Here is a 57,671-nt window from a genome sequence, read left to right on the forward strand (position 1 = left end):
CAAGAGGACTCGCTACCATAATCGAGCCTATGATCGACAAAATGGATCCTGTTATGGCCGGTAAAGCTAAATATGTAATGCCTATTGCCAAGCAAAACCTTAAAAATGCCATTAAAGCAAACGTCAAAATTGCCTTTGGTACAGATACGCCTATCATCCCTCATGGAAAAAATGCTATTGAATTTGCGGCATTAATGGAATGTGGCATGAATTCTATGGAAGCTATACAAACAGCTACCACCAATAGTGCAGAAATGTTGGGGCTTACGGATCGTGGTGAGCTAAAACAAGGGTTACTAGCAGATATTATTGCCGTAGATGCAAATCCTATTAAAGATATATCCACTTTAGAGAATGTAAAATTTGTTATGAAAGACGGAGTCATTTATAAGAATGAAAAGTAAATAACCTCGGGGCAAGCCCGCGATACATTGTATTGAAAAATAATTAATATTTCGACCCAATCGTCGCGGCATTTGAATCTCGATTATCGAGTAGAAGCCACTTGTTGGTACTATAGTCAATCAATTAAAAAACGAACATCATGAAATCATCGCATCACATTTTAATCAGAACACTTCTTTTAGGCTTTTCCGTAATATTATTTTCAGGTACTGTAGCATACGGCCAAACGAAAGCCGAACAGATAGATGAACTTTTAAAAGAATATCTAGCCTATTCTAAATTTAATGGTTCTGCTCTAGTTGCCAAAGATGGAAAGGTCATTTTCAAAAAGGGATATGGCATGGCGAATATGGAATGGGATATTCCAAACAACCCCAACACCAAACATCGCCTAGGCTCTGTGAGCAAGCAATTTACTGCCATGCTTATTCTACAATTGGTAGCCGAAGGTAAACTAGATCTGCAGGCACCTATTACTAACTACTTGCCAGAGTATCCAAAAGAAAACGGAGACAAAATTACCACCCATTATTTATTAACCCATACTTCTGGTATACCGAACTACACGTCATTTCCCGATTTTTTCAAAGACGTAAGTAGAGACCCGTACACCCCAGAAGAGTTTACTACAAAGTTTCAAGATATGGAACTAGAGTTTACTCCCGGCGAAAAGTTCAATTACAGTAATTCCGGTTATTTTTTATTGGGAGTGCTTATTGAAAAACTATCCGGTAACACGTATGAAGAAATGCTAGACGAGAAGATATTTTTTCCATTAGGTATGAAGGAATCCGGATTCGATCATCATTCCGACATCCTAAAAAATAGAGCAACAGGTTATGAAAATAATGGAAACGGATTTATCAATTCCCCTTTCCTAGATATGTCTATTCCGTATGCTGCAGGATCGTTATACGCTACCGTAGAAGATTTATACCTGTGGGACCAAGCATTGTATACCAACAAATTGTTATCCCAAAAACATATGGATATGTATTTTAAACCACACACACCCGCTTTCGGTAGTTTTCATTATGCCTACGGATGGATGGTTGGTAATGAAGCCTTAGGTAACACAACCGATAGTATAGCAGTAATTACCCATGCTGGTGGTATTAACGGATTCAATACACAAATTTCAAGACAGCTTTCAGACAAGTCATTGATTGTGCTTTTAAACAATACAGGTGGTGCCCCATTAGGTAAAATCACGCAATCTATACTTGGTATCATAAACGATAAAAGTTACGACCTCCCTAAAACTCCTTTAGCATCTAAACTTTTAGAGGTCATAGCATCAAAAGGTATTGATGCAGGGGTTGCATATTTTAATAAAAATAAAGACAACAAAGATTTTGATGTCAATGAAAATGAAATGAACCAAACGGGATATCAACTATTGAGATCGGACAAAACCAAAGAAGCTATTCAAGTTTTTAAACTGAACGTAGACGCGTATCCAAAATCTGCCAATGTATATGATAGTTATGCCGAAGCATTAATGAAATCTGGCGATAACAAAGGTGCTATTGAGAACTATACAAAAGCGGTAGAAATGAATCCTGGTAATGAAAATGCCATAGATATGCTTACAAAATTAGGTGTCGATACCAGTAACTTAACAAAAGTGTTCGAAGTACCAGAGCCACTATTAGAAAGCTACATAGGTGTCTATGAATTAATGCCCACTTTTAAAATTACCATAACCAAAGAAGGCAAGCAATTAAAAGCACAAGCAACAGGGCAGCCGATGTTGGATATTCTCGCCAAATCGAACGATACTTTTTACTTAAAAGAAGTTGCTGCTCAAATTCAGTTTATTAAAGATGAAAACGGAGCAATTGAAAGTTTAACTCTATTTCAAAACGGGCAAGAAATGAATGGTAAGAAGGTGGAATAGTGTGAGATTATTTAGTCTTATCACCCATCCCTAGCCCCTCCCAAGAGGGGAACAACTAGCGTCTTTAATTAAAATATAATCTAAGAATAATTTTATGAAAACAGAAGTTTCAACTAACTCTAATTTCGCAATCAATAATGTACTTCTCCCCTCTTGGGAGGGGATTAAGGGGTGGGTCTTACGATGAGAAAGATTATTCCATACAACCTAAATTTAGTTGAACTCGCTAGAATACTAAGAAACAACATGACTCTTGGTGAAATTGCGCTATGGAGAGAGATTAAAGGTAAAAAGCTAGGTCAAAAATTTAATAGACAAATTCCTATCGATCAATATATAGTTGATTTTTATTGCAAAGATCTTCAACTCGCAATAGAAGTAGATGGTAGTATTCACTTTAAAGAAGGACACGAGGAAAAAGATAAGAAAAGGCAAGCACGCTTAGAATCTCTAGGAGTACATATGCTCAGGTTTTCAGATACTGATGTGAAGAATAATTTAGATTTTGTTTTAGAAGAGATTAAAGTAATAATTGAGAAATTAGAACAAACAAGAACCCACCCCTAGCCCCTCCCAAGAGGGGAACAGCTAGTGACTTTAAATAATTTTTTTAGATAAAACAGACGAAATAGTTCTTTTAAAAACGCAATTCCCCAACAACCAAAAACTCGCAACCAAAAACGAAAACCTCCCCTCTTGGGAGGGGATTAAGGGGTGGGTGCTGCGATGATGAAGATTTCATTGAACATACTAACTCAAAAGAACCCACCCCTAGCCCCTCCCAAGAGGGGAACAGATAGTAACTAAAATTGAATAATTGCAGACCTATACCCTTTACCTCACCCAACACTGGTATCTTGCATGTATAAACTACCCTTATGAAAATCAATTTACTGACTTGTGATGCTCAAAGACCAGATAGAAGAGCGATAGCGAAATGCATTACAGAATTATCATCTAATGTTAGCGATTCGCTTGCCAATGAACTTACAGATATTCTTTTAGAAGGTGATGCAGTAGCTATTGAAGTAAGCGATAAGAATTCTGGTTCAGCTTTAAGGGCTTTGCGAAAGCTGAGTATAGATTATGAGATTATAGAATAAGGCGTTCTACATTCAGCTCTTGTTAGCTTGTTCGTTATAAGTACTCTTGTCACTTCGGGTGAACTACGAGGTACGAAGAGTTTGTATCGAGAAACATTCGTGTACCAAAGGGTTCTCGATACAATTTTAAGTTCCCATTGCATTACAACTTAAAACCACTCGAACAGACGATGCATATTCAATTCAATAAATGTTAGCCCTTTCGTTCTAAGTAACATTGTCACTTCGAGTGAATTTTCGAAGATTGTTAAAATTTGTATCGAGAACTCGTTTGTCACCATCTCCCAACTTGCCAAAACCCAAAATACCCACCCCTAGCCCCTCCCAAGAGGGGAACAGACCGTGACTGTGATTAAGCTTATTAGATTAAGACCACACAACAGCACCAAACTGCGCAATGGCACCTTTAGGGTTGGGTGAGCGGGGCATTGCAAAAACGCAACTCCCCATCCACCAAAAAACCCACAACCAAAAACGCAATTCTCCCCTCTTGGGAGGAGATTAAGGGGTGGGTGCTACGATACTGAAGATTTCATTAAACTCCCTAACCAATTTCTTCTCAAGATTATTCCACTAAAAGCTTAGCAGAAATTAATAGTATCTATCCCTAAACAGTACCTTCTCAGCATAACTTCTTGAGTTTAAGATAGTATTGGTAAAGTTCAAGTATTAAAGCTGTATACTATGAATGAACAATTAAAACAATAGATATGGGAATGATTAAGGATAGAAAGAAATTCAATAGAACAAAAGAGCAAACCAATCCAACGAATCCGACCGGTAATACCAATCAGCTGAACAAAGAATACAACATTGATAAGCCGACCATAAAAAAACAACAAAAAGATAAATGATAATGGCTATAAAAAAGTGCTATAACAATCCCTTTTAAAAAATATAATAAGATTAAAATCAGAAGAAATGGAATCACAAAATGATCTTAATACTAATATTCGATTAACAACCATAAAAATACAGGAGGAACATCCAGAACTGGTTAAATACATAAATGAAATACCACGAATCTTTTTTAAAGATGAAGAAGAAGTAAATAACAAAGCGCTAAAAGGATATTTAGATTCCCTAAATATGATACTAGAAACCTATTCAGAAAAACACTAAAAAACTATACATATGACAATCCAGATAAATACAGACAAAACCATTAATGGAGAAAAAAGAAATGCCGATTTTTTTTCTTCTCAGATTAAAGAGGCATTACAAAGGTTTGAGTCTCACATTACCAGAGTAGAGGTTCATTTAAAAGATGAGAATGGAAGAAAAGACGGATTCAATGATATCTCGTGTCTGCTAGAAGCAAGAATAGAGGGCAGAAATCCCATTGCGGTTTCTAATCAAGCAGATACTATGGATCAAGCCGTAAAAGGTGCTATCGATAAAATTAAAACTGCTATAGAAAGTATTCTTGGTAAAATTCAAAAACAAAATCATTAGATATGAAAGCAAAAAGTAATTTAGGTATTTGGATGGATCACTCCATCGCTAATTTAATTGATATCGATGCAAGAAAAGAATGTGGATCTATTGCATCTAGTTTTACATCAGATACAAAGGAAGATGCATTGAACAGGAGCGAAAACCTTATGCATAATAAAAGACAGCAAATGAATGAAAAATTCTATGACACAATTGGAGCTCAAATTTTAAAATATAACCATGTGCTGCTATTTGGACCAACAAACGCAAAAGTAGAATTGCACAATTATTTGAATAAAGATTCACATTTTAAGAATATTAAGATTGATGTAGCATCATCAGACAACATTACAGATAATGAACAAGTAGCTTTTGTAAAAAATCATTTTGCTAAAGTTTAGAATTCTGATAGAGCAATAGTAGTTGTACAAACGGAAGCGCCCAGCAACCAAAACCCACAAACAAAAACGCAACTCTCCCCTCTTGGGAGGGGCTAGGGGTGGGTGCTGCGGTGCACTAATTTCAACTGCAAACGCAGCTCATTATATTCTCTTTACCCCCCTCTAATTTTTCTGACAGTTTTACGGAAACCCGTAAGAAGTTATGCAAAGTACTTTATAACTTGTGATATCGAGTAAAGTATAATTTGAAATAAACATTTTACTGAAAGAATTAAACAATTATTAAATCTAAAAACAGACAATTATGGCTAAATCTAGCGGAATGAAAAATGCACCAAGTACAACTGGAAATAAATCTGGAGGTGGAAGAAGTAACGCACCAAGTAAATCTAGTGGAAGTTCTAATGGTTCTTCTTCTACATCGAAAGGCAGCTCAAAAGGAAAATAATTAAATATGCACGATAAGTTTTACTTATCGTGCATTTAAATAACAACCAAAAACGCACATCTCCCCTCTTGGGAGGGGATTAAGGGGTGGGTGCTTCTGTGCACTAACTTCAATTGCAAACGCAGCTCGTTATATTCTCTTTACACCCCCTTTATTTTTCTGACAGTTTTACGGAAACCCGTAAGAAAATATACCGTAAACTTCTTTATATTGCAGTACCAAGCTAAGTATACCCCCCTACCACTTTAACGGAAATTATATTAATAATTATTACATATATACCTCAATATTGAGGAGTATGCGTAATTGTACATATACCGATACGTTGCCACCAATTTGAAAAATGAACTGGAAAAAATACGAAAAGGAAATATTTGAAATTTTCAGAAATGAATATCCAGATGCCGAAATAACTCTCGATGCGAAAATTGTTGGCAGATATTCCAAAAGAAGCAGACAAATTGATATTCTAATTGAACAATATGTTGCAGGAAATAGATTGAGAATTGCAATAGATGCAAAGTTTTTTAATAAAAAAATAGATGTAAAGACCGTTGAAAACTACATCTCTATGTTAAATGACATAGAAGCACATAAAGGACTTTTGATTACGAATGTTGGATATTCACAGACTGCTTTAAATCGAGCTTATTATGACCCGACTGACATAGAACTTGACATTTTGAATTTTGCCCAGTTAAAGGAATTTCAAACAGAATATGCTCTGCCCTTTGCCGGAAATAATGCTGTTGACCTATTCGCACCATTCGGTTGGATTATAGATGCTAGAAGTTGTCCCAATTGGTTAGCTACGCTTTATCAAAGAGGTGCTGAGTTTGATGTTGAAATGGACGAATGGATGTATGTAAACTTTTGGAACAGAAAAGAAAATGATGACACCGTTGATGACTTATTAAAAATTCAAAAAGACGAATTTGAACAAGGTAATTATGAGGTTGAAATCGAGTATTTAAATACAATAAAAAGAAAAGACTCTAAAGTTGTTTTAAGAAAGGTCAAATACAAGAAACATCCAATTCCTGAATATACTGGATTTGTGGAATTTGAGGATTTCATATTTTTTATTGTTATGTTTTCACCTGTCGAACTATCTAACAAAAATATAAGGAAAATGGAAAATATTTTGACCACTATAACACCTAGGAGAATTGAAATAAAAACTGGTGGCAACAATGTATAACCGCAATTACGGCGGATTCGACTACGTCCGAATCCACTCGGAATTGCTAACGTCTGTGCTAAACCGAAAATTAACGCATATAAACCCGTAACTGACGGTTATACGAGACCGTTGGCAGTAATAGGTAAATAAAAACTATGAAAAAGATAATATTGACTATTCAAGAGAACTGGAAAGACCCAGTTTGGAGTAAAGTAATTGCATTTGTTATTATTACAATAATAACTTTCTTCGTCTCATCATTAATAGCACTTTTTAAAGCTGTTTTCGATAAAGTTCCATTCTTAAAAACACTTGAAAATATATGGGAATTTTTAAACAAGTCAATTTCGTTAAGTTTATTATTTTTTATTATTCTTCTGTTAACATATTTGATTCTAGTTTTAAAACCTTTTTTAAAATTCATAAAACAAATAATTTTTAAAATTAAGAATCCAAAATCCAAAGTTGATAAAACTGAAATAGCTGAACTTCCGAATGCTTTTGACCATTCCACTACTTTTTTTTCTTACAGAATGTCATCAGCATTTCCAGGAACTAGGGATATAACTTGGTTTAACAATCCTACAAAAGCAGTTGAGCGATTAGAATTATTACTTAAAGAACCTTTACGATTCAAAGGTTCAGCTGAATTTGAATCTGACCCTGTTTGGTGGTGGCGAGGTGGAAGTGCGATGTACATTGATAAATTCAGAAAGATTGGAAGAAAAAGAGTATTGATGGATATTAAACAACTAAAAATTAAACGAATTGCTGCTTATCACGGAGAGTCATATTATAAAGATTTTGTTTATGTAGAAGTTGAAGGAGAAAAATCAACTGGACTTTATAATTACACAAAAGAAGATATTGACAGACATATTAAAAATATTGGATATAGCTGGGAGGAGTATGGAGTGATAAAAAATTGGTTAGGATGGAGTATTCCTATTAGACGAGAAGAATATGATGATGGTGCAACTGTAATCAGAGGAAAAGTACGGAATGCTATGAAAGCTAAATTAAGAGGACGATATTTATCTGATTATAATTTTATTATTGCTGCCAAAGGCTCTCCATATAACTCTAGAAAATTTTCAAGAGAATCAAAACCTTATTTTGATGGAATCTTAAAAAAAGAAATTGAACCAAATGAATTTTTCGAGTTTTTAAAAGGATTTGCAAAAAATGAAAGATAAACTACTGCCAACAACTGGTATATTTTATTGTTTGGTTCTAGCCTACTTACGAAAATCCTCACGGATTTTATAGGTCAGTAATTATTTACTAAATTTAATGCTTAAACACTCAACAAAACATACCAAAAACCGTTATGTAATTTTAAAAAAGAACATAACAACAAAACCTAAACCTCACCGCAAAACCTGTTCACCGAAACAGACCCACTCAACATTTTCATCCCATTTTCTAGCAATATGATAGCAATTATCACTATTTTCAAAAGTATCTTATTGAAAATAGTCATTTCTATGCATTAACAGCATCTTTAGCATACGCTATAAACATCAAGTTTAAATGAAAATGTAATTAGATTGTTGACCTCAATTTTCAGTTCAAACTTGCCATAAAAAATTACATCATGAATACTCTGCAAAAGCAACTGTTGCATTATCTTTCTTTTTCATTGGTATGCATTCTATGTACAACATTCACTTTCGCCCAAGACATTGAAACTAATACCACACCAGCCTTGTTACTTGGTCAAGGCGATCAACTCCCTCGAATAAAAAGAGAGCTTGCAGCGGGTAATACTGATTTGGTTGCTGCTTTAAAAAAAATCGTTGCAGAAGCAGATGCTGCACTTGAGCAACCCATTGTCAACGTAGTAGCAGAAGGTGCTTTGCCACCGAGTGGCGACGCCCACGATTACTTTAGCTATAGTCCTTATTGGTGGCCAGATGCTGAAAATCCTGATGGACCATACATTTGGCGTGACGGGGTTACAAACCCTGATCGCCGCACTTCTGATGTCTCTAGGCTAGAGGCAATGAACAAGGCGGTAACATCTCTTGTTCCTGCTTGGTATTTCACCGGCGAAGAAAAGTATGCCGAACGTGCCGTAGAACAAATTCGTGCTTGGTATCTGGATCCTGAAACTAAGATGAACCCTAATTTCCGCTATGGTCAAAAGCGTCGTGGCCACGACTATAACAGTAGTGGTGGTATTTTAGAATCTAATCGTATGGATTGGGTTGTGGATTGTGCTATTCTGCTAGAGGACTTTTCTGGCTGGACAGCTAAAGACAAAACCGACCTACGTAACTGGTTTGGTGAATTAGCTACTTGGATGGTGGAAAGTCCGGAAGGTATTGAAGAAGCTATGCAACCCAACAACCATGGCGCTTGGTATAATCAGCATCTCATTCTCTTTTCGCTCTATGGTGAAAAACCCGAGATTGCACGCGCCTATCTTGAGCTCATGCCCGCACGTATTTTTGGTCAGGTCTTTATAGATGGTCGCCAACCGCAGGAACTTATTCGTACAAATGCATTAAGCTATAGTATTTACGGTGCACGTGCGCTAGTAGGTGTTGCCCGGCTTGGTCGTCATCTTGATGTTGACCTATTTGCCTATCGCAGCACCGAAGGCAGAAGTATACGGCTTGCTATAGATTACATTACGCCCTTTATTCTCGGTGAAGAAGAATGGCCTGGCAGTCAAATTCGACCAATCCGTACCGGAAGAGCCAACGAGTTATATTGGAATGCAGCCCTCGGATTTCAGGAACGTGAATTTGCCACTATTCTACAAAAGCTTCCGGGAGATCCATTGCCATCGCCTATTGTGCAGTTACTAGATCCATTGCCTGAAGGTTGGTAAACTTTCCTCTGGTGGAAAACAAAGTGGAATCCATTTTCTGGTAAACTCAGGTTATAAAAGTATATGACAACGAAAATTTGGGCTTATTATGATTAAATTTAATTGCTAATCACCTCATCATCAATCATCATGAAAAAAACAATCACACTTATCACCTTCCTCTTATTTACAACAACTTGTCTTTTCGCCCAACAAGACAAATTCATTGACGACTCCATAGAGCGATTAGAAAACTCCCGCAAATACTTGTTACTGGTAGCCGATATGATGCCCGAAGAAAAGTATGGGTTTAAGGCAACAGATGAGTCCTTGAGTTTTTCAGAGAACTTAATGCATATTGGTTATGCGCTAGATTGGCACAGCCAGTCGCTCATTGGCGACAGAGAAGCACGCGTGTACCAAACGGACACCATTTTTAAACCTGCGAACAAAACCAAGGCTGAAATGATGGCACGTATAGACCAAACGTTTACCGAAGCCATTGCGCTTTTACAAGATGTTGAACCCGCACAATTAGATATTGAACTAGACTATTTTGGATCTACCAGAAGTAAGCGCCAAATTTATATGCTATTGGCTGACCATATTACGCACCACAGAGCACAAATGCTGGTATCTATGCGATTAAACGGGTTGGTGCCACCAAGGTATGTGTTGTATCAATAAGAAACTTACTCCTGCTTTTTCTTATCGTTCTTCATTAAATTTAGAACAACTAGTACAAGCCCTAAACATACTACTCCAAAACTGGCAATAAGAATTACGCCATAGCTCCAATTAACAAGGGGTATCATCTGTGAAATCATAGGTCGGTTATTTTAGAGCAACAAAAATATAATGAAGTTGCAAGGCATCATATGACAATTGTCAGTAAATCAAAATACTAGCACATTAATACATTTTCATTTCATAAGAGTGCGATCAAATATTGTAGGCTTGGTAAGGGTTCTGTATTTTTATAGTTGAATTTGGTATGTTATAAATGATGGTAGATAAAATTAAGTGTCCCAATTGCGCACATGAGTTTGATGTTGAAGAGGCATTATCCGGTAAAATGCAAGCACATTTTAAGGCAGAGTACGAGCGTAAAGTAGCAGAACAGGCAGAAATCTTTAATAAGGAGCGTAATAAATTGGCGCTAGAAGTTGAGGAATTCGAAAAGAAAAAAGAGAAAGAAAACGAGCTTTTTAAAGAAAAACTAGCACAACGTCTTGCCAAAGAATCTGAAAAAATACAACAGCAGACCAACGAATCTTTTGAGCAAAAGTTAAAAGCGCTACAAGAAGAGAACGAGAAAAAGAAAGAGGAAAACAGGGCATTACGTTCGCAAGAAATAGATTTACTAAAAAGGGAGAACGAGCTTAAAGAAAAAGCGGAGGACCTAAAGCTGAACGTGCAAAAAGAATTGCTGGAAAAGCAGACCGAAATTGAAGAGAAAGCCAAGGCCAAAGAACGCGAATCTATGGCGCTTAAGGAAAAGGAATACCAAAAGCAACTAGACGACCAAAAGAAGCTTATTGATGAAATGAAGCGCAAGGCAGAGCAAGGTTCTATGCAAATGCAGGGCGAGGTGCAAGAACTGGCTTTAGAGGAGCTGTTACGTGCCACCTACCCTTTTGATGATATAGATGAGGTAGGTAAAGGTATACGTGGTGCAGATTGCGTGCAAACGGTTATCAACTCATTACAGCAGACCTGTGGTTCTATAGTTTATGAGAGTAAGCGTACCAAGAATTTTAGTAACGACTGGATCAATAAGTTAAAGCAGGATCAAATTAACTGTAAGGCAGATATTGCAGTGATCGTCACGGAAACTTTTCCGCCAGATATGGATCGCTTTGGAGAGAAAAATGGTGTGTGGATCTGCGGATTCAACGAGGTAAAAAGTGTATCGCTGGTATTACGTGAGTTGCTGCTTAAAACCCAATCTATTAAATCTTCGGATGAGAATAAAGGTGATAAGATGGAGCTGCTATATTCTTACCTTACCAGTAACGAGTTTGTACAGAACATTAATAGAATTATAGAGAACTACGATTCTATGATCAAGCAACTGAATTACGAGAAGAAAGCGGCATTCAAAAATTTTGCGGTTCGTGAGAAACAAATTTGGGGCGTTCAAGAAAATATCAACGTACTATTCGGTTCTATTAAAGGGATTGCGGGTAATGCGTTATCTACAAGTACCATATTAGAATTACCGGATGCGGAGATAGATGATTAGTGTTTAGTTGTTGGAAATTAGAATTTCCATGTACGCAAGCAAATTTCAGCTGGAAATCATTTATAACACTCCTGAAGACCTATATTAGCACATTACACAATTACGACTCAAGTTCACGAAAGCATAGCACATGGATATTTTAGATTGGATACAAGATTGGTTTAAGGAGAATTGTGATGGCGATTGGGAACATGGAGAAGTTATACAAATAACCACCATTGATAATCCTGGATGGGAAGTTGAAATTGACATTTCCAATACTTCTATTGCCACTATGGAGCTAGATTGGATCCTTAATGAAACCAGTAAACAAGATTGGTATGGGGTTAAAATAGCGGATCAAAAATTTACTGCAGCAGGTGATATTGGCAAACTGAAATTTTTGCTAGGTCTATTTAAAGAGATGATCGATAAAATTGAAAATCAGTAGTGAGAATTTCTTTTCTAGTAACGGTTGATTAAGAGCCTACCCAACTTTTAAAGTCCGATGCTTTTGCCTTGCTTACCACAATACGCTCACTACATACTGGATGTACATCAACCAACAATTTACTATTAAAATGGAATTTTATGGCAGTAATGGCTTCGCGCCTAACAATAAACTGCCTGTTTGCCCTGTAAAAAACTGAAGGATCTAGAGCTTCTTCTACATCTTCTAATTTTATATCCAACACATACGACCGATCTTGTACCGTTACGGCTTTTACAACACCCGTATCTATAAAGAAATAGGCAATATCTGCTGTTTTAACGGGTAATAAATGGTCACCGACACCTACCAAGAACGTTTGCTTAAAATTAGCCGGTTTGGTCTGTATTAGATGCAGCAGACTTTGTATTTGCACCTCATCTATTCCCTTTTGTTGATTTAGGGCATTAAACCGATCTAGCGCATCAGACAATTCTTCTTTATCTATTGGCTTCAATAAATAATCGATGCTATTTACCTTAAACGCTTTTAACGCATATTGATCATAAGCGGTGGTGAATATGATCGGAATATTAATATTTACTTGATCAAAAATCTCAAAGGAGATTCCGTCAGCCAAATGAATATCCATAAATACCAAAACCCCATCATGCGGCTTGGAAAAAAAATCAACGGTAGCTTTTACCGTATCTAGAATTTGAATTACCTCTATGTCTGGGTCTATTTTAGTCAATAGATACGACAGGTTATCACTGGCGGCAAGTTCATCTTCTACAATAATTACTTTCATGCCGGTTGGTTTAAAGGGAGTTCTACTTTAAAGGTTTCATTATCGTTGGTTACAATTACTTCATTTTTCAACAAAAGCGAATACCGCTTTTTTAGATTATAGAGTCCGGTTCCCATGCCTTCTGCCAATGTGCTACGGCTACGAATTGGGTTTTCTACAAATAACGATTCTCCGTTAGAATATACTTTTACCGTTAACGGGTTGGTAGAGGAAATCTCATTATGCTTCACCGAATTTTCTACCAGTGATTGCAATGCCAACGGTGGCACCATACGATCCAAGAAATCATCTGCCACATCCACTTCTATTTGTATGCGGTCCCTATAACGGGTTTCCATTAAAAAAATATAGCTACGTAAAAATTTTAATTCGTCTTTTACCGTCACCAAATTAGTTTCCCCACTCTGTAAAATATAACGATACATGTACGAGAGTTTATTTACGAACTGGGTCGCCTTTTCATTCTCCCGAATTAACGATGACAACGAATTTAATGAATTGAATAAAAAGTGTGGATCTACCTGATTTTTAAGTGCAGCAAGCTCATTCTCCAAGTTCTGCTGCTTTAACTGCTCGTTCTCTATTCTACTCTCTTGCTTATCTGTACTTACCCGCAACAATCGCGCGATAAAAAACAAAACGATCGATAGATTGATAAATGTAAAATTGACCCAGCCTTCTTCATGAGAATCTAATACCCGACCATTTATTAGTGGATAGAACAGCTTAATCACTTTTACTACTGCCAATAGTAGTATAATATTAATGATCAATATGAGAATCCACTTTACAAAAGGCGGCCATTTAAGACCATCATAATCTATGTTGGCATTTAACTGAATAACGGACCACGAGAAACAAAAAAAGAACAGGTAACGGTACAGAAAATCTGCCACCCAAGACATGGAGAAATCTAAGTTCCCCTCCATGATACCATTATACAAATAGATGGTTTTAGGTAGTGAAACTAGAATACCAATTAATAGTGCCGTTTTTACAACCTCGCCCTGTTTTACTTTCATTATTGCCATGTAAATCCTTTTCTAACGGTACGCTATAAATGTACCTAATAAACCTATTAAATCCGTAACCACAAAAAGCTGATCTTCACAAAAGCGAAGACCAACCTTAATCTAAACTACACTAACTTCTTAAAGCGCATAGGCATTAAACTCAGATGGTAAATATGCTGTAGTATCAAAACCTAGGTCTACTATTTCTTCGTTTTCAAAAATATCAAAGTCTTGTTCGGTTAAATCTGTACCTGCATAGGCATTAAATCCTATTGGTAAATATTCAAAAGCATCAAAACCTAAATTTACTTCCTCGTTGATTTCTACCAATTTAATATCATCAACTTTTAAATCGTCCATTTTTAGCGATGCTTCCAGTTGCGCATTAAGGTCAATTATACAATCATCGAAAATTGCAGTGATTTCTGCCTTTTCGGCTGCTTTATGTTTTTGAACTCCTTTAAAGGAAATAAAGGTGACGGCCAATATAACTACTGCAGATAAAATTTTAATGTTTTTCATTATGTATGTTTTTAAATTTTAGAATTGTTTTTCTATACCCCAAAGATATTGAGGATTACCGCTGCCCGATAGGATAAGTAACCCAACCGTCTATATTGCCATCTAAAACAGCTTTAGACTATTATGAAATTTTAATAGATTGAAAATGAAGTGTATGTAGTTGTAAAATTGTTTAATTTTAATAGTAACAGTTGCAACTTTAAATCAATAGTATCATGTGGAAAAAAGCAGGAATCGCCATCGTTATTATTCTAATTGTCATTCAATTTATACGACCGGATAAAAATATTTCTGGTGATAATACATTTGCTATAGAAACCAAATACAGCATACCTAATGATGTAGAGAACATTTTGCAAGTTTCTTGTTATGACTGCCATAGCAATACCACTACATACCCTTGGTATTCAAACCTGCAGCCTATAGCGTGGTTTTTAGATGAGCATGTAACTGACGGCAAGAAACATTTGAACTTTTCTGATTTTACCAATAAGCCCTTATTTGTACAAAACCATAAGTTAGAGGAAACTATAGAAATGGTGGAAGAAAAGGAAATGCCATTGGCTTCATATACCTATTTTGGACTTCACCAAGAGGCGGACCTCACCGATGCGCAACGCCAGAAAATTATAGATTGGGCAAACTCGCAAATGAGCTACTTAAAAGAAACGTACCCAGCAGATAGTTTAGCGTTCCCAAAAAGAAAATAATAGCGCTTACTTCGTAAACCAATCTCGTACGGTTTCTTCTGCCAGTTTATTGTTGGGTGTAAAGGCATTGTTATCCTCGCCACGATATTCAATATAACTGGGGAATTTCCACCATAGAATGCCTTGACACCAAGGCTCATTTTCTATGCCCTTAAAAATAATCTCATACCCTCTTTGCTGTGCCTCTTCATTTATGGTATCATCTGCCTCTGCATGCGGATTCTTCCACGGAGTATCTACACTTCTAAATCCGATTTCGGTAAACACAATAGGTTTTTTAAAACGGTCGTAGACTTTTCTAATTTTCGTCTTAACAGTATCAAACTGTAAACTCATTTCCTCATCTGTAGGATTGTCCTTTTTACTCAGCGGATAGTAAGAATTAAGACCTATAAAATCTAAATCGTCCCAAAATTCGATCTTTTCAAATTCTTCACCCCAATTGGCAGCATACGTTAATTGCCCAGAATATAGCGCTCTGGTTTTCTTGATCATTGCACGCCAAGCATCGGGCTGCGATAAGGTTGCTTTGGTAAACTCTACACCAAGGCACAATGCATCCATATCATGTATTTCCGCTAAGAACGCGTAATGGCGAATCCACCGGTAATAGTAATCATGGAATTTGTCCCACTGCTCATCGGTTGGCATATTTATACCTCCCGGCCAGCTACCACCCACATATATTTGAGGCTTTAGCAAAGTATACATTCCCATGTTGCTTGCCATGGTCACCGCATGTACCACGGCATCATCATTTTCACTACCTGCATTATCACTAAAATGAAGCGGTGTAGGTGTATTTATATCATTAATGCCCGTATACGGCACAATTGCCATGGCATTACTACCCATATTCTTTTGTTTCAATAAAGATTCCGTAGCCTTTTTAGAACCGTAGCCATTGTAAATACTGTAGCCTTCGTGGGCAAAATTGAACCCTTTTAGATAGGGTATTTTTTTAGATTCTTTCTTTTCCTTGGGATGTGCCTTTGGTAAATTTGCCAAATATCTTTGCCATTTGGTTTCTAATTTCGCCACTTCACTGCTTGAAAGCGAAACATTTTTATAGTGCTTTAAATACCTTTCCTTGCCCCAAGTGCTAATTAGAAAATCTGTAAACGCACCCGCCATGCAATCTCTAATAAGGGAAGATTCCATCTCCAGAAAAGAATTATTTAAAAGCTCCGCTACCGTATACGTATTCTCAGATTCTGCCAATCTTGCAGACCAATATTTATACCCTTTCATTTGCCAGGTATCTGTAAAATAAATAGGCAGCCCTAGCGTAAAAATTGTTTTATTACTTTCTCCTATCAGGATGTGAAGCAACAAGGCATTATCTCTACCTATATGATTATTGGCATAAATTTCATTGACAATCGTGTGAACGGAATTGGTAATTGTGTCAAAAGTAGAATGATCAGTATTGCCCGTCATTAAACCTTTCTCTTCTGTACAGGTATAAAAATTATAGGTGATTTTAGGCACATCTTTACCATTTACAAAAGCAACGATCTTTGCTTTTGATGCTTTTACTTCTGCCTCTTTTTCTGCTACAGCCGAAGGTTTAATTGCTTTCTGATGGTCTATAAATTGAAACTCATCTGTATCTAACAATACTTTGGTACCTGTTGCAAAATTGAAAAATGTTGACCCTTCTATACCCCAATTTGCATTGAAGTCGCCCATAACCAAGCGTTCTTTATTTACATACACCTCATATTCTAAATTCTGACGGTAAAACGACTGCCCCATCTCCGATACTTTTTCGGCAAATAAATCATAGACTTCAGTAGCACTGGTACCCGTTAAAAAACTGAAAGGAACTTTTTGATCTGCAGGACTCGGGTAAAAACATACCCCAAGAATAGCGTTATTATTTGGCACCTGTTTGGCGCCTATTTGTATTTCTGAACTTGAGATTTGAAAAGGCGTGCCAACCAAGTATTTTTTTATAAGCGGATTTTCATCTACCGCGCCTACTAAATACACAATAGATGAACTCAACGATTCTTCAGTAACCTCATTTACATTGGCAAAACTTACCTTGGCACTTCGCCATGATTTTGTAACTTCTTTTAAAGAAAGCTCTTCTAAAATGTTTTTATACTGTTGCTGTAATGCCGAATTTTTGGCACCGTAGACCACTAAAATTTCTCGTTTATCAAAAAAGCTTCTGCGTAAATCTCTACGGGTAGCAACGGAATCTAACGCCTCTGGAACAATCTCATTTTCGGTCTCTGGAAAATATTCCGAACCGGCAAAACCAACAATCCCAACAATAACAAATAAGGCAACTAAGAGATATTTCTTCTTCATATATTCAACAATAGGCAAACACTTGTATAAGATAACAAAACTGCAAACCTTAATTACAACTACACCATTATTTAACTTTTTAAAAGGAGTTTTAAGTGCGCATGTTCCAACTCTGTTTTAGAGACATTTTTGTGAATCCGTTTCTCCACCCCCAAAATCACTTGAACTGGCAATGTATTGCTCATGAACTTTAGTTAGATAATAGTATTGCAGCCACCCCTTTTAAAAGCAACCACTACCCTTTTGTGGTATTCCCCGTTTTGTACCTTAACTTTGTTGTATTAAACAGCCAACGTTTCATGAAATCATTTCTACTTTTTACTCTTATCATCTGTGCTAGCCTAACGAGTATTGCACAAAACAATGTAACCATACCATTAGAAGAATTCACCGAATTACGGGTGTACGACAGAATAAGTGTTACACTAGTAAAAGGCGAAGAGAACAAAATTGAAATAGCCGCGGAGAATAAAAAAGACATCAGCATTACCGAAAATGATGGTCGGCTACGTTTAAAAATGTGCTCAGGAGAGTCCTTACTTAACAGTATTCTAAATATTAAGCTCCATTATACAGAAGCCCTAGCCGTTATTGATGCCAATAAAAATTCTAGAATTATCTCAACAGGACTAGTAATTGGTACCGAACTAGCCATTGATGCGCAAGATGCCAGTACCATAACCTTAAACATTGCATATAATGACATTATAGCTAAGAGTACTAGTGGTAGTGAGATAAAACTTTCAGGAACAAGCGGAAGCCAATATGTGACTATAAATACAGGTGGCAAACTTCTAAACAAAGGTTTAAAGACAAAAAGCAGTACCGTAATTGTACTATCTGGTGGAAATGCGGAAGTATATGCCAGTGAAGCCGTTATTGCAAAAGTGAAAGCGGGAGGTTCTATTACTGTTTACGGTAACCCAAAATCAGTTGATAAAGATGATACTTTTGGAGGCAAAATCGCCATACCAGAATAATTACTGCTCTATACTCTGAACATTAAAACCTATAAGTTCATTATCTTGAAACTGAGGAGTAACTTCTATAGGGTTACAGCATACCTCGCAATCTTCTACATATGTTTGTTGTGACACAGAGGGGTCTAGAAGCATTGAAACTTCTTCCCAGCAATACGGACATTGAAAATAATGTTCGAACATCGCTATTTATGTTTTCAATGCTTTTGCCAACTCTTGCAACGTAAGGGTTTGGATTACATTTCCTGCATTGGAGGTAAATATAGTATCATGCCCCAATTTTAAAGAAAGAACTTCTTCGCCTTGGTCTAAATGAATATCTGCTGCATTGATTTTTATTTCTTCTAACTTTACATCGAAACGTTTTTTAAGCGTAATCAATCCGCTGTGCTTACTTAATTCGAATCCGGAGAAATCAAACAATCTTTTTAATCCGCTGAAAAAGCTAAACCCAATAAATACCAAAGCTGCCATTGCAAATTTATAAGCTAAAGTAAATACGTCTAACTCATCACCATTTAAAAAAGTGAGTACCAGATTTACGCAACCATAAACACCTAACAAGAATACAAATAGACCTACAACTACCGCAAGTATATCTGTCAACATTGCTTTTTTGGTTCTTGTAACGGTTAAACCATCTACACTTTTGTTAGCCTGAAAACCAAAATCCTTTAAGTACTCTAAATTATGTATCTGTTCAAGTTTATTGGCAATGGTAGATTCTAAACCGCTTAGGTCTACAACAACAGCACGTTCCTCTAGCTCATCTCGCAAACTTAATTGCGCTTCAAAAGTGAGTAATGAATGTTGATCCAAAATCTCTATGAGCTCGCTATTTGTTTTATCGCTATACATGTTCTTACCTAATTTGTTTACTCGATAACCGAGATTAAATGCTACAAGACTTATCTTAAAGTTACTATACTACCTACAGTTCTATATTTAATAACTGACCCGTAAGTTGCAGTAATTGAAGCTCTGCCAATTTTGCATCGTACTTTGCCAAATTCTTATTGGTCTGGGCATTCAATAAATTTATCTGTGCCTGTCTAAACTCAATAGATGTTATACTTCCCAATTGAAACTGCTCGCGAGAACGTTCAAAATTGTTTTGGTTTGTAAATACATTCTGTTCTTGAATTTGATATATTTTTAAAAGATTTTCATACAATGCCATCGCATTCTGCATATCTCTATTAACTTCTAATTCTACCTGCTTGCGCAATAACTCTTGATTGGCATAGGTGATTTTTGCATTTTTTACACTTACCGTTGTACTACCACCATCAAAAAGATTCCAAGTAAGACTTGCGCCTAAAGAGATACTATTGGCAATTGAATTGGTACCTGGGAATACAGCCCCTGTTAAGAAAGCCGATGGTGCATTTTGGTTTCTGTTCCAACCATAAGAACCCGTTAAGTCTAATGTTGGTAGATACCCAGACTTGCTAACCTTAATATCATAATCATTAATGCTCAAATTAGATTCCGTTTGAAGCATGGCAACGTTATTCGTCATTGCCTGATCCATGAATTCTACTATCTGAAATTTAGGTAAGAAAACAATGGTGGTATCTACCTGATACTGCGTATTTAAATCTTGGTTCAATACCACATTTAAATCGCGTTTAGCATTCGCCAGTTGTTGTTCCGTATTTAATAAATTGATGCTGTCATTGGTTTGATCAACCTGAGCATTCAATATATCTAACTTAGTGTTCTGCCCATACTCAAAAGAATACTCTGATCTCTTAATTCTATCCGTTGAAATTTCCAATGCCTGCTTTTGTACATTTCTATTCTCGGTTAAACGAGCAATTTCAAAATACACACTGAACATTTGGATCATGGTATTTTCAATAGTCTCACGAGCTTGTAACGTACTTAATTGATACTGCTCTTTTAATCTCTTGTAATTATAAAATCTTCCAAGACCATCAAATAAAGTATAATTAAGATTTAAAGCTGCGTTATACCTTTGGCTTTCCGCATCATTTACTTCAATATTACCCCTATCGCTACCATCTTCATTAAATTGACCCGGAAACTCAGTAGTAGTATCATTAGTATTGTACGTTGCACCAGCAGTACCTGTCAACGTAGGCAAATATCCAGAGTTTAAAAGGCTTGCATTATTATCCGCAATGTCCACCTGGTTTTTGGCAATTTCAATACCGTAATTATTCTCCAAAGCCTTAATAACGGCTTCTTCTTTAGACAGGGTTTTCTCTTGTGCAAAAACTACACAAACAGGGAGAAATACTAATAATATGATGAATTTAAATCTACTCATTACAACTTATCTATATTCTTATGTGATTGTGAACCTTCTATTTGGTCTTGATGACTACCGCCTTCAATTGCATGTTGCGAATGACCTTCTAAATGGGCGGCTTCTTTTCTTTCTTTAATTGCTCTTTCCACTTCTTCTTTCGTAATCTTATGACCAGAAGCAAATGATCTATTCTGTGCTTTTAGATTATTACTGAAAGACAAAAACAATGGTAACATTAATAATGTAAGTACCGTTGCAATACCAATACCGTAGGCTATAGAAATTGCCATTGGTTTTAAGAATTGTGCTTGTCTACTTGTTTCTAACATTAGTGGCGCCAAACCTGCAATAGTTGTAACAGATGTAAGGAAAATTGCCCTGAACCTAGACTTACCAGCTTCAAAAATGGCATTATCAAATGTCATACCCTCACGTAAGTTTGAATTAAACTTACCAATGAGCACCAGACCATCATTCACCATAATACCTATTAAAGCAATGATACCCAATATAGAAAGTACGTTTATTGGGAAGTCATGGATCCAATGTCCCCAAGCTACTGCTGTAAAACTAAATGGCACTAAAAGCAATAACATTAATGGCTGACTGAAACTTCTAAACGTAAATGCGATTGTGATGTAGATTAAAAGTATTACAGTGAAACCTACCAATTTCAAAGAACCGGTTAATTTCTCTAATTCTCTATTTTGACCTTCATAAGACGCACTTACCGTTGGATACTTAGATTGTATCTCTGGCATGTGTACATTCTGAATTTCGGTCATTATTTCTGTTGGACTATCCTTTACATCTTTCATATCGGCAGAAACCTGAATTTCTCTTCTACCTTCCAAACGGTTAATAGCTACATCGCCACGAACAATAGTATAATCTGCTATCTCACTCAATGGAACACGTTCACCAGTAGGGGTTACAATACGCATATCGTCTAAATTAGATATCGAAGAACGCTCTTCCCTATCGTAACGTACCCAAACTCTAATTTCATCTTGTGATCGCTGAAAACGTTGTGCCTGTACCCCAAAGAAGCCCGCACGAACTTGATTCATTAGCGTCTGTAAATCCAAACCTAACAAATAAGCATTCTCCTTTAATGTTAATCGGATCTCTTTAATACCCGCTGGGTCATTATCGGCAATATCCTTTAACCTTGGGTTCTTAGTCAATATACTTTTCAACTCAGTCTTAGCAGCTTTAAGCTGTTCTATATTGTTACCTAATAACGATACAGAAACTGGTAACCCACCAAAGTTACCACCAGAACCATATATTAAACTTTCAACACCCAATACCGGACCAACAAGCTCTTCTAACCTTTTGGTTACCATATCGGCAGAAATCTCATTTGGTCTTTCTTCACCTGGTAATAGGTTAATTGTCAATACCGCTGAAGAAGATCCTGGACCTAATCTTTTAATAACATTTTCAAATACTTCTTTGTCTGACCCTACAATATACCTTTCTGTTAATTCTTGGTTGACAATCTTGGCTTTCTCTTCTATTAATGAAATAATAGAATCTGTAATTTTTTCATTGGTACCATTTGGCATCTCTAATTCTATACCTACACGGTCACTGGCAATTCTTGGAAAAAACGCAGTTCTAATAATACCACCACCTACAGACCCTAAAGTCAATATAAAACATGCCGCAATTACAGAAAATACAAATATTTTGTACTTCATAGAAAAGCGTAATACCGGTGTATACAATTTATCACGCATCCAAACCATTAGCTTATCTCCAAATTCGTTGATAACCCTAAGTTTAGCAAATGCATTTGCGAATCCGCTTTTTGGTTTATTATCTATTGGCTGTAATGCTTTTGAATGCGCCAAGTGAGCAGGTAAAATAACTAAGGCTTCCACTAATGACACTACCAGAGTCAAGATTACGATAACAGATACTTCACCAAAGAACTCTCCAATTCTACTGTCCAAAAACAAGAAAATTGAGAAGGCCAGTATCGTAGTTATAATAGCAGAAATAATTGGAGGCAATACCTCCATAGTACCATCGACAGCTGCTTGCACAGGTGATTTTCCTTTTTCATAGTGCTGGTAGATATTCTCAGCAATTACAATACCATCATCTACCAAAATTCCGATTACGATGATCATACCAAACAATGACAATACATTGATGGTTACATCAAAGAAACCAGCAAAAACGAACATTCCTAAGAACGCTACCGGTAAACCAAAGGCCACCCAGAATGCTAATCTTGTGTTCAAGAACAGTGACAAGAAAATCAATACCAACACCATACCCATTATGGCGTTCTCCGTTAATAACTGTGTTCTTTGATTAAGTGTCGTAGACTGATCAGAAACAACATCTAACTTAATGTTATTGTACTTCTCATTAAATTCGTCAACATATTCATTAACCTGATCCGCCGCTAAAATAAGATCTTCATTATTAGTACTTGTAATAGAGACACTAACAGATAAATTACCGTTAAAATAACTTGCATTTGGTGTTTCGGCAAAACGATCCCTTACCACGGCCACGTCTTTTAAACGTATTACGTTACCAGATTGATCTGCCCTAACAACAAGATTATTTAGTTCACTACCATAATACGAACGGTTATTGGCACGAATTAAATACTCTTCGGCATCAGTTTTAATATTACCACCGGTTACAAGTATATTGGCATTGCCAACTGCACTTGCTACTTCTGAAAACGAAAGACCGTATGCCAAAAGATCATTCTCATTCACTGCAATTTCAATTTCCTCATCTGGAAAACCAGAAATCTCTATTTGAGATATACCGTCCATTGCACGTAGGTCATTCTCAATTTCCCTACCTACACTTTTTAATGTTGCCAACGGAATATTTTCACCACTTATGGCAAATGATATGGTTTGGCGAACAGTTTCTAACTTTGAAACTATCAAAGGCTCCATACCCGTTGGAAAGGTTGGTACTCTATCTACCGCATTCTTCACTTCCAACAACATAAAATCGATATTCTCGCCTTTCTCGATTTCTACGTTAATTGTACCACTATTCTCTCTGGACGTAGAGGTTACACGATCAACACCTTCTAAACCTTTTAAGTTATCTTCTATCTTAAGAACGATACCTTCTTCCACCTCTTGTGGTGAAGCACCTGGGTAGGTTATAGTAATAGCAATGTTCTTAGAATCCGTTAAGGGAAAGTAAGATGACTTTAATGCCTTTGCACCAACGATACCGAAAAGTGCAAAAGAAATTACTACAACATTAACGGCAACATGATACCGAATAAAATATTCTATCAGTTTACGCATTATCCTTTTGTATTTTCTGGTTGTTCAGCATAAATTTTCACTGCCATACCCGTATAAGCTCCGCTTATTGGTTTTGACACTATAGTAACACCATTGGGAACGTTTTTAAGAACTACACGTTTATCTGAAAAATAAACGGGCTCTACGTCAATGACATCAAGTATAGAATCTCTTACAATAAAAATCTTGTTGCCTTCCAATAATAGTCCTCTATCGACCTCAATAGCATTCTCCTCTTTTTTAGCATCAAGATCTGCCTCTAAGTACATGCCTTCCCTTAGATTTTTATCTTCTACCTCTATGTATGCATTTACGGTTTGGGTCGCTTGATCAATACTACCATTGATTCTAGTAACCTTACCTTTATATGTGCTGTTATCATCTAAATTGGTTAGCTCTACCGATTCGCCTACTTTCAACAAATCTGTATAACGTTTGCTAATGGCAACCTCTAACTCATATACTTCAGTATTGATAAACTCGCCTAGTTTTTGACCAGACCTAACCAAAGTACCTTCTGTTACTAAAGTCTCGGTAAGAACACCCGAAAATGGTGCAGATATACGATACTTAGAAAGTCTTTGCTCTAAATTCTTAACATTGTAATAACTAGTTAAAATACCTCTACCTGATATAAAGAATTTTTCTTTCTCCGTAGTTAGCTCAGGAAGTGCCGGAGTGCTTTTAGACATATCGAAGTTAGAAAGATAGTCTTGCCATTTGGAATAGATATCCGGATAATCTAATCTTAGATCTGGCATAACTGCCGTTAACTGATTAAAGAGATTACTTTTTGCAGATTGTACGCTTGCAGCATATTCATCTGCATCTATACTTATAATTGTTTCTCCTTGACGAAAGGCTTGTCCTTCTTTAAACAACTTACTGCCTTTCTTAAATACACCTTGAACCTCAGCATATAATTCTACACGTTGCTTAGCTGTTAAATTACCATTTGCAGATACTACAATTGGCACTGTACCATTTTCAACTACTTCTGTAAAAACTGTTTTCACAATTTTCTCAGATTTGGGCTTGAATGTTTTTTTACTATCAACAATATACCCCGCTAAAAAAAAGGATACTACAATTAGTAAAATACCTAGTACGGTAAAAATAATCTTTCGCATTTTATTATAATTTATAAGCGTATTTCAAAAAACACAGAATCAAAAATAGTTTTAAATATCCTTAAGGAATATGCTAATTAAATGAAACGACCAAATTCAGAAGTGAAACGACTTTGAACCAATATCAGTTTAAACCAGTATAATACTTAACGAACATCCTTTAAAAAATCAAGCTTCAAAAAAACCAAAATAAATTTCTTTCATCTGTGTAAACATTCAAAATAGTGTTAAAACAGAACGAGTATTTTATAATGATTTTAACTAGAAACTTTTGGAAATCAATTAATCGTTCGCGAAACTACAAAAAATCCATTCTGACATTGAGCGGAACAATGGTTAAAGTAATCACAAAAAACACCGTGATTTTTGTTTTATCTATATAAAAAAAGGGATGCTTTCACATCCCTTTACCTAATATTATATTGTTTTTTAATTTCGTTTTACGTCTTCATATTTAGTATCTACTAAACGTGTTCTACTTGCTTCTGTAGTCCCGAATTTCATGTTTAAAAATTCATCATCACTATCAAAAACAGCTAGTTTTGTACTTTGCATTCTTAACAATGAATTTAATGATCTAAAATCGTTGCCTTGCAATTGCACAAACTCAAGATTGCTCAAAGAAGCCATACCACTTGGCATATCTCCTTCAAACTGGTTATATGATAGAATCAATTCTCTTAAATTAACCAAACGCCCTAAATCTACTTCAATGGCACCTGCTAATTTATTACCGAATAACTCTAAACGCTCTAGATTACCTAATTTTTCAATTGACTTAGGAAGACTACCTTCTAAATAGTTGCTAGATAAATTTAAAGTTTTAAGGGTTGAAATTTCTCCAATTCCTTCAGGAATAGTTCCTTGAAATAAATTATTGAACATAGACAACTCTTCTAAGCTCTTCATTTTAGAGTAATCTTGAGGTAATGTACCTGTCAGCTTATTCATTTCTAAACGTACAGAGGTCAATGCTTCTAATTGAAACATATCTTTAGGTAAATTTCCTTCAATAGTATTAAAAGCAAGATTCAGCGTTTTTAAATTTGAAAGTGCAGAAATACCTTCGGGTATTGCACCTTTTAAATTGTTACGGTATAGCTTTAAACTGGTTACATGACCGTCTATAATCTCTACACCATACCAAGAGGAGGGATCTGCCTGTAAGTTCCACTTATTCTGCCATTGCTCACCAAGTGTACTTTTGTTGAATTCTATTAAATATTGCTTCTCACTTTTTGGTAGCTGCGCATTAACTGCAAAACTGCAAGCCAAAATGAGCATGAAGCAGGTATAGTTAATAATGTTTTTCATAATGAAAAAGTTAAATTATTTGGGGACATTTTTAATAACACTTTTCGTCTTAGCACTGTCATTTAAAAGTACTGCCGTAAAAAGCACTTATACCATAACGTGCAAAAAATACATTTATGATACTTTACGAACGTTAATGTTCAAAAAGAAGAAAGAGATGCTGTTCAACATCTCTTTCTTTCACCAAACTAACTAAAAGTGTAAACTACTCTTACTCTTCTATATCTTCAAACTTCGTGTCTGCCATTCTGGTCTTACTGAAGTTGATATCTTTAAATTCTAATTTTCTGTCTTCTTTGTCATAATCAAAAACTAAATATTCTTTCGTTTCTAAAAATTCTAAAGCTTTAAAAGAACTGAAATTATTGTTCTGTATTTGAAATACTTCTAAACTCGCTAACTGAGAAAACTCATTAGGTATATCGCCAATAAGTCTGTTATTGGCCAAAACCAATTCTTTCAACTTACTTAATTTGCCCATATCTCTTGGTATGGCGCCTTCTAATCTATTTTCAAAAAGACCCAAAGTTTCTAATTGAGATAATGCACCTAATGAACTTGGTATATCTCCATAAAATTCATTACTAGAAAGATTTAATACTTTCAAGCCCGTTAGATTACCTACCGTAGCAGGAATTTCACCAGTAAAGAAATTATTGAAAGCTGATAGTTCTTCTAATTGTAATAAACTACCAATACCTTCAGGCAACTCACCATTAAACCTATTCATTTCTAATTTCAATACTTTTAAATTAGATAGGTTCTCTATTTCTGAAGGCAATTCTCCGGTAAGAGAATTGAACGCAAGGTTCAGCACCTTTAAATTTTCTAAATTCCCAATTTCAGAAGAAATTGATCCCATTAGATTATTGTGGAATAAATTAATCCCTACTACTTTATCATCTTCAACAGTTACACCGTGCCATTGAGAAACCGGAGTTTTTAAATCCCATTTCTTAACCCAATGGTTTCCATTGGTAGATTCATAAAGATCTACTAAAGCTTTCTTCTCTTTTTTAGAGACTTCTGCAAAGCAAACTGTTGTCAGAAATAATAAACTGAAACTTAAATAGTATAGTTTTTTCATGTGATGGTGGTTTGGCAAATTCTATTACTAAGAATTATCCTACAAATTTGAACTAATAACGTTGAAAACTGAAATTTTATCGTTGATTGACCCCTGTTTGTTGTGAAAGTAGCAGAACTTGTTGTGAAAACACTAAAAACGTATGTGAAGTAATTGCTTCTTACCCTAAAGATTCAATATCAATTGTAAGAATTTCCCAATCTTTCATAAGTGTTTCCAGCTTTTTCTTTTTCGCTTGGTAACCATCGAAAAAATTAGCTTTTGCAATGGTAGCATCGTAATCTACCAAAAGGTTATGGTCTATCTCTTTTATTTCTTTTTCAAGAGAACCAATTTTACTCTCAATAGAACTTAATTGATTTTTTAGACTCTTTAATTTCTTTTGATCTTGAAAAGAATTAGATGGTTTAGATTTTGTCTTTTCTGCAACAACTGCTGTTTTTTTCTCAATAGCTCTAAAATCTTCAACCTTACGCTGCTCTAAATAGAAATCTACATCACCTAAATACTCCCTAATTTTTTGATCTTTAAATTCATAGACCTTATTAGTAAGACCTTGTAGAAAATCTCTATCGTGAGATACCAATATTAAAGTTCCTTCAAAATTTAAACAGGCTTGTTTTAGAACGTTCTTAGATTTAATGTCAAGGTGGTTGGTAGGTTCATCCATCACCAGAACATTAAAAGGTTGTAATAACATTTTTGCAAGTGCCAAACGGTTACGCTCGCCACCAGAAAGTACTTTTACATACTTATCCACTTCATCTCCCCTAAATAGAAAGGATCCTAAAATATCTCTTACCTTACTTCTATTCTTTTCATTGGCAGCATCTATCATGGTATCTAAAATAGTCTTGTTACCATCTAAATACTCTGCCTGGTTTTGAGCAAAATATCCTATTTGTACGTTATGCCCAAGCTTTAAATGTCCGTCATACTTCAAATCACCAACAATAATCTTTGCTAAAGTAGATTTACCTTGACCGTTTTGCCCTACGAAGGCAGTTTTACTATCACGTTCTATAAGTAAATTAATATCACTCAACACCAAATTGCTACCGTATGCTTTAGAAAGTTCTTCTATTTCTACCACTACCTTACCTGGTGTAACAGATATAGGAAAACGAAGACTCATAACACTGTTATCATCTTCATCTACCTCTATACGCTCTATTTTGTCTAATTTTTTAATCAAAGACTGGGCCATTGAAGCTTTGGTCGATTTTGCCCTAAACTTTTCTATTAATCGTTCTGCTTGCTGAATTTCTTTCTCTTGATTCTTTTGAGCGTTTACTTGTTGCTGTTTAATTTCATTTCTTAACACCAAGTACTCCGTATACGGCTTGTTATAGTCATAAATACGCCCCAACGAAATTTCTATGGTTCTGTTTGTCACATTATCCAAGAACATTTTATCGTGAGATACAATGACTACTCCACCGGTATAATTATTCAAAAATTGCTCGAACCAAATAATAGATTCAATATCCAAGTGGTTGGTAGGCTCATCTAAAAGCAATACATCATTACTCTGCAATAATAATTTAGCAAGCTCTATACGCATACGCCATCCACCAGAGAACGTTTCTGTCTTCTTATCAAAATCTTCTCTTCTAAAACCTAGACCCTGTAAAATCTTTTCTGTTTCTCCTTGATAGTTGTACCCACCTAATATTTCATAATGATGGCTAACATCATTCAAGTCTACAATAAGCTGACTATACGAATCTGATTCATAATCTGTACGTTCTGCCAACTGATGATTGATTTCATCAAGTTTTAACTCTAATGCCTTTATCTCTTCAAAAGCTTGGTATGCTTCTTCTAAAACCGATCTACCTTGAACAAAATCTATATCTTGTCTTAGAAATCCAATTTTAATATCCTTTTCTACCGCTATTACACCGGTATCCAAAGCCATATCCTTATTCAATAATTTCAATAAGGTTGATTTTCCCGCCCCATTTTTACCTACTAACCCTACTCTATTACCCCCATTTAAACGAAATGAAATTTCTTCAAATAAGTATTCTCCTCCGAAAGAGACTGATAGGTTGTGAACGTTTAACATAAATTCTAATTATTCTTATAGTTACTTAAAAACCTCATTTTTAATTCTGATAATTTTTAAGCTAAATTATTCTTGTAACTGTAGATATACGACCTGAAAAATATCTTAAAATCGTACCTTAGTGTAAAGTTTTGCAAATGTTAAAAAAAGGAAACAAACTCTACAGTATTTTAACAGGAAGTTGTCCAAGATGTCACCAAGAAAGCATGTATTTGGACAAAAACCCTTATCATATGGGTAAAATTTTTAAAATGCATGAGAGATGTGGTCATTGTGACCTCAAATATAAAATTGAACCGTCGTTCTTTTATGGTGCTATGTATGTGAGTTATGGTGTGGGAATTGCCTTTGCCGTAGCTGCATTTGTTATAGCTTATTTATTTATAGGTGCAGACCTTATAGAGACGTTTATCGCCATCGTCATAACCATGATTGTTTTTATGCCTATTATCATGAGATTATCTAGAAATATCTGGATCAATTTTTTCATTAGCTATGATGCTAAGGCAACAATTAAAAAAACTCATGCTTAAGTGAAACGTGCTATATTTATTTCTTCCAGTAATGACACATTAGACTCAATGCGGTCATATAGTGATCTTGCAGCCCAAGGCGCTATTGTAATACCGTGAGAACCAAAACCATTTAATACCCATAAATTATGATATTCATGATGTTGACCAATCAATGGTCTTCTATCTTTTACCGTAGGGCGCATTCCTGCTTCGTGATCAACAATCTCATAAGTACAATCTAAAAGACTATCTAGCTTAGTCATTAGTTCTCTTTTTGCCTCTTCGGTAGTCTTATTATCCTTTTGACCTCTATTATAGGTTGCACCAACCTTATACAAATCATTACCTAAAGGAATTAAAAATATGGATGATTTTATGATATTACGTTCATTTAAGTCTTTTGCCTTAATGACTATATATTCACCTTTTGACCCTTGCATTGGTAAATAATTGAAATACGGATTCTGCATTAATCCATAGCCCTCGGTGAACACTATATTCGTAGCCTTTATATTTTTATATTCAATAAAACTCGAATCGATTAGAAGCTGGTCGTAATCGAATGTTTCTGAATATAGTAGATTCTCTTGCTGTAGCCATGTCTCATAACTATCAAAAAGAAACTTCATATCTAACTTTCCAGTTTCAAGAACTTTACCAAATCCGTTTGGAACCTTAAGTCCTAAATTTTCATTTTTCACCAATGTAGTATCTAAATAAGGTTTCAGTTTTTCCTTATCAGCTGCTTCAAACCATAAATTCTGTTCTTCTATTGATGCAAATTTGCGCAATACATTCAGCTTTTCATCAAACCGTACTTTTAGAAAATTTTCAAGCTTTGTGTAGAAATCAGTAGCAATAGGCAGCTGTTCATCTGCCCTCCATGACAGTGTAAAACGCTTTAAAATAACAGGATTATAAAGACCTCCAGCAACGCGAGACGATGTTTGAGACCTATCATTAAAAACAACGAATGTCTTGTTATTTCTACGAAGGGTATCGCAAAATGTCGTTCCGGCCAAACCCAGTCCTACTACCATATAATCTACCATGTCGCAAATGTAATGACAATTGAATAAAACCTAATACAAAATCAAAAGGCCCAATCTTTCGATTGAGCCTTTTTTATGTGAATTGGATTTTCAGTACGCTTAATAAGCCCACATGTCTTGTTCCTTATCTCTAATTGCTTCTTTAATACGTTTTGCTTCCAACAACTGGAACAAAGCATTGTCAGCAATGTAGTCATCTACTTTTCTATCGCCTTGTACGTTATCTTCTTTATAAATAACCGCATCGAATCTTCTTGCATTTAACAGCATATCAAAAGAAATAGGCTGAGCTGAATTTTGTGAATTAAATACTTTAGCCTCGTGTAACATTTCACGTGCATCTGGATACCATACCCAGAAAAGTTCTACCATATCTGGATTATCATCATCCATAAAGTTAACATCTGGCGCTACTGGAGCAATACCTAAAAGACGGTATTTCAATTCTCCCTGTCTCTTATCAAAATACCAGATTCCCTTTACGTGATATTCTTCAATATCAGCTGCAGAAATACTTCTACGAGTAATATACTCTTCTGAAACAGTTTCTCCTGCATTCATTTGCTCATACCCGTAATCTAGAGTATCAACCATTTGTAAGGCATCTTTTAAATCATCAAAAGATCTTTTTTTAGTGAAATAAGAATCTGTATAAGTTTCTAATTTTCCACTCTTTAAATTTTTAATTAGAACGTGGTATAATGACCTCCTATCTGGGCCAATATCCATAGTATCTGTTGGATAATATAATGGGAAATTAACTCTCTCATCTAAATCTATGGTCTCCCATAAAGTTTTAGACCAAAGTATATCCCTATCATCTACATAACCATATTCTAACGGAGCATCGTTATCCACAGCTTTTTGCGCTTCTGTACGAATACCAACCTCATCTGGTTTTTTAGCATTCAATACATTTGCTTGGGCCATCATTGATAAAGGTAACATAGTTACCACTCCCATTACTAAAACATTTTTCCAATTCATGTTTGCTTCACTTTAAAATTAACCGGGTAAAACCATAGGGCTTACCCGGTATCATTCTACTTATTTAGTTTGTAATCTCCACAACTACTGGAGAAACTTTCTTCAACTTGTAACTTTTATTATTTGTGATATAAGCTTCGATATCAAATATTTGAACGATATCTCCTCTTTTAGCACGTGATAAAGCTGATTTTGCTTTACTATCCATTTTATTTCCTCTTACAGAAACAGTTGGTTGACCTGGTACTTTAAATTTAAATCCGCTTACTGCAAGGTTTAAATCAAAATCGAAGTCTTCTAAGCCAGCACCGATCGTAGCGATCTCAACATTCCTTTTTGGAAGTTTAATACTACCTGTTTGCTTACTTACACTACCTTCTGGTCTTGGAATATCTTTAATTCTAAACTCAGACTTAGAAGATACAGCTTGACCATCTGGCAAAGTACCTGAAGCTGTAATAGTAACGTTTCTTCCAGTTCCTGGAGTCATTACATATTTACTACCACTTACAGCCTTAAGACCTGGAGCAGATGCTCTTACTTTGTTATTTGGTATACCTGGTATAGAGATAGACATTGGGTTAGCAACACCTCTATATACAACATTCATTTTATCAGCAGCAATCAAAGCAGCATTAGGCTTAGATATTGTTGCGAAAGAATTTTTAACCTCAACAGGAATTTCTTCACCGTCTTGCTTAAAGTAGATAGTACCTTTTACTTCATGATCACCAGCAGAACCAGAACCAATCAACATTTTAACACCACCAGCTTCTAATTTGTAATCAGAACCTTCAGATAATTTTCTACCATCTAAAGTCAACTCTGCTCTTACAGGAGTAGAAGAATTATCAGTTTTGCTGATAATGATTTTACCATCATATTTCTCACCTGCATAGTATGCAGATTTAGTAGATGAAAGAGAAGTTGCAAAGTTCTTTAAAGAAACTTGGTTTGTTAGCTCACCTTCTAGCATAGATTTTAAAGCTGCTTCTTCAGTAACTTTAACGTCTGCTTGTAGTGCAGTTAACTTTGCAATAGATGCAATTAAAGGATACCCTTCGTAGTGATAGTTGATCCAATCTTGCATACCATCTTTAGCTTGAACTTTACCTTCAGCATTTCCTGTTTGAAAACGATCGATAACTGAACTTTTTAAAGAAGCTGGTACAATTTTAGCAACATTATCTCTATAATCAGTAAGTCTTTTTAAGAATTCTTTACCACCTTCTGAAAGGTTGTCTCCTTGAAAGAACTTTTGATCTAAGTAATCTGACATGTCCATTCTTGCATAATCCTTAGGATTTTCAAGACCTTCTGTCATTCCAGTTTTAAGTCCCTCTAAGTAATCATAATACTCTTGAGACATTGACTTAATCTGTTGAGCATTCTTGTACAGCTTGTCATATTTAGCTGCATCTTCAGATGCTTTAGTTTCCAGACTACCTAAGAACGCTTCGTTACTTGCGGTTGTCATTGCGTTTGAAGTTTCTAGCTTTTCATTCATTATACCGAATGCGGCTAATACCTCTTTACTCATGTTTAACGCCAACATTGCGATGAAGATCAAATACATTAAGTTGACCATCTTCTGACGTGGTGAATTTTTTCCTCCTGCCATGGATTTATTTTTTAGATTTTAATTAATAATTGACTTGGGTTTTATTAAAATCCAAATTAGTTTTTACTCATTGCAGATAACATACCACCGTAAACACCATTCAATGAAGAAAGGTTTGTAGATAACGATGCCATTTGATCTTTAAGTGCACTTGCATTTTGAACAACTTCTTCATTTACTGAAGCTTGCTTGCTTGCACTTTCTAATTGTACTTTATAAAGACTGTTCAAAGACTCCATTTGAGCTGCAGCTTGAACCATTTCACTAGAATATTTCTTAGTAGATTCCATTGCATCAACTGTTGGAGCGATACCTTTAGCAGCACCTTCAAAGTTTTTAATGCTAGAACCTAAGCTTTCCATTAGACTTGCATCTACACCAGCTTCTTTTAACAAATCATCTAATTTCTTAGATAAAGATGCTTCTGCTTCTTTAACTTCTGTAGCCGCTTGTGCTTTTTTAGGTGCACTGCTTTCACCACCAGCTAATTCTGGGTATACTAATGCCCAATCTAAATCGTCATCTACTGGTTCAAATGCACTGATCGCAAAAATAAGTGCTTCTGTTATAAGACCTATCGCTAGAAGAATACCACCATTTAATGGACCTAACTCCCAGTGAAGAATTTTAAATAATGCACCGATAATTACAACTGATGCTCCTAGGCCGTAGGCCATGTTAAATAATTTTTTTGTGGATTTTGACTGTGCCATGATTTTAATTTAATTTAAGGTTTAATAAAAAAGATTTGGTTAAAAATTAATTTGAATTTATTATAAAACTGTTATTATTATTATTTATTGCGTAGAATCTTCTTCGCCCATATAATCTTGTACTGTTCTGAAACCTATGTAACTACGAGCTGAATCTGCATATTCGTAATCTCTAGTACTTACTTGTAAGAAGTAAGCAACATCTTTCCAAGAACCACCTCTAATGACTTTTCTGGTATTAGATTGATCACCTCCGTTAGGGTTCATTGTTGATACGTAATCATAGGCGCTAGGGTCATAACTTGAGTTTGTCCACTCAGATACGTTACCGGCCATGTTGTACATATTAAAGTCGTTAGGCTCATAAGATTTAGCTTCTACAGTATATAAAGCAGCATCTGCAGCATAATCCCCACGTTGTGGTTTAAAGTTTGCCATGAAACAACCTGTATCACTAATTACATATGGTCCACCCCAAGGATACGTACCACCTTCGATACCACCTCTTGCCGCGTATTCCCATTCAGCTTCTGTTGGAAGTCTAAATTGATTAACGAATTGTCTACCACGACTCTTGTTGTCATCGTTTTTGAATTTCGTTCTCCAGTTACAAAATGCTTTTGCTTGTTGCCAGCTAATACCTACTACAGGATATTCGCTATACGCATCATGCCAGAAATAGTCATTGTGCATTGGTTCGTTATAAGAATATGAGAAATCTCTAATCCATACTGTTGTATCTGGATAAATTTCTACTTCTTCTGTACGGATAAAGTCTTTACGACTACCATTTCCTTTAATGGAAGCTCTTGCTGCAGCTTCAATATCCATCCAGCTATATTTATACTTTAATTTTTTAACGTCAATAGTACGTTGACCGTTATAAGATTCATCTTCAGACAAGTAGATAGAGTCCATTATTTCGGTATAGTACTCATCTGGATAATCTGAAGTATCCCAAACAAGTTCCTCATCTTTGCTCAACGCTCTACCTTCGTAGCCTGTTTCGCCCATTCCAGAGTAATTGTCTAACATATACTTATCGTATACAGATGCTCTAGTTGTATCTGCATCCTTAAATGCATAGTCGCCTATACCTCCTTCTTCAGGTCCGATACCTAACTCATCAGCTAAAATGGCTAACTTGGTTCTAACTATAGAATCCTTCACCCATTCTACAAACTGACGATACTCACTATTCGTGATTTCTGTATCATCCATGTAAAAAGAACGTACCGTAACTGTCTTAGTCGGTGCATTTAATAATTTTGCTTGGTCTTCTTCACTCTTTCCCATTATGAAAGAACCCCTTGGGATAAGTTCCATTCCATATGGTTTTTCTGGATACCACTTTTTTCCCTGGACTCCAGTTAGCTCACCTTTCTGCTTAGACCCACAACTTGTGAGTAAAAAAACAAACGCTATAGAGGATAACAATAGCTTCTTCATACTTTAGGTTAAATTTCGATTATGGTTTAAACTTCAGAATACAATAAATTATTCTAACAACTAAAACTAGGTTTTATATAAAATATTGTATTAAAGTCCTTTAATGCTTTAAAAAAAATAATGTTAATTAAAGCCTTTCTTGTAGGCCTTAAACCACCTTTCAGGAATCTGTTGATTACATGCATCTAAATAATCCTTCTCGGTGCAAGGTAATAACGCTGGTGTATGAGCTTTAGTATGTGAAGTAAAAATAGATGGAACCTCTGTCCACCATCTTTCTGTTAATAAACTTTTGTAGAACACCAATTCTTCATCTTCGCTAGGTACATTATACTTAACAAAGTCATCGGTTTTGGTATATGGAGATTCTTTAATTCTAAAATTGATACCTTCTATGAAGTACCATATTATCTGCGCTATCAGCTGTTGTGACTGTACGGTATTCTCCATTTCGTACAATCCAAAAACAGATACTTTATCACTTATTCCGGCATATCTAGAAATAGCACAGATCTCTCTACCGTTAAATCCGTTAGGAGAAAAATTAGCTGATAAAGAAATTTCACTTGCTTTAACTGATCGCAAATCTAAACTAACCATATGTGCATTTCTAAGCACAGGTTCCGCTAAAGAAATGTCATTTGCAACTTCTCCAAGTCTATAGGCGTCAAAAAATAAACGCTCCATTAAATCTATTTCTTCTTGTGCGTTAAAATAACTTTGATAGCCAATATTTGAGAAATTAAATAGATTATTGGGCTTATCGGTTATAATCTTGCTCATGTAAGAATGTGAAGATATGAGCTCATCTTCTATTCCAAAATCGAACCTGCTATCTATTGCTACCAGGTTGATCATATCTCTAATACCGTCAAAAGCTCTATATGCTGGATAGGTAATATCTTGAGTTGCACCAAGTATAATCGGTATAATATCTTCTTCTAATAAGCCAGCCACAACTTCTTTGACGACAAAATAAGTATCGTCTACAGTAGCTCCTTCTTCAATATCGCCCAAATCTACTATAGTAGCATTCCAGTTTCCTATTAAAAGCTTGTAGAATTGTAATCGTATTGCAGAGACATCTAACTTCTCATGCTTTTTTTCATATGCATTTCTTGATTCCCTTACCCCTACTATAGCTACCGTGGCATTAGCCAACACCGGTAAACCATCCTTTTCGGTATGTATATAGGTGTTTTTACCAATAGATTGACTAGGCAACAACTCATTATGGGCTAAAACTTTGTCCGATACCGGAACTAAAAAATCAAAGGCCATTTATTAAAGGGTTTTGGAAATCATAAAAATACTATACTTACTCTTTTGACCTAAAATTAAATTACTTTTTTGACTTAGGTTTAGCTTTTGCCTTTTTCTTTGGAGTTTTTTTCTTCGGAGTCTTTGCCTCAATCAACTTCTGAGCTTCTTCTAAAGACATATTAACAACATCGACAGTTTTAGCCAATTCTACCTTGATTTTGCCTTTTATTACATTATGACGGCCCCATCTCGCTTTTTCTATACGAATGCCTTCTTCTTCCCAGTTATGTATAACCTTATCTATCTCTTTTTGTTTCTTAACTTCGATAAGCTCTATAATATCGTCGTTAGATAAATTGTCAAAATCGTATTTTTTGTTCACGTTAATGAACATGCCATTCCATTTAATGAACGGTCCAAATCTACCTGTGCCTTTGGTAACCTCCATATCTTCATACATGGCAACCGGCGCATCTGCTTTTTGTTTAGCAATAATAAGTTCTATTGCTCTATCCATCTCAATTTCAAAAGCACTTTCGCCTTTATCCATAGAAATGAATTTTTCGCCAAATTTCACGTAAGGTCCAAATCTACCTACATTTGCTAAAACCTCTTCTCCTTCATAAACCCCTAATTTTCTTGGAAGTTTAAAAAGATCCATTGCCTCTTCATAAGAAATAGTATTCAAAGACTGCTCTGGCAATAAACTTGCGAATGTCGGTTTTTCTTCATCATCAACAGTACCTATTTGTACCATTGGTCCGAATCTACCTAAACGTACAGAGACTTGTTTTCCACTTTTAGGATCTTTACCTAATATTCTTTCTCCGCTTGCACGGTCTGCGTTTTCTTCTACATCTACTACATTAGGATGAAAATCTTTATAAAAATTCTTCATCATTTTCTTCCAATCTTCATCACCGGAAGCAATTTCATCAAAATCTTCTTCTACTTGAGCAGTAAAATTATAATCTAAAATGTTTGCAAAATTAGTTACCAAGAAATCTGTAACAATCATACCGATATCTGTTGGTACCATTTTACCTTTATCTGAACCTACATTTTCGGTAAGATTCTTTTCTTGTATCTTATTTGACTCTAAAATAAGCTGTTGATATTTACGCTCCTTACCTTCTATAGTACCTTTTTCAACATAACCTCTATTAAGAATGGTAGAAATTGTTGGGGCATATGTAGAAGGTCTACCAATACCTAATTCTTCTAACTTCTTAACCAAAGATGCTTCAGTAAATCTATAAGGTGGTCTTGTAAAACGTTCTGTAGCCGATATAAAATTATTTAAAAGACGTTCGCCATCTTTCATAGCTGGCAACATACCTTCTTGTTCTTCCGCAACATCTTCATCATCTACACCTTCCATGTAAACTTTTAAGAAACCGTCAAACTTAATAACCTCACCATTTGCAGTAAACTCTTCTGAATGCTTGCTAGCCTTAATCCTTACATTGGTACGCTCTAATTGGGCATCGCTCATTTGAGATGCAACCGTACGTTTCCATATTAGGTCGTATAATTTAGATTGATCACGCTCCAATGATGGAGATTGATTACCCATATCTGTAGGTCTGATGGCTTCGTGAGCTTCTTGAGCTCCTTTAGACTTACCTGTAAAGTTTCTAGTTTCGCTATATTCTTTACCGTAATTTTTAATAATCGCTTCTTTTGCAGACGTCAATGCCTCATTAGAAAGATTAACACTATCCGTTCTCATGTAGGTAATTAAACCTGCTTCATACAAACGTTGTGCTACCTGCATAGTTCTACCTACAGAAAAGTATAATTTTCTTGATGCCTCTTGCTGTAATGTAGAAGTTGTAAAAGGTGCTGATGGTGATTTCTTAGCAGGCTTTTTATCTAATTTACTTACCGAAAAATCTGCAGAAATATTCTTCTCTAAAAAAGCTTTTGCTTCTTTCTCTGTAGCAAAGGTTTTATTCAATTTGGCAGAAAAAACACTACCTGCTTCCGTTTGAAATTCTGCTGCTATTTTAAATGAAGCTTGTGGCTCAAATGCCTCAATAGCTCTTTCTCGTTCAACTATTAACCTTACAGCAACAGATTGAACACGACCGGCAGAAAGTCCCGGTTTAATTTTTTTCCAAAGTACTGGTGATAATTGATAACCCACCAAACGATCTAAAACTCGTCTAGCCTGTTGTGCGTTTACAAGGTTGTAATTAATTTCACGCGGATTTTCAATTGCTTTTTGAATGGCGGCTTTTGTAACCGAGTTAAAAACGATTCGTTTTGTCTTTTTCTTATCTAGACCTAGCTCTTCTGCCAAGTGCCAAGAAATAGCTTCTCCCTCTCTATCTTCATCACTCGCGAGCCATATAGTTTCTGCTTTATCGGCAAGACTCTTCAACTTTTTAACTAAAGCCTTCTTGTCTTTATCAACTATATATTTGGGTGTAAAATCGTTATCGACATCTACTCCCAACTCTTTTGAAGGTAAATCAGCAATGTGACCAAAGCTTGATTCAACCTTAAAATCTTTTCCCAAAAACTTCTCTATAGTTTTGGCCTTTGCAGGAGACTCAACAATTACTAAATTTTTCGCCATCAACCTTGTTTATACCTACAAATGTATACTAAAAATTGAACTTTAGAATTTTGGAGATTTATTTTTCCCCATATTTCAACAGAGTTTAGCTTGTAAAATCATGAATTTCATTACTATACCCAAGCTTTAAAATTTATCAATACTATTCTTCAAATAAAAAAGGGAAGCTAAACTAGCTTCCCTTTTTTATCATTTAAAAATTTTATAATTCAAATGTGCTTAACAATCTAATATCATTATTTATATACTCATATTGATACAACAATCCATCTCCTATCATCAATAGAGATGAAGATAAAGGAATTACATCATAAGCTACTATATCTTCAAAAGTATTTATTAAAGTTATATTAGGAGCATTACTTTTATCGTATACTTTTAAACCAGACGCACCATCACATATAAATAAGGTATCCTCTTTAATTCCTAATCCGTTTGGTCCATCCATCGGATAAATAACTTTTAACTCTGGATTTTCTAAATTGGCGATATCTATCACATATAATCCGCTTTCTGTATTACCACAGAAACCACCACCTTTCAAAGTTACATATGCATAATTACCATCTACTACCACAGGATCGCAAGCGGTGCCATGCCTAAACTCTGAAATATACTCGGGTTTTTCTGGATTCTCTATCCCATATATATACATGCCTTGCGAACCTCCTATAAATAATATATTACCTTGACTATATATAGTTTCTATATCCCAAGCTACTTGAACATCATCTAAAATTTTCACATTTTCAACATCTTCAATGTCAAAAATGTTGATGTCGCTATAATCAACTACATACAGATAATCTCCTATTATTTTGAAGCGAGCTAATGACCCTCCTTGACCTACGGATGGTTGAGGACTTTCACTATAATTTTCAGATGCATCGGAATTAAGGCACACATCGCAATTAAACTGCTCTTCATATTCGGAAACAAGTCTTCTCTCTGTTCTTACCTCCCAACCTGTTACTATATCCTTATCGTAATCTATATCGCCATAATCGTAAAAATCCGCTTGTGGAAATTCAATCGTTGAAAGCCAGACATCATTATTATATATTGCATTTACAATTCTACTTTGTATAGAAATATTATTGATATCTGAAATATCAAAAATCACCAAATCCCCATAACTATCTGCGTACAGTTTATCATCCTTGATGGAAATATCAAAATTGCCTTCTAATTTTATGAATGCAATACTTTCTGGTGATGATGGGTTTTGATTGTCAATAACGTGAAAACCTTTGTTCACATCATTTACAAAAATGTAGTCTCTATAAGCATAAATTTTACCTGATGATTCAATAGGAATTGGTTCCATAACATCAACCGCTTCTGCTTTAAAAGAGATCGCATCTTGTAAAATTGGTCGAGCTACTTGATAATTTTCATACGGTCCATCATCATCACAAGACACCAATACGGCTAAAGCAAAAGTGCATAAAACAAAAACTAAATTCCTCATAGTTTTAAAATTAGGTGGTTACACCATTAAGATGCGAATAACGGCGAATAGTTGCGTTATTGACAAATTCAAGTTTACACCTCTTGATTAAAACCTACTCCGTCTTTATACATATAATATGCTGGCACTTTACCTAACATTGCAGTAAACAGCACACCTACACAACATAATACGAAACCTAATTGCGCCACAAAAGCGGTTACGAATACTAGACCAAATATCACTAACCAGTTTTTGTTACCTAGCGTAAAGCTAGCCTTCACCATTTCTAATGGAGATAATTCATTTGAAAATGCTAAAAAAGCTGGTATTAATGAAACAGGAACCATTACATAAAACATACCTACCCCGCAAGCTAGTGCTCCAAGAATAGAAAGTCCAAAAGTATATAAAGCAAGAATGAACACTTTGCCCAAACGCCCTTCTTTAAAGTAAAAGAAATAATCATCGCTAGTTTCATCTCCAATATCTTTTTGCCTACAAATTCTTAAAAAAGCAGCATTTAACGCTAAGGCAAATGTCGTAGCCCCAATAACAAAAACTGGAACAAGTATACTCATTGCAACAGCAAGCAGTGGTGGAAATTCATTATGCTGAAGTGCTTCTGGATCAGTTACACCCATTGCAATCATAGGAATATACATAACTATATAAAACGGCAGAATTACTACAAAAGTTAGTAATAAAATAATGAAGCCTTGCAACCATACTTTCTTAAAAAGGTCAAAAGACCTGCTGAATATGGTGCCAAATTCTAAATCTGGCTTCATTTTAATTTGTTGTGTCAAGTTTTCTAAATTCATAAGTATTGGTGGTTATATTAAATGCTAAAACTAAATAATTTTTATACTGAAAGCTTAAACTATCCCTAAATAATCATGCCATCTTGTCATATTTTTGATTATAGTAGTATCTTTGTCTTCCAAAATATTTTATTGCAACGTATTACAAAAATGGAGAAAACCATAGACGAAAATGTGCAGGGCACAACTTTGGTAGTTGAAGGAAAAGAAGTGAACAAACGTAATCTATATATTGAGAGTTACGGTTGTGCCATGAACTTTTCAGACAGTGAAATTGTAGCTTCTATATTAGCGACTGAAGGTTTTAACACCACCCAAACGTTAGAAGAAGCCGATTTAGTACTTGTAAACACATGTTCTATTAGAGATAAAGCAGAACAGACCATACGAAAAAGATTAACGGAGTATAACAAGGTAAAGAAATCTAGACCTCATTTAAAAGTTGGCGTATTAGGCTGCATGGCAGAACGCTTGAAAGACAAACTTTTAGATGAAGAAAAAATAGTGGACATGGTCGTTGGACCAGATGCCTATAAAGATTTACCTAACCTTATAAAAGAAATAGATTCCGGTAGAGATGCAGTCAACGTTATTCTTTCTAAAGATGAAACATATGGTGACATTTCTCCTGTTAGACTAAACACTAACGGTGTTACCGCTTTTGTTTCCATTACCAGAGGATGTGATAATATGTGTACATTTTGCGTGGTTCCTTTTACAAGAGGTCGCGAACGCAGTAGAGACCCACAATCTATTTTAGCCGAAATAAGTGAACTTTCGCAAAAAGGATTTAAGGAAATTACGCTTCTAGGTCAAAACGTAGATAGTTATTTATGGTATGGTGGCGGACTTAAGAAAAACTTTGAGAATGCTTCTGAAATGCAAAAAGCCACAGCTATAGGTTTCTCTAAACTATTAGAAATGGTAGCATTGGCGAACCCAAAAATGCGTATTCGCTTTTCCACATCTAATCCACAAGACATGACTTTAGAGGTGATTAGAACGATGGCAAAGCATAAAAATATCTGTAATCATGTTCATTTACCGGTACAAAGTGGTAGTAACCGAATTTTAAAGGAAATGAACCGTTTGCACACCATTGAAGAGTATTTTGAATTGACTGATAATATTAGAAAAATTCTTCCTGGGTGCTCTATTTCACAAGATATTATTACTGGTTTCCCAACTGAAACCGAAGAAGACCATGCCGCTACATTAAGAGCTTTAGAATATGTGAAGTATGATTTTGGTTATATGTATTCATATTCTGAAAGACCTGGTACAATGGCCGGAAGAAAGATGAAAGATGACGTACCTGAAGCAACTAAAAAAAGACGCTTATCCGAAATTATAGCCTTGCAAAGAAGCCACTGTCAGTACAGAACCGAAAAGCATCTGAACAAAGTACAAGAAGTTTTAATTGAAGGAACTTCTAAAAAATCTAAAGATGAGTGGATGGGCAGAAACTCTCAAAGCACTGTGGTTGTTTTCCCAAAAGAACAATACAAGGTTGGTGACTTTGTAAACGTACAAATTAACGATTGCACTTCTGCCACCCTTAAAGGTGTAGCAGTTGGGTATTCTGATAACAATTAACTTTATAGTAGCCATTTTATATGGAAAGCATACAAAGTATAAAACAACGTTTTGAAATTATAGGGCAAGACCCAAAGTTGAACCGCGCACTTGAAAAAGCAATGCAAGTTGCCGCAACCGATATTTCGGTGTTGGTAACTGGTGAAAGTGGTGTTGGTAAAGAAGCTATCCCTAAAATCATTCATTCACTTTCCCATAGAAAGCATGCAAAATATATAGCAGTAAACTGTGGTGCCATACCAGAAGGCACCATTGACAGTGAACTTTTTGGACATGAAAAAGGCGCATTTACAGGTGCAACACAAACAAGAAGTGGTTATTTTGAAGTTGCCGATGGCGGTACCATATTTTTAGATGAAGTTGGCGAACTACCACTAACTACACAAGTACGACTTTTACGTGTTCTTGAAAATGGTGAATTTTTAAAAGTTGGTTCCTCTCAAGTACAAAAAACCGATGTACGTATTGTAGCGGCTACCAATGTAAATATGTTCGAGGCAATCAAGAAAGAGCGTTTTCGTGAAGATCTATACTATCGTTTAAGCACCGTAGAAATCAACATTCCACCATTGCGAGAACGGCAAGATGATATTCATTTATTATTTAGAAAATTTGCATCAGATTTTAGTCAGAAATACAAAATGCCTACCATAAGGCTAGATGACCAAGCAGTATCTTTATTAATTAAGTACAGATGGCCAGGTAATATTCGTCAGCTAAGAAACATAGCAGAACAAGTTTCGGTATTAGAGGAAAATAGAGCTATTACAGCCGCTACACTCCACGGTTACATACCTAATAATAACACCAGTAATTTACCCGCAGTAGTTTCCAATTCTAAATCTGAAAGTGATTTTAGCAATGAAAGAGAAATACTTTACAAAGTATTGTTCGACATGAAAGGTGACCTAAACGACCTTAAAAAGCTAACGATGGAGTTGTTGAAAAACAATGACTCAGAGAAAGTTCAAAAGGAGAATGAAAACCTTATTCGAAAAATTTATGGGAACGAGGACGAAGAAGATGCTGATATTGAACATGACAGCCAAGAAAAAAAGGCTATGAACGTTTTGCATTTACCTGAACCTAAAAAGGAAGAACCTACGTTTATTCAAGAATCATACGAAGACAAATATCATTTTGCAGAAGAAATTGAAGAGGAAGAAACTCTATCTTTACAAGAGAAGGAAGTTGAATTAATTAAAAAATCTCTTGAACGAAATAGAGGAAAAAGAAAAGCTGCAGCCACGGAACTAGGTATTTCTGAACGCACGCTTTATCGAAAAATAAAACAATACGACCTTTAATATAAAATGAATCCCATTTCAATGAGATCCCTAAAAAAAGCTATTCTTTATATCTTACCTCTAACCCTTCTTTTTAGTTGTGGTATTTACAACTTTACAGGTGGTAATGTTGGTGAAGCAAAAACATTTCAAGTAAACTATTTTCAAAATTATGCAACCCAGAGTCCGGGTTCAACTTTTGAACCTGGTGTTGATAGAGATTTTACGTTAGCGTTGCAGGATAGAATTCTGAACCAGACCAGTCTGGACCTAATTTCATCTGGTAATCCAGATTTACTCTATGAAGGAGAAATTACGGAGTATAAAATTTCACCCATGTCTGCAACTGCGGCACAAACAGCGGCACAAAACAGACTTTCTATCAGAGTCAAAGTACGCTTCTACAATCAACTGAAAGAAGACGCCGCTTTTGACCAAAGTTTTTCTTTCTTTTATGATTATCCAGCTGACACGCAATTAGCTACTATTAAAAGCGAAGCACACGAAATAATTTTCGAAAGACTGACACAAGATATTTTCAACGCCTCATTGGCAGATTGGTAGGCTATATGAACGTTAAGGACTTTACATATTTTCTAGAACATCCTACCAAAGTGGTAGAACCAATTCATACCAAGCACCTAGAAGATATTATTGCAGAATACCCTTATTTTCAGGCTGCACGAGCTCTTCATTTAAAAGGACTCAAGAACTTAAATAGCTATAAATACAATAAAGCCCTAAAAACAACCGCTGCATTCACCACCGACAGAGATGTTCTTTTTGATTTTATAACCTCTAAAGACTTTTTACATCAGAATTCAACTTTTAGCTATGTTGAAGAAAAAGAAAAAATTAAAGACGTTGTAATTATTAACGAAACTGAAATTGACCCAGAAAAGGATGATATTGAAGTTTCCACGACAATAGAGAAAGCAACTATCGAAGAAGATACTGAAATAGCCAATGTAGACATTTCAACAACCGAAATAGAGGTTGCAGATACTGAACCGGAAGGGAATTACGCCGATGAATCTATAGTCAACCCCTTAATAGCACCTTCTGATGACAAGCCCTTACCGCAAGACGAACATGACGCCGATCAAATACTAGATCCTGAATTATTTCAATCTAAAGATCCTGCGAATACAGAGGAAGAAAATGCATTGGATATAGGAAAGCCCATAACTTTTGATGCCAAAGAGAAATATTCCTTTTCAGAATGGTTAAGCTTAGCTTCTAAACAACCATTAGAAAAATCTGAGAAAGAGAAAACTATTGTTGACGATATTGACTCTAAAGAACCAATTGCCGAAGCTCCTATAGAAAAAGTTGAGGAAAAGACTAAAGAAAAGAAAGTAGCTTTAAAACCAGTAAAAAAACCTAAAGTTAAAAATGAAACCATTAAAAAGAAATACGATCGTATTGATAAGTTCATCGCTTCAAATCCTAAAATAGTACCAACAGAACAACAGAGTGTTAGTGTAGATATTTCTAAGTCTTCAAAAATTGACAATAACGAGTTAATGACAGAGACTTTAGCACGGGTTTATCTTGAACAAAAAAAGTATAAAAAAGCTATTCAAGCTTTCAAAATTTTAAGTTTGAAATATCCAGAAAAAAGTAGTTTCTTTGCAAACCGAATTAAGGCGGTAGAAAAATTACGAAAAGATAATAAATAATATAGAATGAGTACATTTTCAATTTTCCTAATACTTATCATAGTCGTTTGCTTATTGTTAGTATTAGTGATTATGGTACAAAACCCAAAAGGTGGCGGACTTTCTTCTTCATTTGGTGGAGGAGGAAACCAAGTAGTTGGTGGAGTTAAAAAAACAGGTGACTTTTTAGATAAGAGCACATGGACTTTAGCGGGTTTATTAATAGTTTTAATCTTAGCATCTAACATTGCCCTTAAAGGTAATTATGGTGACGTAGATTCTAAATTATTACAAGGCGATGACATCGAAACAGTAGTGCCAGAAACACTACCAGAAGAGGTTACACCTCCTGCAACAAACCAAGCTACACCTTCGGATAGTTTATAGAATTATTTACAACATTATATTTAAAATGCCAGCTTATGACAAGCTGGCATTTTTTGTTTCCAATTTGTCAGGAAAGAGGCAATGGCATAATTTCTGCCTTTACTTACACACGAAACTAAAAATCAATTTAAAAATTAATAATTATGGCTAAAGTTAATATCAAACCATTGGCAGACCGAGTTCTTATTGAGCCAATGGCAGCTGAAACTAAAACTGCGTCTGGACTTTATATTCCTGATACTGCAAAAGAGAAACCACAAAAAGGTAAAGTTGTAGCAGTAGGTCCTGGTACAAAAGATGACAAAGTTACTGTTAACGTTGGTGATACTGTTCTTTACGGTAAATATGCAGGTACCGAATTAAAGTTAGAAGGTAACGATTACTTAATGATGAGAGAAAGTGATATTCTTGCTATTATCTAAATAGCAATTGGCTAAAGGTTTATTTCCTTGGCCTTTTAATTTCACGAGATTTACTAATTAATAATTTTCTTGATCCTAAGCATTACGTTTAAGATCAAAATCTAAATAAAAATTAAAAATGGCAAAAGATATTAAGTTTGACATAGATGCAAGAGACGGTCTTAAAAGAGGTGTCGATGCATTGGCAAATGCTGTAAAAGTTACATTAGGACCAAAAGGTAGAAACGTAATTATCAGTAAATCATTTGGTGCACCACAAGTAACCAAAGATGGTGTTACTGTTGCAAAAGAAATTGAATTAGCTGATCCATTAGAAAATATGGGCGCACAAATGGTTAAAGAAGTTGCTTCTAAAACCAATGATTTAGCTGGTGACGGTACTACTACCGCAACAGTTTTAGCACAAGCTATCGTTAAAGAAGGTTTGAAAAACGTTGCCGCAGGTGCAAACCCAATGGATTTAAAAAGAGGTATCGATAAAGCTGTTGAAGCTATCGTTGCTGATTTGGCTAAACAAGCTAAAAAAGTTGGTGATTCTTCTGAAAAAATTAAGCAGGTTGCTTCTATTTCAGCTAACAATGACGAAACAATTGGTGAATTAATCGCTCAGGCTTTCGGTAAAGTTGGTAAAGAAGGTGTTATTACTGTTGAAGAAGCTAAAGGAACTGATACGTATGTTGATGTTGTTGAAGGTATGCAATTCGATAGAGGTTACCTTTCTCCATATTTTGTTACCGATTCTGAAAAGATGGTATCTCAATTAGAGAACCCTTACATCTTGTTGTTCGACAAGAAAATTTCTTCAATGAAAGATTTACTTCCTGTATTGGAGCCAGTTGCTCAATCAGGAAAACCTTTATTGATTATTGCTGAAGATGTTGATGGTGAAGCATTAGCTACATTAGTAGTAAACAAATTAAGAGGTTCTTTAAAAATTGCCGCTGTTAAGGCTCCAGGTTTTGGTGACCGTAGAAAAGCAATGTTAGAAGATATCGCAATCTTAACCGGTGGTACCGTTATTTCTGAAGAAAGAGGATTCTCTCTTGACAATACTACTCTTGATATGTTAGGTACTTGTGAAAAAGTACAAATAGACAAAGACAATACTACTATTGTAAATGGTGGTGGTGTTGCAAAAGATATCAAAACAAGAGTTAACCAGATAAAATCTCAAATTGAGACTACTACATCTGATTATGATAAAGAAAAACTTCAAGAGCGTTTAGCTAAGTTAGCTGGCGGTGTTGCCGTACTTTATGTTGGCGCAGCTTCTGAAGTTGAAATGAAAGAGAAAAAAGACCGTGTTGATGATGCCTTACATGCAACGAGAGCTGCAGTTGAAGAAGGAATCGTAGCTGGTGGTGGTGTTGCATTGGTTAGAGCAAAAACTGTTCTTTCTAAAGTGTCTACTGAAAACGAAGATGAAGCAACAGGTTTACAAATTGTAGCCCGTGCAATTGAAGCTCCTTTAAGAACTATCGTTTCTAACGCTGGTGGTGAAGGTTCTGTAGTAATTGCAAAAATCCTTGAAGGTAAAGGAGATTACGGATACGATGCTAAATCTGAGAAATATGTTGAGATGATGAAAGCTGGTATTATTGATCCTAAGAAAGTAACTAGAGTAGCATTGGAAAATGCAGCTTCTGTTGCCGGTATGATCTTAACTACCGAATGTGCGTTAACTGACATTAAAGAAGATACTCCTGCTGGTCCACCAATGGGTGGCGGTATGCCAGGAATGATGTAGTGACGAGTCGTCAGAGCCAATAATTAATTGGTTTGCGCAGTCAGTATAAATTAAAACCGCTCTTGAAATCTCAAGAGCGGTTTTTTTGTGCGCCACTTTTACAAACAAAAAAAACCACCTTCTTTATCTACAGAAGGTGGTTTTCATGTCCAAATGGTATCGCCTTCTAAAGGCAATAACTTAACTACTTCTTCTTAGGAGCAGCTTTTGGAGCAGCCTTTTTTCCAGCTTTTGCTGGAGCAGGCTTTGCAGCTGGCTTCCCTGCTGATTTTGCTTGTGCCATTAGTATCGAATTAAAGATAAACTTAAGCTAATGTATTTCAGATTTTGATTCGTGATAATCACGTTGGCAAAATATTAACTAAAACTTTTTAAACAATTTACAGCAGTTAAAAACACCTCAACAATTACTAGTACTTTGACTAGTTTTTATGATGCGCACCATCGTCAGAATTATCTTCTCTATACAAACAGCATGGGTGTACGCTATTATATGCTTCATCTGTTGCCTTCAATTCTTTAGTATCATGACCCACGGCTACAATTGCTGTTTTAATCTTCATAGCATCAGTTTTACGCTCATCCATAATAACCGCTAACTGATGGGTCGGAATATCCCAATTTGCATATTTTACTCCCTTTACATTTAATGCAGCCTCTTCAATACGCTCTTTACACATGGCGCATTTACCATTCACATCAAATGTCATTTTCTTATTCTTGTCCTGTGCATAGGTTACCACAGCAATTAATATCATTGCGAAGGATAAAATAGTTGTTTTCATAAGTATAAATTTACGTGTTATAAAATTTTAAATCTAAAGCCGCCATAAAACATTCTACCCATTATTGGCGCATATACAATGGTAGTATCAAAATTTGGACCAAAAGGATTATCAGCGCCCAATACAGGATTAATTTGCTGTACATCCGAAAGGTTTTCACCACCCACATACACTTCAAATGAATTTGAGAATACTTTTGTCACTTGAGCATTCATTAGATTATATGTTGGGGAAAAAGCAGGTAATTGGTATTCCACAGGGTTAGCACTTGTATCTGGCAACCGCGCTTCTCCAAAACTATGAAGGGTATAATCAAATTTCCATTGCGCACCATTATCCTTAGCCTCGGTCTCATACCCTAAATTAATAAAAAATCGATGTTGTGCTTGTAATGGTTTCTGTAGATTGCCGCTTTTATAATCTGTAGATACATCATAAAACTTATACGATGTTCTAAAATTAAGACGGGTCAAAAGCTCATAATTTAATTCTACTTGAAAACTTTTAGCACTACTCTCTCCTTCCAAATTATAAAAAGAAACTTCTTGCGGATTTTCCCAATCTACCACAACCTGATTTTCAAAATCCGTGATGTAATAATCTAGTGAAATATCACCCTTTTTATTTAAAAAATTAAATCCTTGTAGAAAGCTAACTCCATAATTCCATGCATCTTCTGGCTCTAAACCATACACGTCGCCACCCGAACCTGCAATATTAATTTGCCTAGCAGAGGCAAACAATTGCTGATTTTCGGCAAAAATATTTGCAGCTCTCTTTCCTCTACCAAATGATCCTCGAAGACTACCTCTTTCCCATGGGGTATATCTAATGTGAAATCTTGGTGTTACAAAAGTTCCCAATCGATTATGATTGTCTACACGTAGTCCGGCAGTTAAACTTACTTTTTCTAAATTTTCATAACTATACTCCAAAAAAGCACCTACAGACCTATCTTCCCTAGAATAATCATCAGTACTCACCACCTCATCATAACCGTCATATGCAAAAGAAATTCCGGTTTTAAACTTATTTCTTGTATCTCCTATTATAGAATTAAACAGAAGGCTGGAATAAATGCTCTCATGGTTTATATCATACGTTCTAATACCAAAATAGGAATCTTGCTTATGCAGACTATAGGCTGACTGAAAACCAAAACTTTGAAACGGAAGTTCTGGAAAAACATAGCCCAATTTCAATGAGGTATCAAATCTGCGGGTATTTATCTCACTACCCCACACTTCGGCTCCGCTCAGTGAACCACCATTATCAACTCTATCGGTATTAGGATTAAAATCTACTTGCCCTACCTGCTTCTCATCATTCAAAAAACGAACATTTAAGAAACTTACAAAACCTGTTTCAGGATTCTGATACTGCCAACGGTTCATCACATTTATTTGCTCCCCCAAAGGCGCATCTAAAAATCCGTCTTCATTATTATCTTCTTTTTGAGTTCTCGTATTTCCATGAATATACAATCCTGTACTCAATTTATCGGTCAGCTTTTTATTGAAATGTGTATTCAATTCATAACGCCCATTTTGATTGGCATATCCATTTACAAAAACTGCATTATCGGTTAACGGCTTTACCAACTCGGTATTAATCTGACCTGATATACTTTCGTAACCATTCACCACACTACCAGCACCTTTTGTAATCTGTATACTTTCTATCCAAGTACCTGGCGTAAATGTTAATCCATAGGCTTGAGATGCACCACGTACCATAGGAATGTTTTCTTGGGTAATCAACAAATACGGACTCGTTAATCCTAACATTTGAATTTGCTTGGTTCCCGTTAATCCATCAGAAAGATTTACATCAATTGCCGGATTGGTTTCAAAACTTTCTGCCAAATTACAACAAGCCGCCTTTAACAACTCATCACTGTTTACCGTAATAACATTCTGCGGACTAAAATATGTTTTCTGTATAGCATCTCTTTCCTGCTGAACAACAACCTCATCTAATTCATTAGATGGCTTAAGAGTAACTCGTATTGTTTTTGGAGCGTTTATAGTCAGTGTATCCGATTCAAAACCAACATAACTTATAATCAATCTATTAAATTCTTTCAGATATGGAATGGAAAATTTACCATCGAAATCTGTTACCACCCCAGTTTGCGAATCTTGCCAATAGACATTAGCTCCAGAAAGACTTAATGCATTAGATGCGTCAGAATCGAAAACAACACCTTCTACTTTTTCTTGAGAAAAACTAAAATAAGGCAACATGCTCAAAAGCAATACTACTATATATTTATTCATTTAATATTCAATTCAATTTGATTAATCAATTTTTACCGTTCGCAATCGCAATGCATTGGCAATTACCGAAACAGAACTAAAACTCATCGCTAAAGCCGCAATCATTGGAGAAAGCAATAATCCGAAAAATGGATATAGCACTCCCGCCGCAATTGGTATACCTACCGTATTATAAATTAAGGCGAAAAATAAATTCTGTTTTATATTCTTCATAACCGCATTACTAAGGTTATATGCCTTTACAATTCCATGTAAATCTCCTTTTACCAAAGTAATTGCAGCACTTTCAATGGCGACATCGGTTCCCGTACCCATTGCAATACCAACATCGCTTTTTGCCAAAGCAGGCGCATCATTGATACCGTCTCCTGCAACAGCAACCTTTCTTCCTTCAGATTGTAAACGTTCAACCTCAGCCAATTTATCCTGTGGTAACATACCAGCCTTAAAATCTGCCAGACTTAATTGTTCCGCTACCGCTTTTGCCGTATCATGATTATCTCCGGTAAGCATTATCACCGCAATACCGGCTTTCTGCAACTCTTCAATAGCTTTTTTGCTCGTCTCTTTAATTTTATCTCCGATTACAACAAAACCAACTGCCTTATCACCAATAGCTAAGTAAGAAACTGTTTTTCCAAGTTTTTGATGAGAAACTACATCTGCCTTTAAACTATCTAAAATGGATACTTGAGCTTCATTCATCATTTTCTCATTACCTAAGGCAATGAATTCCCCATTTATTTTACCAGTAACACCCATTCCTGTAACCGAATTAAAATCCTCAACTTTTAAAACATTAACATTATTTGCCTTGCCATACTTTACAGTTGCATCTGCCAACGGATGCTCACTTTGCTGATTTAATGAAACAATATATTCTAGAACCTTATCTTGTTTAATCTCAGAAATACTACCCACCTTTTCTACGGATGGTTTTCCTTCCGTAATTGTACCAGTCTTATCTACAATTAGTGTGTCAATTTTATCCATTCGCTCTAAAGCTTCTGCATTCTTTATCAGCACGCCAGATTGCGCTCCTTTACCTACACCCACCATAACGGACATTGGCGTAGCCAAACCTAGGGCGCATGGACAAGCTATTATCAATACAGCAATAGCATTGACCAAAGCATATACATAAGCAGGTTCTGGACCAAAAATGACCCAAACAATAAAGGTGATTACAGAAATGAACACCACAGCAGGTACAAAATAACTAGAGATTTTATCTGCTAATTTTTGAATTGGTGCCTGACTACGACTAGCCTTGTTCACCATGTCAATAATCTGGGAGAGCAACGTATCTGAACCAACCTTCTCAGCTATCATTACAAAAGAACTCTTACCATTAATTGTCCCAGAATTTACAGTATCACCCTCTACTTTTTGTACCGGAACGGGCTCGCCCGTTATCATAGATTCATCTACCGTACTTTCGCCTTCATGCACGCTTCCATCAACAGGTATTTTATCCCCTGGTTTCACCCTAAGCAGATCTCCTTTTACTATGTTATCTATTGCAATTGTCTCCTCTTTCCCATCAACAATGCGAATCGCTTTATTTGGAGCTAGCTTAAGAAGTTCCTTTACCGCAGAATTAGTTTTACTATGTGCACGAGCCTCTAATAACTGCCCGAACAAGACTAGAGTCAATATAACCGTAGCTGCCTCAAAATACACGTGAACCGTACCTTGATCCGTCTTAAACTGTGGAGGAAAAAAATCAGGGACCAAAATAGCAAATACACTAAATAACCACGCTACACCTGCTCCAATACCAATCAACGTAAACATATTCAAGTTCCATGTTTTTACAGAACGATAAGCTCTCTCAAAAAACATCCAAGTTGCATAAAACCCAACAGGAATTGATAGTGCGAACTGCACCAAATTCCAGTTTCTTAAACTCAAAATATTATAAAGCGGATTATTAGGAATCATTTCAGACATTGCTATAATGAATATGGGCAATGTAAAACCTACCGCTATTTTAAACTTTTTTAAAAGCTTATTATAACTTTTCTCTTCAGCAGAAACATCAGCTTGCTTTGGTACTAAATCCATACCACAAATAGGGCAATCACCCGGTTCATCACGAACCACTTCAGGATGCATTGGGCACGTATACTCCTGACCTTTATGAACCGAGGCACTTGCCTCTTCTACCAAATCCATACCACAAACCGGGCAATCGCCAGGCTCTGTATAGGTTTTATCTCCCTCGCAATGCATGGGGCAATAAAAAGTACCATTGCCTTTTTCTACTTTCTTGGGTTTCACTTCTTTGTGTTGATGCCCTCCTAATTCATGAATTGAATAATGACCACCATCTTCTTTCATGGCATTTTGCAAAGTAGCTAAAGTCAATTCTGAATCCATATCTAAAGTAGCTTCAGCTTTTTCTAAATCTACAGAAGCACTGGTTACACCATCAATATTCGCCAATGTCTTTTCTACATGAGACCTACATCCATTACAGGTCATGCCAACTATAGTATATGTATGTTTCATACGTTTATTATAATTATTTTATAAATCCGAATACCTAATTAGATATCCTATTTGACCTTTTAATCCTTCATAACAATGGGCTGTTTATCAAAAATATTAAGCTTGCCGTTTCTATAATTAATTATATACAGCATATCGTCTTTGATCATCATATCCGTTGGTTTTTCTATCTGGTCTTTTAACACCTGTAGCAACTCACCAGTCTTATTAAATACCAATACACGATTGTTTTCAAAATCTGTTACAAACACTTCATCAACCGAAACAAAAATCCCTGTTGCCGCATTCATCTTTTGATTTTGACCCATCATTTGAAGAAAACCGCCTTTTTTATCAAACACTTGTACTCGATTATTATAGGCATCTGCTACCCAAATCTTATCCTTGGTAATCTGTACATCTGTAGGATAATAAAACTCCCCTTCTGCTTTTCCTTCTTTACCGAAAGAAATCCAGCTTTTGCCATCAAAATAGAGAATCCGATTATTGTAGAAATCTGCAATTGCCCGTTCATTTTCATAAACAGAAACTCCCGCAGGTGCATCTAATGAGTCTGAAACCTGCATTATGAACCTCCCTTTTTTATCAACAGTTTCAATAACATCTTTCCCATACTGAGGAATAAAAATTGTCTCCTTTATAGCATCAATATGCATTGGTCTGTCTAATGAATCTACAGTTTCCGTGATTTTGCCTTCTGTATCAATTTTCACCAAACGGTTGTGGTCGCCATCTGAAAGCCAAATAGCTCCATTTACCTGAGTTAACCCAATAGGATTCACGCCATCTAGTTGAATGGTTTTAGACAACACCCACTCTTTAGGAACAGTTGCTTTTTCTTTACAAGCAGACGCAAAGACTAAAACGATGAGTATACATATACTTTTTCTCATTATTTGTAGCTTAAACGTTCGTACTTACAACATGCTGGTAGATTTCCATAATCGTCGGTATGTGCTTGATGATTTTTGGTATCATGACCTGCAACCGCCACTTCTTTTTCAATTTTTTCAAGAGAAGTTAATTCCGAATCAAATGAAACGTTCATGATTTTTGTATCCTTATCCCAAGAAACGGCGGATACACCTTGCACAGATTCTGCAGCTTTAGTTATTCTAGCCTCACACATAGCACAGTTACCGGATACCATTACGTTTTTACTTACCGTGCCTTCAGACTTTTTAGTCATTTCGCTCGCAGATGATTCTTCAATTTCACCATTGGCACGTTCAACTTTTGCGGTAATTGGCGTGTAACCCGCTTTTTCAACTTGCTTCTCTACATCAACTAATGTTAATGCTTTTTCCGCTGGATAAGAAAAACTAAAGTCTCCTGTTTCAATATCTATTTTCACATTCTTAATGCCTTTAAACTCTTTGAATTTCTTCTCAAGTCCATATGCACAAAACGGACAGCCTAGACCATCTACCTGCACCATAAACTTATCCTTACCATCTTGTGCAACCGCACTAAAGACAACCATTAGCGTTAGTAACGCCGATATAATTATTGATTTTTTCATTATTTTATGTTTTAAAAATTTTTATTAAAATGAATATCTAGAACCTAAAAACAGGCTATAGTTTAATTTACGACCTGCTTCAATATCGTTTACCAAAGGCACCTGTACAGCTAAGTCGAACGTAACATTCTTTCTTGCATACTGTATACCTTGTGCGTACAACAATTGATACCAATCACGCTCTACCAGCCATAAATTGGTATATTCAAAATACAGATTGATTTGTTTATTAGGATACTGTGGCTTTAGCAAAGGAAGACCAAAACCAATTTTATGGGTCAAAGCATCTAAACTACCATCGGGCACCCAATTATAGCCTAGTTCGTTAGAAATACCATATTTAAGCGATTCGTAACCTGCAACAATACCATAATACCCTGCATATTTGCCCGTACTTAAATCCATTACATCTAGTTCCCTACCAGTAGGCAATGTCTGAAGTGTTTTCGCAACCATTCTAAAGGTCTTGCCTGTACCATCTTTTCTAAAGAATTGATATTTACCCATTATTTTAATATCCGCTAAACTGCTACCACTTGGTCCGTTTTCGATATCATAATTTATATAAGGTAAATGTAGTGCCACCAAAGAATTAGAAGTTGGCAAATAATGTAGCATTACCGGAACATAGGTAAAATCACCCCTTTCCGTATGCCGTATCTCTGTTAAGGTTTTTGCAGTAAAGCTACCGCCACCCAACATAATTGGTTTATCGGCAGTAATAGGAGGACCTTGTGCCTCACAATATTGTATCCCAAATAGGATAATGGCTAAAAGCCAAGTAAAATTTTTCATTGAATATTAGATTTGATTAAAAAATGTGTGAACGCAAAAAAGCGACGTATAACACGTTTTAAATCAAATCAAAAAAACTTGGTGCAGTATGTTCAAATCCTCTGCCAATATAGGCGGCGGATAAGAATCAAAAACAATTACCTTATCTGTAGACTCTTGAAATAAGTTTAAATAAGAAGTTGTAAAAGAAATTAAGAAGACTTGTTGAGAAAAATCTAAATTAAAAATGTCATGGTTTAAATCATCTTGACCTTGCATGGTAAAAGATTCATCATCACAACAATGTTTTATGAGTTGCGAAGAATCATCCAACAACGCCAAACCGGCATC

Annotated in this window: 54 protein-coding genes (2 of these 54 only partly in view); 25 read left to right on the forward strand and 29 right to left on the reverse strand. The window is 35.6% G+C overall.

Annotated elements, in window-relative coordinates:
- The 13 genes from BM296_RS00750 to BM296_RS00800 form a co-directional block, all read left to right on the forward strand.
- Positions 1-404, forward strand: the 3' end of a protein-coding gene (locus BM296_RS00750) for a metal-dependent hydrolase family protein (RefSeq protein WP_091900678.1). Its footprint begins 871 nt before the window's first position; only the last 404 of its 1,275 coding nucleotides appear in the window; the start codon falls outside the window, past its left edge; the stop codon is at positions 402-404.
- 140 nt (positions 405-544) lie between these two features.
- The gene (locus tag BM296_RS00755; protein WP_091900679.1) at positions 545-2,305 is read left to right on the forward strand and encodes a serine hydrolase; all 1,761 of its coding nucleotides are present in this window, start codon (positions 545-547) and stop codon (positions 2,303-2,305) included.
- Between the two features lie 246 nt (positions 2,306-2,551).
- Positions 2,552-2,872 (forward strand): endonuclease domain-containing protein, encoded by a 321-nt coding sequence (locus BM296_RS00760; protein ID WP_245786948.1) that lies wholly within the window; start codon positions 2,552-2,554, stop codon positions 2,870-2,872.
- Between the two features lie 311 nt (positions 2,873-3,183).
- A complete protein-coding gene (locus BM296_RS00765; RefSeq protein ID WP_091900683.1) occupies positions 3,184-3,408 on the forward strand; it encodes a hypothetical protein in 225 nt (74 codons plus the stop codon).
- Between the two features lie 710 nt (positions 3,409-4,118).
- A complete protein-coding gene (locus tag BM296_RS19350; protein WP_170861913.1) occupies positions 4,119-4,262 on the forward strand; it encodes a hypothetical protein in 144 nt (47 codons plus the stop codon).
- 67 nt (positions 4,263-4,329) lie between these two features.
- Positions 4,330-4,530 carry a hypothetical protein gene (locus BM296_RS00770; protein WP_073240498.1) on the forward strand — a complete coding sequence of 67 codons (201 nt, stop codon included), beginning with the start codon at positions 4,330-4,332 and terminating at the stop codon, positions 4,528-4,530.
- Positions 4,531-4,542: 12 nt separating this feature from the next.
- Complete coding sequence (locus tag BM296_RS00775; RefSeq protein ID WP_091900685.1) at positions 4,543-4,863, forward strand: HPF/RaiA family ribosome-associated protein; 321 nt, start codon at positions 4,543-4,545, stop codon at positions 4,861-4,863.
- A gap of 2 nt (positions 4,864-4,865) precedes the next feature.
- Positions 4,866-5,246 carry a hypothetical protein gene (locus tag BM296_RS00780; RefSeq protein WP_091900687.1) on the forward strand — a complete coding sequence of 127 codons (381 nt, stop codon included), beginning with the start codon at positions 4,866-4,868 and terminating at the stop codon, positions 5,244-5,246.
- Positions 5,247-5,550: 304 nt separating this feature from the next.
- Positions 5,551-5,694 (forward strand): hypothetical protein, encoded by a 144-nt coding sequence (locus tag BM296_RS19355; RefSeq protein WP_177214902.1) that lies wholly within the window; start codon positions 5,551-5,553, stop codon positions 5,692-5,694.
- A 343-nt stretch (positions 5,695-6,037) separates the two neighbouring features.
- Positions 6,038-6,895 carry a restriction endonuclease gene (locus BM296_RS00785; protein WP_091900689.1) on the forward strand — a complete coding sequence of 286 codons (858 nt, stop codon included), beginning with the start codon at positions 6,038-6,040 and terminating at the stop codon, positions 6,893-6,895.
- A 137-nt stretch (positions 6,896-7,032) separates the two neighbouring features.
- On the forward strand, positions 7,033-8,073 hold the full coding sequence (locus BM296_RS00790; RefSeq protein ID WP_091900691.1) for a hypothetical protein: 1,041 nt from the start codon (positions 7,033-7,035) through the stop codon (positions 8,071-8,073).
- Between the two features lie 401 nt (positions 8,074-8,474).
- Positions 8,475-9,716, forward strand: a complete 1,242-nt coding sequence (locus BM296_RS00795) for an alginate lyase family protein (RefSeq protein ID WP_091900693.1) — start codon at positions 8,475-8,477, stop codon at positions 9,714-9,716.
- Positions 9,717-9,845: 129 nt separating this feature from the next.
- The gene (locus BM296_RS00800; protein ID WP_091900695.1) at positions 9,846-10,382 is read left to right on the forward strand and encodes a DinB family protein; all 537 of its coding nucleotides are present in this window, start codon (positions 9,846-9,848) and stop codon (positions 10,380-10,382) included.
- 5 nt (positions 10,383-10,387) lie between these two features.
- Here BM296_RS00800 and BM296_RS19675 read toward each other — a convergent pair whose 3' ends face one another.
- Positions 10,388-10,522 carry a hypothetical protein gene (locus BM296_RS19675; RefSeq protein WP_262493284.1) on the reverse strand — a complete coding sequence of 45 codons (135 nt, stop codon included), beginning with the start codon at positions 10,520-10,522 and terminating at the stop codon, positions 10,388-10,390.
- Between the two features lie 176 nt (positions 10,523-10,698).
- Here BM296_RS19675 and BM296_RS00805 point away from each other — a divergent pair, with 176 nt between their 5' ends.
- Complete coding sequence (locus tag BM296_RS00805; protein WP_081819414.1) at positions 10,699-11,940, forward strand: DUF2130 domain-containing protein; 1,242 nt, start codon at positions 10,699-10,701, stop codon at positions 11,938-11,940.
- 130 nt (positions 11,941-12,070) lie between these two features.
- A complete protein-coding gene (locus BM296_RS00810) occupies positions 12,071-12,370 on the forward strand; it encodes an immunity 53 family protein (RefSeq protein ID WP_091900697.1) in 300 nt (99 codons plus the stop codon).
- A 28-nt stretch (positions 12,371-12,398) separates the two neighbouring features.
- Here BM296_RS00810 and BM296_RS00815 read toward each other — a convergent pair whose 3' ends face one another.
- The 3 genes from BM296_RS00815 to BM296_RS00825 all read right to left on the reverse strand — a co-directional run bounded on the left by BM296_RS00815 (position 12,399) and on the right by BM296_RS00825 (position 14,695).
- The gene (locus tag BM296_RS00815) at positions 12,399-13,160 is read right to left on the reverse strand and encodes a LytR/AlgR family response regulator transcription factor (protein ID WP_091900699.1); all 762 of its coding nucleotides are present in this window, start codon (positions 13,158-13,160) and stop codon (positions 12,399-12,401) included.
- Positions 13,157-14,182: a sensor histidine kinase gene (locus BM296_RS00820; RefSeq protein ID WP_177214903.1), complete on the reverse strand. Its 1,026-nt coding sequence runs from the start codon at positions 14,180-14,182 to the stop codon at positions 13,157-13,159. The genes BM296_RS00815 and BM296_RS00820 overlap by 4 nt, the downstream gene beginning before the upstream one ends.
- 129 nt (positions 14,183-14,311) lie before the next feature.
- Complete coding sequence (locus tag BM296_RS00825) at positions 14,312-14,695, reverse strand: hypothetical protein (RefSeq protein ID WP_027066059.1); 384 nt, start codon at positions 14,693-14,695, stop codon at positions 14,312-14,314.
- 215 nt (positions 14,696-14,910) lie between these two features.
- Between BM296_RS00825 and BM296_RS00830 the strand changes: the two genes are divergently transcribed.
- A complete protein-coding gene (locus BM296_RS00830; protein ID WP_091900703.1) occupies positions 14,911-15,405 on the forward strand; it encodes a heme-binding domain-containing protein in 495 nt (164 codons plus the stop codon).
- Between the two features lie 6 nt (positions 15,406-15,411).
- Here BM296_RS00830 and BM296_RS00835 read toward each other — a convergent pair whose 3' ends face one another.
- A complete protein-coding gene (locus BM296_RS00835) occupies positions 15,412-17,727 on the reverse strand; it encodes a glycoside hydrolase family 113 (RefSeq protein WP_091900705.1) in 2,316 nt (771 codons plus the stop codon).
- Between the two features lie 299 nt (positions 17,728-18,026).
- On the opposite strand from BM296_RS00835, the gene BM296_RS00840 reads away from it, so the two are divergent.
- Positions 18,027-18,707, forward strand: a complete 681-nt coding sequence (locus tag BM296_RS00840) for a head GIN domain-containing protein (RefSeq protein ID WP_091900707.1) — start codon at positions 18,027-18,029, stop codon at positions 18,705-18,707.
- Here the strand turns inward: BM296_RS00840 and BM296_RS00845 are convergent, their stop codons facing one another.
- The 8 genes from BM296_RS00845 to BM296_RS00880 all read right to left on the reverse strand — a co-directional run bounded on the left by BM296_RS00845 (position 18,708) and on the right by BM296_RS00880 (position 29,889).
- Complete coding sequence (locus BM296_RS00845; protein ID WP_027066055.1) at positions 18,708-18,890, reverse strand: CPXCG motif-containing cysteine-rich protein; 183 nt, start codon at positions 18,888-18,890, stop codon at positions 18,708-18,710.
- Positions 18,891-18,896: 6 nt separating this feature from the next.
- A complete protein-coding gene (locus BM296_RS00850; RefSeq protein ID WP_027066054.1) occupies positions 18,897-19,565 on the reverse strand; it encodes a hypothetical protein in 669 nt (222 codons plus the stop codon).
- A 73-nt stretch (positions 19,566-19,638) separates the two neighbouring features.
- On the reverse strand, positions 19,639-21,003 hold the full coding sequence (locus BM296_RS00855; RefSeq protein WP_027066053.1) for a TolC family protein: 1,365 nt from the start codon (positions 21,001-21,003) through the stop codon (positions 19,639-19,641).
- On the reverse strand, positions 21,003-24,287 hold the full coding sequence (locus BM296_RS00860; RefSeq protein ID WP_091900709.1) for an efflux RND transporter permease subunit: 3,285 nt from the start codon (positions 24,285-24,287) through the stop codon (positions 21,003-21,005). The genes BM296_RS00855 and BM296_RS00860 overlap by 1 nt, the downstream gene beginning before the upstream one ends.
- Positions 24,287-25,417, reverse strand: a complete 1,131-nt coding sequence (locus tag BM296_RS00865) for an efflux RND transporter periplasmic adaptor subunit (protein ID WP_027066052.1) — start codon at positions 25,415-25,417, stop codon at positions 24,287-24,289. Before BM296_RS00865 ends, BM296_RS00860 begins: the two co-directional genes overlap by 1 nt.
- Positions 25,418-25,846: 429 nt before the next feature.
- Positions 25,847-26,731 (reverse strand): hypothetical protein, encoded by an 885-nt coding sequence (locus BM296_RS00870; RefSeq protein WP_091900711.1) that lies wholly within the window; start codon positions 26,729-26,731, stop codon positions 25,847-25,849.
- Positions 26,732-26,942: 211 nt separating this feature from the next.
- Positions 26,943-27,818, reverse strand: coding sequence for a leucine-rich repeat domain-containing protein (locus tag BM296_RS00875; protein WP_091900713.1), 876 nt, complete (start codon positions 27,816-27,818; stop codon positions 26,943-26,945).
- A 160-nt stretch (positions 27,819-27,978) separates the two neighbouring features.
- Positions 27,979-29,889: an ABC-F family ATP-binding cassette domain-containing protein gene (locus BM296_RS00880; protein WP_091900715.1), complete on the reverse strand. Its 1,911-nt coding sequence runs from the start codon at positions 29,887-29,889 to the stop codon at positions 27,979-27,981.
- A 137-nt stretch (positions 29,890-30,026) separates the two neighbouring features.
- Between BM296_RS00880 and BM296_RS00885 the strand changes: the two genes are divergently transcribed.
- A complete protein-coding gene (locus BM296_RS00885; RefSeq protein ID WP_036146004.1) occupies positions 30,027-30,422 on the forward strand; it encodes a DUF983 domain-containing protein in 396 nt (131 codons plus the stop codon).
- On the opposite strand, the gene BM296_RS00890 is transcribed toward BM296_RS00885, so the two are convergent.
- From BM296_RS00890 to BM296_RS00930, 9 genes are all read right to left on the reverse strand, one after another.
- Positions 30,419-31,456, reverse strand: a complete 1,038-nt coding sequence (locus tag BM296_RS00890; protein WP_091900718.1) for an NAD(P)/FAD-dependent oxidoreductase — start codon at positions 31,454-31,456, stop codon at positions 30,419-30,421. The two genes, BM296_RS00885 and BM296_RS00890, sit on opposite strands and share 4 nt — an antisense overlap.
- A gap of 99 nt (positions 31,457-31,555) precedes the next feature.
- The gene (porN, locus tag BM296_RS00895) at positions 31,556-32,443 is read right to left on the reverse strand and encodes a type IX secretion system ring subunit PorN/GldN (RefSeq protein ID WP_027066046.1); all 888 of its coding nucleotides are present in this window, start codon (positions 32,441-32,443) and stop codon (positions 31,556-31,558) included.
- A 64-nt stretch (positions 32,444-32,507) separates the two neighbouring features.
- Positions 32,508-34,064, reverse strand: coding sequence for a type IX secretion system motor protein PorM/GldM (gene porM, locus BM296_RS00900; RefSeq protein WP_027066045.1), 1,557 nt, complete (start codon positions 34,062-34,064; stop codon positions 32,508-32,510).
- Between the two features lie 56 nt (positions 34,065-34,120).
- Complete coding sequence (gene porL / locus BM296_RS00905) at positions 34,121-34,777, reverse strand: type IX secretion system motor protein PorL/GldL (protein WP_027066044.1); 657 nt, start codon at positions 34,775-34,777, stop codon at positions 34,121-34,123.
- An 84-nt stretch (positions 34,778-34,861) separates the two neighbouring features.
- Entirely contained in the window at positions 34,862-36,226 is a 1,365-nt protein-coding gene (porK, locus tag BM296_RS00910; RefSeq protein ID WP_027066043.1) for a T9SS ring complex lipoprotein PorK/GldK, read from the reverse strand.
- Between the two features lie 123 nt (positions 36,227-36,349).
- Complete coding sequence (locus BM296_RS00915; protein ID WP_027066042.1) at positions 36,350-37,507, reverse strand: formimidoylglutamase; 1,158 nt, start codon at positions 37,505-37,507, stop codon at positions 36,350-36,352.
- Between the two features lie 61 nt (positions 37,508-37,568).
- Positions 37,569-40,073 carry a type I DNA topoisomerase gene (gene topA / locus BM296_RS00920; RefSeq protein ID WP_027066041.1) on the reverse strand — a complete coding sequence of 835 codons (2,505 nt, stop codon included), beginning with the start codon at positions 40,071-40,073 and terminating at the stop codon, positions 37,569-37,571.
- A 202-nt stretch (positions 40,074-40,275) separates the two neighbouring features.
- Positions 40,276-41,544 (reverse strand): LVIVD repeat-containing protein, encoded by a 1,269-nt coding sequence (locus BM296_RS00925; protein ID WP_091900720.1) that lies wholly within the window; start codon positions 41,542-41,544, stop codon positions 40,276-40,278.
- Between the two features lie 74 nt (positions 41,545-41,618).
- Positions 41,619-42,347, reverse strand: a complete 729-nt coding sequence (locus tag BM296_RS00930) for a hypothetical protein (RefSeq protein ID WP_091900722.1) — start codon at positions 42,345-42,347, stop codon at positions 41,619-41,621.
- 150 nt (positions 42,348-42,497) lie between these two features.
- Here BM296_RS00930 and miaB point away from each other — a divergent pair, with 150 nt between their 5' ends.
- The 7 genes from miaB to groL all read left to right on the forward strand — a co-directional run bounded on the left by miaB (position 42,498) and on the right by groL (position 49,446).
- Positions 42,498-43,943, forward strand: coding sequence for a tRNA (N6-isopentenyl adenosine(37)-C2)-methylthiotransferase MiaB (gene miaB, locus BM296_RS00935; RefSeq protein WP_091902913.1), 1,446 nt, complete (start codon positions 42,498-42,500; stop codon positions 43,941-43,943).
- Between the two features lie 20 nt (positions 43,944-43,963).
- Positions 43,964-45,250, forward strand: coding sequence for a sigma-54 interaction domain-containing protein (locus tag BM296_RS00940; RefSeq protein ID WP_091900723.1), 1,287 nt, complete (start codon positions 43,964-43,966; stop codon positions 45,248-45,250).
- Between the two features lie 21 nt (positions 45,251-45,271).
- Positions 45,272-45,793 (forward strand): LptE family protein, encoded by a 522-nt coding sequence (locus BM296_RS00945; RefSeq protein ID WP_091900725.1) that lies wholly within the window; start codon positions 45,272-45,274, stop codon positions 45,791-45,793.
- Positions 45,794-45,798: 5 nt separating this feature from the next.
- Complete coding sequence (locus BM296_RS00950; RefSeq protein WP_091900727.1) at positions 45,799-46,911, forward strand: DUF8458 domain-containing protein; 1,113 nt, start codon at positions 45,799-45,801, stop codon at positions 46,909-46,911.
- A gap of 6 nt (positions 46,912-46,917) precedes the next feature.
- Positions 46,918-47,277: a preprotein translocase subunit SecG gene (gene secG / locus BM296_RS00955; protein ID WP_027066034.1), complete on the forward strand. Its 360-nt coding sequence runs from the start codon at positions 46,918-46,920 to the stop codon at positions 47,275-47,277.
- Between the two features lie 143 nt (positions 47,278-47,420).
- Complete coding sequence (locus BM296_RS00960; protein ID WP_027066033.1) at positions 47,421-47,699, forward strand: co-chaperone GroES; 279 nt, start codon at positions 47,421-47,423, stop codon at positions 47,697-47,699.
- 118 nt (positions 47,700-47,817) lie between these two features.
- Positions 47,818-49,446: a chaperonin GroEL gene (gene groL, locus BM296_RS00965; protein ID WP_091900729.1), complete on the forward strand. Its 1,629-nt coding sequence runs from the start codon at positions 47,818-47,820 to the stop codon at positions 49,444-49,446.
- A gap of 422 nt (positions 49,447-49,868) precedes the next feature.
- On the opposite strand, the gene BM296_RS00970 is transcribed toward groL, so the two are convergent.
- From BM296_RS00970 to BM296_RS01000, 7 genes are all read right to left on the reverse strand, one after another.
- Positions 49,869-50,231, reverse strand: coding sequence for a heavy-metal-associated domain-containing protein (locus tag BM296_RS00970; RefSeq protein ID WP_091900731.1), 363 nt, complete (start codon positions 50,229-50,231; stop codon positions 49,869-49,871).
- A gap of 17 nt (positions 50,232-50,248) precedes the next feature.
- On the reverse strand, positions 50,249-52,510 hold the full coding sequence (locus BM296_RS00975) for a TonB-dependent receptor (RefSeq protein WP_091900734.1): 2,262 nt from the start codon (positions 52,508-52,510) through the stop codon (positions 50,249-50,251).
- Between the two features lie 21 nt (positions 52,511-52,531).
- Positions 52,532-55,024 carry a heavy metal translocating P-type ATPase gene (locus tag BM296_RS00980; RefSeq protein ID WP_091900736.1) on the reverse strand — a complete coding sequence of 831 codons (2,493 nt, stop codon included), beginning with the start codon at positions 55,022-55,024 and terminating at the stop codon, positions 52,532-52,534.
- 59 nt (positions 55,025-55,083) lie between these two features.
- The gene (locus BM296_RS00985) at positions 55,084-55,917 is read right to left on the reverse strand and encodes an NHL repeat-containing protein (protein WP_091900739.1); all 834 of its coding nucleotides are present in this window, start codon (positions 55,915-55,917) and stop codon (positions 55,084-55,086) included.
- Positions 55,917-56,546, reverse strand: coding sequence for a heavy-metal-associated domain-containing protein (locus BM296_RS00990; RefSeq protein WP_091900741.1), 630 nt, complete (start codon positions 56,544-56,546; stop codon positions 55,917-55,919). The genes BM296_RS00985 and BM296_RS00990 overlap by 1 nt, the downstream gene beginning before the upstream one ends.
- A gap of 24 nt (positions 56,547-56,570) precedes the next feature.
- Complete coding sequence (locus tag BM296_RS00995; RefSeq protein ID WP_091900743.1) at positions 56,571-57,341, reverse strand: hypothetical protein; 771 nt, start codon at positions 57,339-57,341, stop codon at positions 56,571-56,573.
- A 63-nt stretch (positions 57,342-57,404) separates the two neighbouring features.
- A protein-coding gene (locus BM296_RS01000) for an HYC_CC_PP family protein (RefSeq protein WP_245786949.1) crosses the window boundary here: on the reverse strand, positions 57,405-57,671 show its 3' portion. The gene runs 147 nt beyond the window's last position; only the last 267 of its 414 coding nucleotides appear in the window; its start codon lies off the right edge, out of view; it ends in the stop codon at positions 57,405-57,407.

Origin of the sequence: Maribacter stanieri, assembly GCF_900112245.1 — a bacterium.
Taxonomy (GTDB): Bacteria; Bacteroidota; Bacteroidia; order Flavobacteriales; family Flavobacteriaceae; genus Maribacter; species Maribacter stanieri.

What these genes read in the sequence shown, in the direction of transcription:
- BM296_RS00755 (WP_091900679.1), top strand. Translation starts at nt 545, where the DNA reads ATGAAATCATCGCATCACATTTTAATCAGAACACTTCTTTTAGGCTTT.
- BM296_RS00760 (WP_245786948.1), top strand. Translation starts at nt 2,552, where the DNA reads ATGACTCTTGGTGAAATTGCGCTATGGAGAGAGATTAAAGGTAAAAAG.
- BM296_RS00765 (WP_091900683.1), top strand. Translation starts at nt 3,184, where the DNA reads ATGAAAATCAATTTACTGACTTGTGATGCTCAAAGACCAGATAGAAGA.
- BM296_RS19350 (WP_170861913.1), top strand. Translation starts at nt 4,119, where the DNA reads ATGGGAATGATTAAGGATAGAAAGAAATTCAATAGAACAAAAGAGCAA.
- BM296_RS00770 (WP_073240498.1), top strand. Translation starts at nt 4,330, where the DNA reads ATGGAATCACAAAATGATCTTAATACTAATATTCGATTAACAACCATA.
- BM296_RS00775 (WP_091900685.1), top strand. Translation starts at nt 4,543, where the DNA reads ATGACAATCCAGATAAATACAGACAAAACCATTAATGGAGAAAAAAGA.
- BM296_RS00780 (WP_091900687.1), top strand. Translation starts at nt 4,866, where the DNA reads ATGAAAGCAAAAAGTAATTTAGGTATTTGGATGGATCACTCCATCGCT.
- BM296_RS19355 (WP_177214902.1), top strand. Translation starts at nt 5,551, where the DNA reads ATGGCTAAATCTAGCGGAATGAAAAATGCACCAAGTACAACTGGAAAT.
- BM296_RS00785 (WP_091900689.1), top strand. Translation starts at nt 6,038, where the DNA reads ATGAACTGGAAAAAATACGAAAAGGAAATATTTGAAATTTTCAGAAAT.
- BM296_RS00790 (WP_091900691.1), top strand. Translation starts at nt 7,033, where the DNA reads ATGAAAAAGATAATATTGACTATTCAAGAGAACTGGAAAGACCCAGTT.
- BM296_RS00795 (WP_091900693.1), top strand. Translation starts at nt 8,475, where the DNA reads ATGAATACTCTGCAAAAGCAACTGTTGCATTATCTTTCTTTTTCATTG.
- BM296_RS00800 (WP_091900695.1), top strand. Translation starts at nt 9,846, where the DNA reads ATGAAAAAAACAATCACACTTATCACCTTCCTCTTATTTACAACAACT.
- BM296_RS19675 (WP_262493284.1), bottom strand. Translation starts at nt 10,522, where the DNA reads ATGATTTCACAGATGATACCCCTTGTTAATTGGAGCTATGGCGTAATT.
- BM296_RS00805 (WP_081819414.1), top strand. Translation starts at nt 10,699, where the DNA reads ATGATGGTAGATAAAATTAAGTGTCCCAATTGCGCACATGAGTTTGAT.
- BM296_RS00810 (WP_091900697.1), top strand. Translation starts at nt 12,071, where the DNA reads ATGGATATTTTAGATTGGATACAAGATTGGTTTAAGGAGAATTGTGAT.
- BM296_RS00815 (WP_091900699.1), bottom strand. Translation starts at nt 13,160, where the DNA reads ATGAAAGTAATTATTGTAGAAGATGAACTTGCCGCCAGTGATAACCTG.
- BM296_RS00820 (WP_177214903.1), bottom strand. Translation starts at nt 14,182, where the DNA reads ATGAAAGTAAAACAGGGCGAGGTTGTAAAAACGGCACTATTAATTGGT.
- BM296_RS00825 (WP_027066059.1), bottom strand. Translation starts at nt 14,695, where the DNA reads ATGAAAAACATTAAAATTTTATCTGCAGTAGTTATATTGGCCGTCACC.
- BM296_RS00830 (WP_091900703.1), top strand. Translation starts at nt 14,911, where the DNA reads ATGTGGAAAAAAGCAGGAATCGCCATCGTTATTATTCTAATTGTCATT.
- BM296_RS00835 (WP_091900705.1), bottom strand. Translation starts at nt 17,727, where the DNA reads ATGAAGAAGAAATATCTCTTAGTTGCCTTATTTGTTATTGTTGGGATT.
- BM296_RS00840 (WP_091900707.1), top strand. Translation starts at nt 18,027, where the DNA reads ATGAAATCATTTCTACTTTTTACTCTTATCATCTGTGCTAGCCTAACG.
- BM296_RS00845 (WP_027066055.1), bottom strand. Translation starts at nt 18,890, where the DNA reads ATGTTCGAACATTATTTTCAATGTCCGTATTGCTGGGAAGAAGTTTCA.
- BM296_RS00850 (WP_027066054.1), bottom strand. Translation starts at nt 19,565, where the DNA reads ATGTATAGCGATAAAACAAATAGCGAGCTCATAGAGATTTTGGATCAA.
- BM296_RS00855 (WP_027066053.1), bottom strand. Translation starts at nt 21,003, where the DNA reads ATGAGTAGATTTAAATTCATCATATTATTAGTATTTCTCCCTGTTTGT.
- BM296_RS00860 (WP_091900709.1), bottom strand. Translation starts at nt 24,287, where the DNA reads ATGCGTAAACTGATAGAATATTTTATTCGGTATCATGTTGCCGTTAAT.
- BM296_RS00865 (WP_027066052.1), bottom strand. Translation starts at nt 25,417, where the DNA reads ATGCGAAAGATTATTTTTACCGTACTAGGTATTTTACTAATTGTAGTA.
- BM296_RS00870 (WP_091900711.1), bottom strand. Translation starts at nt 26,731, where the DNA reads ATGAAAAACATTATTAACTATACCTGCTTCATGCTCATTTTGGCTTGC.
- BM296_RS00875 (WP_091900713.1), bottom strand. Translation starts at nt 27,818, where the DNA reads ATGAAAAAACTATACTATTTAAGTTTCAGTTTATTATTTCTGACAACA.
- BM296_RS00880 (WP_091900715.1), bottom strand. Translation starts at nt 29,889, where the DNA reads ATGTTAAACGTTCACAACCTATCAGTCTCTTTCGGAGGAGAATACTTA.
- BM296_RS00885 (WP_036146004.1), top strand. Translation starts at nt 30,027, where the DNA reads ATGTTAAAAAAAGGAAACAAACTCTACAGTATTTTAACAGGAAGTTGT.
- BM296_RS00890 (WP_091900718.1), bottom strand. Translation starts at nt 31,456, where the DNA reads ATGGTAGATTATATGGTAGTAGGACTGGGTTTGGCCGGAACGACATTT.
- porN (WP_027066046.1), bottom strand. Translation starts at nt 32,443, where the DNA reads ATGAATTGGAAAAATGTTTTAGTAATGGGAGTGGTAACTATGTTACCT.
- porM (WP_027066045.1), bottom strand. Translation starts at nt 34,064, where the DNA reads ATGGCAGGAGGAAAAAATTCACCACGTCAGAAGATGGTCAACTTAATG.
- porL (WP_027066044.1), bottom strand. Translation starts at nt 34,777, where the DNA reads ATGGCACAGTCAAAATCCACAAAAAAATTATTTAACATGGCCTACGGC.
- porK (WP_027066043.1), bottom strand. Translation starts at nt 36,226, where the DNA reads ATGAAGAAGCTATTGTTATCCTCTATAGCGTTTGTTTTTTTACTCACA.
- BM296_RS00915 (WP_027066042.1), bottom strand. Translation starts at nt 37,507, where the DNA reads ATGGCCTTTGATTTTTTAGTTCCGGTATCGGACAAAGTTTTAGCCCAT.
- topA (WP_027066041.1), bottom strand. Translation starts at nt 40,073, where the DNA reads ATGGCGAAAAATTTAGTAATTGTTGAGTCTCCTGCAAAGGCCAAAACT.
- BM296_RS00925 (WP_091900720.1), bottom strand. Translation starts at nt 41,544, where the DNA reads ATGAGGAATTTAGTTTTTGTTTTATGCACTTTTGCTTTAGCCGTATTG.
- BM296_RS00930 (WP_091900722.1), bottom strand. Translation starts at nt 42,347, where the DNA reads ATGAATTTAGAAAACTTGACACAACAAATTAAAATGAAGCCAGATTTA.
- miaB (WP_091902913.1), top strand. Translation starts at nt 42,498, where the DNA reads ATGGAGAAAACCATAGACGAAAATGTGCAGGGCACAACTTTGGTAGTT.
- BM296_RS00940 (WP_091900723.1), top strand. Translation starts at nt 43,964, where the DNA reads ATGGAAAGCATACAAAGTATAAAACAACGTTTTGAAATTATAGGGCAA.
- BM296_RS00945 (WP_091900725.1), top strand. Translation starts at nt 45,272, where the DNA reads ATGAGATCCCTAAAAAAAGCTATTCTTTATATCTTACCTCTAACCCTT.
- BM296_RS00950 (WP_091900727.1), top strand. Translation starts at nt 45,799, where the DNA reads ATGAACGTTAAGGACTTTACATATTTTCTAGAACATCCTACCAAAGTG.
- secG (WP_027066034.1), top strand. Translation starts at nt 46,918, where the DNA reads ATGAGTACATTTTCAATTTTCCTAATACTTATCATAGTCGTTTGCTTA.
- BM296_RS00960 (WP_027066033.1), top strand. Translation starts at nt 47,421, where the DNA reads ATGGCTAAAGTTAATATCAAACCATTGGCAGACCGAGTTCTTATTGAG.
- groL (WP_091900729.1), top strand. Translation starts at nt 47,818, where the DNA reads ATGGCAAAAGATATTAAGTTTGACATAGATGCAAGAGACGGTCTTAAA.
- BM296_RS00970 (WP_091900731.1), bottom strand. Translation starts at nt 50,231, where the DNA reads ATGAAAACAACTATTTTATCCTTCGCAATGATATTAATTGCTGTGGTA.
- BM296_RS00975 (WP_091900734.1), bottom strand. Translation starts at nt 52,510, where the DNA reads ATGAATAAATATATAGTAGTATTGCTTTTGAGCATGTTGCCTTATTTT.
- BM296_RS00980 (WP_091900736.1), bottom strand. Translation starts at nt 55,024, where the DNA reads ATGAAACATACATATACTATAGTTGGCATGACCTGTAATGGATGTAGG.
- BM296_RS00985 (WP_091900739.1), bottom strand. Translation starts at nt 55,917, where the DNA reads ATGAGAAAAAGTATATGTATACTCATCGTTTTAGTCTTTGCGTCTGCT.
- BM296_RS00990 (WP_091900741.1), bottom strand. Translation starts at nt 56,546, where the DNA reads ATGAAAAAATCAATAATTATATCGGCGTTACTAACGCTAATGGTTGTC.
- BM296_RS00995 (WP_091900743.1), bottom strand. Translation starts at nt 57,341, where the DNA reads ATGAAAAATTTTACTTGGCTTTTAGCCATTATCCTATTTGGGATACAA.